This window comes from Weissella koreensis KACC 15510 (genome assembly GCF_000219805.1).
Classification (GTDB): domain Bacteria; phylum Bacillota; class Bacilli; order Lactobacillales; family Lactobacillaceae; genus Weissella; species Weissella koreensis.
Map to the genome: position 1 here is coordinate 807399 of NC_015759.1, position 57671 is coordinate 865069.

49 protein-coding genes, 1 tRNA gene, 1 rRNA gene and 1 pseudogene (2 of these 52 cut by a window edge) are annotated in these 57671 nt (G+C 35.5%); 40 read left to right on the forward strand and 12 right to left on the reverse strand.

The genetic code is table 11. The features are described 5' to 3' along the window. Positions 1-797: the 3' portion of a hemolysin family protein gene (locus tag WKK_RS03910; protein WP_013989535.1), read on the forward strand. Its footprint begins 580 nt before the window's first position; the window shows 797 of its 1377 coding nt (coding positions 581-1377); its start codon lies beyond the left edge, outside the window; it ends in the stop codon at positions 795-797. A gap of 129 nt (positions 798-926) precedes the next feature. Here the strand turns inward: WKK_RS03910 and WKK_RS03915 are convergent, their stop codons facing one another. Continuing rightward, positions 927-1157, reverse strand: coding sequence for a Veg family protein (locus WKK_RS03915; RefSeq protein ID WP_006846222.1), 231 nt, complete (start codon positions 1155-1157; stop codon positions 927-929). A 270-nt stretch (positions 1158-1427) separates the two neighbouring features. On the opposite strand from WKK_RS03915, the gene WKK_RS03920 reads away from it, so the two are divergent. From WKK_RS03920 to WKK_RS03980, 13 genes are all read left to right on the forward strand, one after another. After that, complete coding sequence (locus WKK_RS03920; RefSeq protein WP_006846223.1) at positions 1428-1907, forward strand: ComE operon protein 2; 480 nt, start codon at positions 1428-1430, stop codon at positions 1905-1907. Positions 1908-1921: 14 nt separating this feature from the next. Next, positions 1922-2878 carry a thymidylate synthase gene (locus WKK_RS03925; RefSeq protein ID WP_013989536.1) on the forward strand — a complete coding sequence of 319 codons (957 nt, stop codon included), beginning with the start codon at positions 1922-1924 and terminating at the stop codon, positions 2876-2878. Positions 2879-3021: 143 nt separating this feature from the next. Continuing rightward, the gene (locus WKK_RS03930; RefSeq protein WP_013989537.1) at positions 3022-4269 is read left to right on the forward strand and encodes an LCP family glycopolymer transferase; all 1248 of its coding nucleotides are present in this window, start codon (positions 3022-3024) and stop codon (positions 4267-4269) included. 201 nt (positions 4270-4470) lie between these two features. Then, positions 4471-5103, forward strand: a complete 633-nt coding sequence (locus WKK_RS03935; protein ID WP_006846226.1) for a DUF1700 domain-containing protein — start codon at positions 4471-4473, stop codon at positions 5101-5103. Then, positions 5096-6103 (forward strand): DUF4097 family beta strand repeat-containing protein, encoded by a 1008-nt coding sequence (locus WKK_RS03940; RefSeq protein ID WP_006846227.1) that lies wholly within the window; start codon positions 5096-5098, stop codon positions 6101-6103. Before WKK_RS03935 ends, WKK_RS03940 begins: the two co-directional genes overlap by 8 nt. A gap of 16 nt (positions 6104-6119) precedes the next feature. Next, complete coding sequence (locus tag WKK_RS03945) at positions 6120-6974, forward strand: undecaprenyl-diphosphate phosphatase (RefSeq protein ID WP_013989538.1); 855 nt, start codon at positions 6120-6122, stop codon at positions 6972-6974. 120 nt (positions 6975-7094) lie between these two features. Beyond that, positions 7095-7985 (forward strand): YihY/virulence factor BrkB family protein, encoded by an 891-nt coding sequence (locus tag WKK_RS03950; RefSeq protein WP_006846229.1) that lies wholly within the window; start codon positions 7095-7097, stop codon positions 7983-7985. 398 nt (positions 7986-8383) lie between these two features. Further along, a complete protein-coding gene (arcA, locus tag WKK_RS03955; protein WP_006846230.1) occupies positions 8384-9619 on the forward strand; it encodes an arginine deiminase in 1236 nt (411 codons plus the stop codon). 62 nt (positions 9620-9681) lie between these two features. Beyond that, entirely contained in the window at positions 9682-10758 is a 1077-nt protein-coding gene (gene argF, locus WKK_RS03960) for an ornithine carbamoyltransferase (RefSeq protein WP_013989540.1), read from the forward strand. Between the two features lie 93 nt (positions 10759-10851). Continuing rightward, on the forward strand, positions 10852-12300 hold the full coding sequence (locus tag WKK_RS03965; RefSeq protein WP_006846232.1) for an amino acid permease: 1449 nt from the start codon (positions 10852-10854) through the stop codon (positions 12298-12300). A gap of 33 nt (positions 12301-12333) precedes the next feature. Further along, a complete protein-coding gene (gene arcC / locus WKK_RS03970) occupies positions 12334-13269 on the forward strand; it encodes a carbamate kinase (RefSeq protein ID WP_013989541.1) in 936 nt (311 codons plus the stop codon). A gap of 267 nt (positions 13270-13536) precedes the next feature. After that, a complete protein-coding gene (locus tag WKK_RS03975; protein WP_006846234.1) occupies positions 13537-13737 on the forward strand; it encodes a hypothetical protein in 201 nt (66 codons plus the stop codon). A 16-nt stretch (positions 13738-13753) separates the two neighbouring features. Beyond that, a complete protein-coding gene (locus tag WKK_RS03980) occupies positions 13754-14041 on the forward strand; it encodes a DUF2922 domain-containing protein (RefSeq protein WP_006846235.1) in 288 nt (95 codons plus the stop codon). Positions 14042-14171: 130 nt separating this feature from the next. Here WKK_RS03980 and WKK_RS03985 read toward each other — a convergent pair whose 3' ends face one another. Beyond that, positions 14172-15302 (reverse strand): polysaccharide pyruvyl transferase family protein, encoded by a 1131-nt coding sequence (locus tag WKK_RS03985; protein ID WP_013989542.1) that lies wholly within the window; start codon positions 15300-15302, stop codon positions 14172-14174. Between the two features lie 150 nt (positions 15303-15452). Beyond that, positions 15453-16382 carry a glycosyltransferase family 2 protein gene (locus WKK_RS03990; protein ID WP_013989543.1) on the reverse strand — a complete coding sequence of 310 codons (930 nt, stop codon included), beginning with the start codon at positions 16380-16382 and terminating at the stop codon, positions 15453-15455. A gap of 168 nt (positions 16383-16550) precedes the next feature. Here WKK_RS03990 and WKK_RS03995 point away from each other — a divergent pair, with 168 nt between their 5' ends. Both WKK_RS03995 and WKK_RS04000 read left to right on the forward strand, forming a co-directional pair. Then, the gene (locus WKK_RS03995) at positions 16551-18653 is read left to right on the forward strand and encodes a hypothetical protein (RefSeq protein WP_013989544.1); all 2103 of its coding nucleotides are present in this window, start codon (positions 16551-16553) and stop codon (positions 18651-18653) included. Position 18654: 1 nt separating this feature from the next. Then, positions 18655-19605 carry a glycosyltransferase family 2 protein gene (locus WKK_RS04000; RefSeq protein WP_013989545.1) on the forward strand — a complete coding sequence of 317 codons (951 nt, stop codon included), beginning with the start codon at positions 18655-18657 and terminating at the stop codon, positions 19603-19605. Between the two features lie 419 nt (positions 19606-20024). On the opposite strand, the gene WKK_RS07005 is transcribed toward WKK_RS04000, so the two are convergent. The 5 genes from WKK_RS07005 to WKK_RS04025 form a co-directional block, all read right to left on the reverse strand. After that, the gene (locus WKK_RS07005; protein WP_013989546.1) at positions 20025-22091 is read right to left on the reverse strand and encodes a glycoside hydrolase family 73 protein; all 2067 of its coding nucleotides are present in this window, start codon (positions 22089-22091) and stop codon (positions 20025-20027) included. 319 nt (positions 22092-22410) lie between these two features. Further along, positions 22411-22483 (reverse strand) — tRNA-Lys (locus WKK_RS04010). A gap of 83 nt (positions 22484-22566) precedes the next feature. Further along, positions 22567-23805 carry an aminopeptidase gene (locus WKK_RS04015; protein WP_013989547.1) on the reverse strand — a complete coding sequence of 413 codons (1239 nt, stop codon included), beginning with the start codon at positions 23803-23805 and terminating at the stop codon, positions 22567-22569. A 56-nt stretch (positions 23806-23861) separates the two neighbouring features. After that, positions 23862-25712 (reverse strand): FAD/NAD(P)-binding protein, encoded by a 1851-nt coding sequence (locus WKK_RS04020; RefSeq protein ID WP_013989548.1) that lies wholly within the window; start codon positions 25710-25712, stop codon positions 23862-23864. Positions 25713-25714: 2 nt separating this feature from the next. Beyond that, on the reverse strand, positions 25715-26380 hold the full coding sequence (locus WKK_RS04025) for an NAD(P)H-hydrate epimerase (protein ID WP_013989549.1): 666 nt from the start codon (positions 26378-26380) through the stop codon (positions 25715-25717). Positions 26381-26520: 140 nt separating this feature from the next. On the opposite strand from WKK_RS04025, the gene WKK_RS04030 reads away from it, so the two are divergent. The 11 genes from WKK_RS04030 (at position 26521) to WKK_RS04080 (ending at position 35897) form a co-directional block, all read left to right on the forward strand. After that, entirely contained in the window at positions 26521-26862 is a 342-nt protein-coding gene (locus tag WKK_RS04030) for a hypothetical protein (RefSeq protein ID WP_013989550.1), read from the forward strand. Positions 26863-26973: 111 nt separating this feature from the next. Continuing rightward, the gene (locus WKK_RS04035; RefSeq protein WP_006844837.1) at positions 26974-27666 is read left to right on the forward strand and encodes an MIP/aquaporin family protein; all 693 of its coding nucleotides are present in this window, start codon (positions 26974-26976) and stop codon (positions 27664-27666) included. Positions 27667-28030: 364 nt separating this feature from the next. Then, positions 28031-28516, forward strand: a complete 486-nt coding sequence (locus WKK_RS04040; protein ID WP_006844838.1) for a phosphatidylglycerophosphatase A family protein — start codon at positions 28031-28033, stop codon at positions 28514-28516. Then, positions 28509-29504, forward strand: a complete 996-nt coding sequence (locus WKK_RS04045; protein WP_013989551.1) for an asparaginase — start codon at positions 28509-28511, stop codon at positions 29502-29504. The genes WKK_RS04040 and WKK_RS04045 overlap by 8 nt, the downstream gene beginning before the upstream one ends. 60 nt (positions 29505-29564) lie before the next feature. Next, positions 29565-29906, forward strand: a complete 342-nt coding sequence (locus tag WKK_RS04050) for a YdbC family protein (protein WP_013989552.1) — start codon at positions 29565-29567, stop codon at positions 29904-29906. Positions 29907-29987: 81 nt separating this feature from the next. Continuing rightward, the gene (locus WKK_RS04055) at positions 29988-30689 is read left to right on the forward strand and encodes a response regulator transcription factor (protein WP_006844841.1); all 702 of its coding nucleotides are present in this window, start codon (positions 29988-29990) and stop codon (positions 30687-30689) included. After that, a complete protein-coding gene (locus tag WKK_RS04060; RefSeq protein ID WP_013989553.1) occupies positions 30686-31885 on the forward strand; it encodes a sensor histidine kinase in 1200 nt (399 codons plus the stop codon). The genes WKK_RS04055 and WKK_RS04060 overlap by 4 nt, the downstream gene beginning before the upstream one ends. 150 nt (positions 31886-32035) lie before the next feature. Beyond that, on the forward strand, positions 32036-32374 hold the full coding sequence (locus WKK_RS04065; protein WP_006844843.1) for a hypothetical protein: 339 nt from the start codon (positions 32036-32038) through the stop codon (positions 32372-32374). A 183-nt stretch (positions 32375-32557) separates the two neighbouring features. Next, complete coding sequence (locus WKK_RS04070) at positions 32558-34705, forward strand: cation:proton antiporter (RefSeq protein ID WP_013989554.1); 2148 nt, start codon at positions 32558-32560, stop codon at positions 34703-34705. Between the two features lie 111 nt (positions 34706-34816). Beyond that, positions 34817-35134 (forward strand): thioredoxin, encoded by a 318-nt coding sequence (gene trxA / locus WKK_RS04075; protein WP_013989555.1) that lies wholly within the window; start codon positions 34817-34819, stop codon positions 35132-35134. A gap of 196 nt (positions 35135-35330) precedes the next feature. Then, positions 35331-35897 carry a DUF805 domain-containing protein gene (locus tag WKK_RS04080; protein WP_013989556.1) on the forward strand — a complete coding sequence of 189 codons (567 nt, stop codon included), beginning with the start codon at positions 35331-35333 and terminating at the stop codon, positions 35895-35897. Positions 35898-36099: 202 nt separating this feature from the next. Here WKK_RS04080 and cbpA read toward each other — a convergent pair whose 3' ends face one another. Continuing rightward, a complete protein-coding gene (gene cbpA, locus WKK_RS04085; RefSeq protein ID WP_013989557.1) occupies positions 36100-36747 on the reverse strand; it encodes a cyclic di-AMP binding protein CbpA in 648 nt (215 codons plus the stop codon). Positions 36748-37167: 420 nt separating this feature from the next. On the opposite strand from cbpA, the gene pth reads away from it, so the two are divergent. The 8 genes from pth (at position 37168) to ftsH (ending at position 47529) form a co-directional block, all read left to right on the forward strand. Then, positions 37168-37734 carry an aminoacyl-tRNA hydrolase gene (gene pth, locus WKK_RS04090; protein ID WP_013989558.1) on the forward strand — a complete coding sequence of 189 codons (567 nt, stop codon included), beginning with the start codon at positions 37168-37170 and terminating at the stop codon, positions 37732-37734. A gap of 70 nt (positions 37735-37804) precedes the next feature. Next, positions 37805-41326: a transcription-repair coupling factor gene (gene mfd, locus WKK_RS04095; protein ID WP_013989559.1), complete on the forward strand. Its 3522-nt coding sequence runs from the start codon at positions 37805-37807 to the stop codon at positions 41324-41326. Further along, a complete protein-coding gene (locus WKK_RS04100) occupies positions 41295-42899 on the forward strand; it encodes a putative polysaccharide biosynthesis protein (RefSeq protein ID WP_013989560.1) in 1605 nt (534 codons plus the stop codon). The genes mfd and WKK_RS04100 overlap by 32 nt, the downstream gene beginning before the upstream one ends. Before the next feature lie 18 nt (positions 42900-42917). After that, a complete protein-coding gene (locus WKK_RS04105) occupies positions 42918-43187 on the forward strand; it encodes an RNA-binding S4 domain-containing protein (protein WP_006844851.1) in 270 nt (89 codons plus the stop codon). 81 nt (positions 43188-43268) lie between these two features. After that, on the forward strand, positions 43269-43667 hold the full coding sequence (locus tag WKK_RS04110) for an FtsB family cell division protein (RefSeq protein ID WP_013989561.1): 399 nt from the start codon (positions 43269-43271) through the stop codon (positions 43665-43667). A gap of 68 nt (positions 43668-43735) precedes the next feature. Beyond that, a complete protein-coding gene (gene tilS, locus WKK_RS04115; RefSeq protein ID WP_013989562.1) occupies positions 43736-44746 on the forward strand; it encodes a tRNA lysidine(34) synthetase TilS in 1011 nt (336 codons plus the stop codon). A gap of 72 nt (positions 44747-44818) precedes the next feature. Then, on the forward strand, positions 44819-45409 hold the full coding sequence (hpt, locus tag WKK_RS04120) for a hypoxanthine phosphoribosyltransferase (RefSeq protein WP_041942404.1): 591 nt from the start codon (positions 44819-44821) through the stop codon (positions 45407-45409). 56 nt (positions 45410-45465) lie between these two features. Beyond that, the gene (gene ftsH / locus WKK_RS04125) at positions 45466-47529 is read left to right on the forward strand and encodes an ATP-dependent zinc metalloprotease FtsH (RefSeq protein ID WP_013989564.1); all 2064 of its coding nucleotides are present in this window, start codon (positions 45466-45468) and stop codon (positions 47527-47529) included. Between the two features lie 205 nt (positions 47530-47734). Here ftsH and WKK_RS04130 read toward each other — a convergent pair whose 3' ends face one another. From WKK_RS04130 to WKK_RS04140, 3 genes are all read right to left on the reverse strand, one after another. Beyond that, on the reverse strand, positions 47735-48694 hold the full coding sequence (locus WKK_RS04130) for a nucleoside hydrolase (protein ID WP_013989565.1): 960 nt from the start codon (positions 48692-48694) through the stop codon (positions 47735-47737). A 37-nt stretch (positions 48695-48731) separates the two neighbouring features. After that, positions 48732-49679: a ribonucleoside hydrolase RihC gene (gene rihC / locus WKK_RS04135; protein WP_013989566.1), complete on the reverse strand. Its 948-nt coding sequence runs from the start codon at positions 49677-49679 to the stop codon at positions 48732-48734. 118 nt (positions 49680-49797) lie between these two features. Further along, a complete protein-coding gene (locus WKK_RS04140) occupies positions 49798-51084 on the reverse strand; it encodes a NupC/NupG family nucleoside CNT transporter (RefSeq protein ID WP_006844858.1) in 1287 nt (428 codons plus the stop codon). A 204-nt stretch (positions 51085-51288) separates the two neighbouring features. Between WKK_RS04140 and rbsR the strand changes: the two are divergent. The 5 genes and pseudogenes from rbsR to WKK_RS04165 all read left to right on the forward strand — a co-directional run. Then, a pseudogene (gene rbsR, locus WKK_RS04145) lies at positions 51289-52305 on the forward strand (ribose utilization transcriptional repressor RbsR); the annotation flags it as partial. Between the two features lie 120 nt (positions 52306-52425). Beyond that, positions 52426-53100 (forward strand): ribose-5-phosphate isomerase RpiA, encoded by a 675-nt coding sequence (gene rpiA / locus WKK_RS04150; protein WP_006844860.1) that lies wholly within the window; start codon positions 52426-52428, stop codon positions 53098-53100. Between the two features lie 125 nt (positions 53101-53225). Next, the gene (locus WKK_RS04155) at positions 53226-54086 is read left to right on the forward strand and encodes an Hsp33 family molecular chaperone HslO (RefSeq protein WP_006844861.1); all 861 of its coding nucleotides are present in this window, start codon (positions 53226-53228) and stop codon (positions 54084-54086) included. Positions 54087-54105: 19 nt separating this feature from the next. Further along, a complete protein-coding gene (lysS, locus tag WKK_RS04160; RefSeq protein ID WP_006844862.1) occupies positions 54106-55590 on the forward strand; it encodes a lysine--tRNA ligase in 1485 nt (494 codons plus the stop codon). Between the two features lie 512 nt (positions 55591-56102). After that, positions 56103-57671: ribosomal RNA gene (locus WKK_RS04165) — 16S ribosomal RNA — on the forward strand (it continues 12 nt past the right edge of the window).

The window sequence follows — 57671 nt, forward strand, 5'->3', positions numbered from 1 at the left end:
ATGCGGCACAAGCTGGTGAACTAGATGCAGAAGATGTGGCCTTCATGAAACGGGCCTTTGAGATGAATGATAAGGTCGCAGCTGACATTATGATTGATCGTACTCAATTAGATGTAATTGATGTAACGGCCACTATTGGTGAAGCTGTTTCTCTGTATTTAGAAGATAAATTTTCACGTTTACCAGTAGTTGCTAATAATGACAAAGATAAAATTTTAGGTTATGTCTTTAGTTATGACTTGGTACGGCAAATGCGAATCAATCCAGAAGCATCAGTCCGGATTGTTTTACGTAATATTCCAAATGTGTCCGAGAATCAAGACATCCAAGATATCTTGGAAGAAATGATTACCCATCGAGCACCGATTGTGGTCGTTAAAGATGAATATGGTGGAACTTCTGGAATTGTAACTGATAAAGATATATATGAAGAGTTATTTGGAACGGTACGTGATGAAATTGATGATGTTTCTGATGACTTGATTGAAAAAATTGCATCTGATGATGAAGGCAGAATGCATTATAAAGTTAATGGTAAATTAACCTTATTTGATTTTGAAAGATATTTCAAAGTTGACATCAAAGCCTTTAGCGATTCAGAAATGGTTACCTTAACTGGATTTATTTTAGACAAGGATCCTGATGTATCTGTAGGCAACGAATATGTTGTTTCGCACTTTAAGATCATTCCTTTGGACTATAAAGATGCATATATCAATGAATTTGAAGTAGTTAATTTAAATGAAGATGACATTGTTAAAATATATGATGATCAAAATGTAACAACAGCTGGTTAAAAAATAAAAGCCCCCTAGTTTTTCTATAATAAAACTAGGGGGCTTTTTTATATATAAAAATAACCCTCTAATCTAAGTTGAGATTAGGGAGTTATTGAAAGTCCATGTATTATAAAGTATGTATAAGAATTAGAAATCTAATTCAATGTTTTTGGTTAAAATATCAGTATAACTAAATGAAGCACGATCAAATTGATCACCATCTTGTTTTAAATCTAAAACAAAGACAGAACGGAAAGTCTCACGAACAATGGCCTCATGTTCAATATTACGGTGACGACTTTCGTGTGTAGTTAAAGTAACTGATTCTCCAATATGGGCATCAAGTGTATCTTTAATATCTGCTAATGCGGATGGCATAATTCACACTTCCTTTCATGCAAGGATGACCTCGCTTTGAATAAATTGGTATATGAACCAATTTATGAATCTTATAGGATGTAACTAGACTAAGCACCATTAATCATTATACAACATTTTTATCTTTAATTCAATATTGAATTAAAGAGCTATTTTATTTAATAATAATCTATTAGACTAAAACGTTATTTAATAATAATTTTGTTCACCTGTTAAATAGACTGATAATTTGCTATGATAAGGGCACTTAAAATTAAGGTGGTTAACAAAATGAATAGTGAAAGAATTGAATGGCCGCAATATTTTATGATGCAGGCCGTTATGTTGTCTTCACGTAGTACCTGTACGCGATTACATGTAGGGGTAGTAGTAGTAAAAGATGGTCGATTAATTGCGAGTGGATACAACGGTTCAGTTGCTGGGACCCCTCATTGTAATGAAGTTGGTGATTATATGGTTGATGGACATTGTATTCGAGCAGTTCATGCTGAACAAAATGCCTTGCTCCAGATGGCTAAGATGGGAATTGCAGCTCAAGGAGCTGAAATTTACGTGACTGATTTTCCATGTGTACACTGCACAAAGTTTTTATTACAAGCGGGAATAAGCAAGATTAATTACTTACGTAGTTATCACAATGATGATTTTGCGATGGAATTGATGCAACAAAAGCAAGTTGAATTACAACAAGTAAAGTTGACAGAATCGGATTTAAGTAAATTTCATTTTGAACAATTTTTAAACAACTAAAGGAGCAATTGATCATGAGTAAAAGTGAACAAGCCTATTTGGATTTCGCTAAAGATGTTTTAGAAAATGGAGAATTTAAGAACGATCGAACTGGAACTGGAACGTATTCTGTATTTGGCCGCCAACAACGCTATGATTTGAGCGAAGGATTCCCACTTTTAACAACTAAACGAGTTGCTTTTAAATTAATAAAGAGTGAACTTCTATGGTTTTTAAAGGGTGAGACTAATATTCGGTACCTTCTTGAAAATAACAATCACATATGGGATGAGTGGGCTTTTAAAAATTGGGTTAATTCAAGCGATTATGATGGCCCAGATATGACTGATTTTGGTCATCGTATTTATCAAGATTCTGACTTTAAATTAGCGTATGAACAACAACATCAGATATTTTGTGATTCTATTTTAAATGACGATGAATTTGCAGCTAAATATGGTGATTTAGGTCAAGTTTATGGTGCACAGTGGCGTCATTGGGAAAAAGTCCAAGGTGGATTTATTGATCAAATCGATAATGTTGTAAATGAAATTAAAACTAATCCAACTTCACGCCGATTGATAGTGTCAGCTTGGAATCCAGAAGCTGTTCCAATGCAAGCATTACCACCATGTCATTCGTTATTTCAATTTTATGTGGTTAATGGAAAATTAAGTCTTCAATTGTATCAACGTTCGGGTGATATTTTCTTAGGAGTACCGTTTAATATTGCTTCATATGCGTTATTGTTACATATGGTAGCTGCTCAGACAGGATTAGAAGTCGGTGAATTCATTCATACTTTCGGGGACGCCCATATTTATGCTAACCACATTGAGCAAGTCCAGGAACAATTAAATCGTCCGATGCAAGCATTACCAAAACTCAAACTTAATCCCAATGTTAAATCTATTTTTGATTATGAACTTGAAGATATTCAAATTGAAGGGTACCATCCCGCTAAATCAATTAAGGCACCTGTTGCTGTTTAAGGTTGATTAAAGAAAAAAGTATAAAATTAGTAAAGATGCATTTTAAATTTCAGTAAATCCTATTAATAAATGATATTATGGATTAATAGTGAAAAATTAACATAAGAGTGGGTGACTCAGCCCCAAAAATGAGGAGAAATTTAATGGATAATGAGCCAAACTTAGATGAAAATCAATCTTTAAGCCGGGTTTCACGTAATAATATGTACGATAAGGATCAAAAGCCTAAAAAGACCCGCTTAAGATATTTTAGAATCTTTGGAGTTGTCTTAGGCTGTATGGGAATTATTTTAGGTGTAATGGCTGCCAGAACTTATAATCGAGTTCATGACGCTGTTGATAAGACATATTCCAGTGCCGGAATTGATAAGTCCCGTAACGTCTCAGCTGCTTTAGAAAAGAGTAAACCTTTTACGGTCTTACTAATGGGAACTGATACAGGTGAATTAGGCCGTTCGGATGCCGGAAGAACAGATTCATTAATGTTAATGACTGTTAATCCTAAGAAAAAGCAAACGACTTTGATGTCAATTCCACGAGACACGGTGATTGCTCCAGTTGGCTATGAGTCGGAGTTTCCTCAAAAGATGAATTCAGCATATGAATTTGGACAAGAAGCCGCAACTATTAAAACTGTTCAAAAATGGTTGAATGTTCCAATTGATTATTATGGAATGGTAAATATGCGTGGAATGGAAGACGTGGTTAATGAAGTTGGTGGTATTAAGGTTGTTTCACCTTTGACCTTTAAATTTAATCCTACAACGGCCCATGCTGACTCAGGTTATAATTATGGTCACGAGGATCCAGGAGATCTGTATACTTTTACTAAAAACTCAGCTACATATGGATTTAATAAAAATGCAACGGATAAAAAGTATATATATTCAAACAAGATGAATGGGGCAGCAGCGTTGGCATTCTCACGGATGCGTTATGATGACCCACAAGGTGATTATGGGCGAACTCAACGCCAACGTTTAGTTCTACAAGCTATTATGACGAAGGCTAAATCAAATCCAACTCGCTTGGTTAATCAAAGCTTTTTGAATACAATTTCTAAAAATGCGCGAACTGATCTAACATATGATGATATGATGCTGATTGTAAAGAATTATTTGCCAGCAGCTAATAAAATTGTGACAGATCATATTCAAGGTGGTGGTCAGGAAATTAATGGTGTTTCATATGAACATGTTACGCGTAGCGAGCAACAGCGAGCGACAAATGTTTTGCGAAAATCATTAAATCTTAAAAAGGCGAAGGCTGGACCTTTGTATGCAGGTAAGGTTTCTGATTATAAAATAGAATCGAATGGTTTACCAACGTTAGAGCAGGAAGAGTCAACTGAGAGTGATAGTTCAAGTACTATTACAGCAAGTACAGAATAAATTAAAAAACAAGGTTTCGTATCAAAATCGAACCTTGTTTTTTTAAATTAGAATGATGTTAGTTAGTTAGTTAAAAAAGCTATGATGATATAAATTTATCAAAAGATTAGCCTTTTGAAATTCGCTTGACAGTATATGACATATAATATAGTCTACAATAGAGATTATTAGAATGTTTTGGAATTTATACGGAGGAAAGCAATGAAAAGTAATATTTACTTTTCGCAACTTGAAGGTCATTTAGTCGGGTTACCGGAAGATAAAAAAAACGAAATTATTCAAGATTATCGAATCTATGCAGAAAAGAATGAGTTAAGTGGGGAACTCTTGATCAATGAGTTAGGAACTCCACGGCAATTAGCACAAAAAGCAATGGTTGAATATTCGATTGATGCTGATACTATTGCTGAAAATAATAGTTTAATTAATGGTGAATTTAGTTTTACACATCGAATCAAACAGATTCGCCGACAATTTCAGTTGTTGGGAATGGTCATTGGTTTACTAATGTCCAATGTTGCTTGGTATCCAGCGATGTTTTTAATTTTTATAGGCTTATTTTTGATGACAGTAATTATGGTTATTATTGACTTAGGATTAGTATTAATCTTATTAATGGGAATTTATCAAATTTTCATGGGGATTTCAGTGTTTGGTCACCACCATGCAATTGCTATTTTCCAAGGTGGTGTTGGAATATTTCTAATTGGAATTCAATTTGTTGGTTGGCCAATTGCTGGTGCTATGATGCATGGATTAATGAATTTATTGATGCGTTATACGAAGTCGGTAGGATTACGTTTTGCTAAAATCACAGGAGTAGATCATGAATAAAATTATTCGCTCATTCATCATTGGCTTCATTTTAATGGTGTTAGGGATTGTATTTATGGTCTTTGGTTCCATGAATGGTGGAGGAACTAGAGTGTTTTGGCATCACGGTCATTTTTGGGTACCTAATAATGTTAAAATTAACCAAAAAATTAAAGACATTAATGATATTACAATTCAAGGTGATACATTAGATATTGAGATTCAACCAGATCAAAATATTAAGAATGGAATTGTCGTTGAAGGAAATATTACGAACGATGCTGGATTTAAAATCCATAAGGACCAAAAGACATTAAAACTTACTTATCAAAATATGAACGATAATATGCCTAGTTTTTCAGATGTCTTACAAGATGAAGATCATTTAACAATTAAAGTTCCAACAGAAGTAAAGCTACAAAAGATTAAATTTAATGTGCAGAATGGTAATATTGAGTTAAATCAAATAGCAGCTAAAAATACGCGTTTGAATAACATTGAAGGACAAATTAAAATTTTGCATAGTAATATAAATCAATTAGATTTGAATAATGATAATGGAGCAACTCATATTGATGGATTAATAAGTAAACATACTAATATGAATACTGGTTCAGGTAACGTTAATTTACGTAATTTGAAAAGCGATAAAACTCAAGTTCACATTGATGAAGCTGAGCTGATTGTTCAAAAAAGTCAATTAGGTCAAGCGTTACTAAGTGTTAATAAAGGAATGACGACACTAAATCAAGTTTCGGCTCAAGATTTATTTGCACAATCAATTTATGGTGATTATAATTTAAAAGGGCTTAAATTAGCAGGAGCAGGTACGATTGCAACGCAAAGTGGTAATATCACTGCTCAACAACAATCTGATTTAGGATATCGTTTAGTGGTTCAAAATCAAGGTAAAATTGAGTTTAAGCATATATCAGCTAAAAAGTGGTATCAAACTAATTTTGATCAAGATGATCGATTAACATTGACAACATACCGTGGAGATATCATGGTAGACAAGTAACGAAAGAGGACATAGAATGTTTGATTTTATTAAATCAATAATTATTGGGATTGTTGAAGGATTGACTGAGTTTTTACCGGTTTCATCAACTGGACATATTATTATTGCTGAATCATTAATGAAAATACCTGGTGGTACGGTCTGGACTAAAGCTTTCATGAATGTCTTTGATTATGTGATTCAATTAGGGGCTATCATGGCCGTGATTCAATTGTACTTCCATAAATTGAATCCATTTTCACCGAAAAAAAATGGAATTGAAAAACAACAAACTTGGCAATTATGGTTTAAAGTGATTGTAGCTTGTTTGCCTGCTGCAGTGATTGGATTATTATTGAATGATTTTATGGACGCTCATTTTATGACGCCAACGGTGGTAGCTAGTGCCTTAATCTTTTATGGTATTTTATTTATTTTTATGGAAAAGCATAATGAACGTGAAGACGTACAGCCATGGTTAACCGATGTAAATAAAATGTCTTATAAATTAGCATTTACAATTGGGTTGATTCAAGTTCTGTCAATTGTTCCTGGAACATCTCGCTCAGGAGCGACTATCTTAGGAGCTGTATTCCTCGGCGTATCACGAGTAGCTGCAGCTGAATTTTCGTTCTTCCTCAGTATTCCGGTAATGGTAGGAGTTTCAATCCTAAAGTTGGGTAGTTTCTTCCATAAGGGTGGTACTTTCACTGGAATGCAAGGAATTGTCCTTGCTATTGGGTTCATTGTTTCATGGATTGTGGCTTGGTATGCAATCAAATTTATGATGAACTATATTAAGCAAAATGATTTCAAGGCCTTTGGTTGGTACCGAATTGTAATTGGAATTGTTGTTATTATTTTGGGTGCTTTTGGATTATTACATATGTAATTAATAAATATGAGCTTGTTACTTGGGAGATATATCTTGAGTAATAAGCTTTTTTATTTGAAATCACTACTATTTTCCGTATAATTTAAGATATGACGGAAAATAAGGCTGGATAAAGTTATGAAAATAAAGATAAAAAAGATGACTGATAATGTATATATTAAAACAATATACAAAACAATCACCCGGATTGATCTGGGTGTTTCTACGGCAGCCATTTCATATTATGGATTATTGTCCCTATTTCCAGCAATAATATTTTTGGCAGCCATTTTACCACTGCTAGGACTAACCACGGATGTAATTATGAATTTTTTGGATAGTGGAATGCCCAAATCAATTGCGGGAGTGATTTCACCCATGATTGAATCAATTCTAAAGCATCCAGGCGTGGGAACTCTATCTTTCTCAGTGGTAGTGGCTCTTTGGTCTTTGAGTAGAGTAATAGCAATGATACGCCAATCTCAAAATGAAATTTATGATGTTAAAGTTAATAGTAATTCCTTCTTGGGACGGGCCATATCCGTGGCTTGGTTGATTTTACTATTAGGAATTATGGCAGTGTTATTTTTAGTTTTTTCAATCGGTTCCAATATATTAGATGCATTACCAATTAATGCCCAATTAACGCATCAACTTAATTATTTAAAATCGGCTACAATACCAGTAGGGATGTTTTTTGGTCTTTGTTTATTTAATTTCTTGATACCGGCAAAAAAACCTCGTTTTATCTTCGTGGTGATTGGTACGGTGGTCCAATTATTGGGGATGTTATTGTTAGCAAAAGGATTTGGATTTTATGTTAAAATTGCAGGCCGCTCATATTCTTTTTATCAAGCAATTGGTTCGGTTGTAATCTTGATGATTTGGTTGAATTTGGTGGCTACGATTGCGTTAATCGGAACGATGGTGACGGCTATTTTAGAGCAACTTTGGCCGCATAAAAATGATCGTTTCAATAAAGTAAATCAAATTTTAGACTTGTCAGAACATAAAAATAAAGAAAAATAATATAAATTTCAGAAGAATCATCATTTATGATGGTTCTTTTTTTAATATGGCAAATTATAAAAATAATCCGAACACTTTAATAAAAAATCCAACAAATTTTTATGCAGGATCTAACTTTATAATGCATAAAATTGATATAAGTTGGTTCATCTTAAAATTGGTATATGTTAAATTAAACCCGTCGTGTTAATGAATGATTAATAATAAATTCACAATCTAGGGTATGTATATTTATTTAAAAATGTAATATATTAAGAATTATAAATTCAAATGAAAGCCTTTACATTGTTGATATAACAGACTATTATTAAGGCGTTGAGAAAAGTAATACACGCTTCTCAATAACTAAAAATTATTTCAATATTTCAATGATGTATTACTAGATGGGAGATTTAATAATGATTAAGAATCCAGCAATTCAAGTCAATTCAGAAATTGGTACTTTGAAGACAGTCTTGTTACATAGGCCTGGTGCAGAAATCGAAAATATTACACCGGATACTATGGAACGTTTGTTGTTTGATGACATTCCTTTTTTGAAAAATGCGCAAATAGAACATGACTATTTTGCCAAGACTTTGCAAGATAAAGGAATCGAGACAGTTTATATCGAACAATTGTTAGAAGATGTGCTAGCTGATGAAACAGTTAAAGATGAGTTTCTAACACGTTATCTTAATGAACACCATTACATGAATGATGCAATGAAAGATATCAAGGGATATCTAAATACATTGTCAACACATGATTTGGTTTCTACGATTTACGCTGGTGTACGTCGAGAATTAGTAGATTTTAAGCATCCTAACCTTCACGATGTGGCTGGCTCAGATGCCGAAAATCCATTCTTAATGGATCCGTTGCCAAATGCTTACTTCACACGTGACCCACAGGCCATGATGGGAAGTGGATTGACAATCAACTATATGACATTTGAGGCTAGGCGTCCAGAGTCATTGATTACAGAATTTGTTATGAAGTACCACCCACGCTTTGCTGGGAACGTTGATATCTGGCTTGATCGTAATACAGATGCACGTATCGAAGGTGGAGATGAATTGGTTCTTAATGATCATGTCTTGGCAGTTGGAGTTTCACAACGTACGTCAAGTCGAGCAGTCCAAGCTTTGGCTGAAGAGCTATTTTCTAACCAAGATAGTAACTTTGATACCATCGTTGCAGTTGAGATCCCTCATAACCATGCGATGATGCATTTGGATACAGTGTTCACAATGGTTAATTATGATCAATTTACTGTCTTCCCAGGTATCATGGATGACGATGGAAAGATGAACATTAACATCTTACATTCTGGTGATCAAGGACAAGTTGTTATGGAGCATCGTAATAATTTAAAGGACACTTTGAAGGAAGTCTTAAAGTTAGATGATTTGGATCTAATTGAGACTGGTGGTGGTGACCCAATCATTGCTCCACGTGAACAATGGAATGACGGTTCAAACAATTTGACAATTGCACCTGGTGAGGTGGTTACCTATGATCGTAATTACGTTTCTATCAAATTAATGCAAGAGCATGGAATTAAGGTTAATGAAATTAAGTCAAGTGAGTTAGCACGTGGACGTGGTGGTGGACGTTGCATGTCACAACCAATCTGGCGTGATAATCTATAAAATAAAAAATATTTTATTAAAATCGAAGTAATGAATGAAAAATTAAAAGGGGAAAAACAAGAATGACAAATTATGATGTATTACGTGGTATGAACGGACGTTCTTTCCTAAAGGAAATCGACTTTACTCCAGCAGAATTACAAGAATTAATCAACTTAAGTATTGATTTGCGTGATGAGTTGGAAACTCAAAAATCAGGTGGCGCTACTGTTACTAAATATTTACATGATAAAAATGTTATCTTGTTGTTCTCAAAAACTTCAACGCGAACACGTCTATCATTTGAATTCGGGGCTGATGAGTTAGGTGCTAACACTGTTTATATCGATCCAAATTCAAGTCAATTCGGTAAGAAAGAATCTGTTGCTGATTCAGCTAAAGTTTTTGCTGGAATGGCTGATGGAATTGAATACCGTGGATTTGCCCAATCAGATATGGAAGCTATGGCTGAAAATGCTATAGATACTAAGGGTCGTAAGAAGCCTGTTTGGAATGGTTTGACAGACGAATGGCATCCAACACAAATGATTGCCGACTTTATGACACTCCAAGAAGAATTTGGACATCTTGGAAATGATATTACTTTGACTTTCGTTGGTGATGGGCGTAATAACGTGGCTCATTCATTGCTTGTTGCTGGAACTATGTTGGGCGTTAATGTTCATATCGTAGCACCAAAGGAATTGCAACCAGCTAGCGATGTGATCGAAATTGCTGAAAAGTATGCAAAAGAGACAGGTGCAAAGCCAATGATCACTAGTGATGTTGATGAAGGTGTAAAGGGTTCAAACGCATTGTATGCCGACGTTTGGGTATCAATGGGTGAGGATAATTGGGAAGAGCGTCTGAACTTGCTCGGAGACTACCAAATCAATGCAGAAATGATGGCAAAGACAGGCCGTAAAGATACTATCTTGATGCACTGCCTACCTGCTTATCACGATATGAATACTAAGATGGCAAAGGAAGCTCATGAAAACTTCCCTGGACTTGTTGGAGAAGACGGAATCGAAGTTACTAATGAAGTCTTTGAAAGTGCACAAGGACGTCAATTCGAAGAGGCCGAAAACCGTAAGCATTCAATTAAAGCAATTATGGTCGCAACTTTGGGTGACGTTTCAATGTATCCGAAAGCTTAATAAAATAAGAATACGCAGGACTTGCGTTAGCATAAGGAAAGGCGTTTCTTAACCGAAAGGCTTTTCCTTTTTATTTTGAATTGGAGTAAGAAAATGGATGAAAAAGGTGGAGCAAAAAAGATAGGTCTAATTGCCCTGATTAGTGGGGTAGTTACCAGTTGTTTGGGTTCAGGAATATTTAACGTATCAACAACTTTGGCACAGGGAAGTACAATCGGTGTAACAATTGTTGCTTGGATTTTCGTTATGATTGGAATTGGAGCATTGTCTTGGGTCTTTACAAGTCTTTCTCGGACTAAACCTGAACTGAATGGTGTTACTGATTATGCTTATGCTGGTAGTGGTAAGTTAGCTGCGGCCAGTTCTGGAATATCATATTTCGTAAGTGGCTTTTCTGGTAATTTGGCATTCTTAATTATGTTGTCTCAAGCAATCAGCATTTTCTCACGTTATGTTCCATTTTTGGCAGCGTTCCAAGAGGGAAATAGTCCAGAGACGTTAATTTTCATTTCCTTGTTCTCATGGTTATTAACTTGGGGAGTTGTTAAGTTTGGAGCAGAAAAAGTTTCGAGTTTCAACACGATTGTAACGGTATTTAAAGTTGGTGCTTTGTTTGTTTTTATTATTTTTGGAATCATCTTCTTCAAGTCTGGGATTTTTACAGCACATTTTTGGCAAAATATGACCAACAATATGGGGCATTTAACATTTAGCGAGATGACTTTTAGCGGATTTATGAGTCAATTCGGAGCCGGATTGCTTTCAATGATTTTCTTGTTTGTTGGAATTGAATCAGCTTCAATGTTAGGGGATCGTGCTGAAAAGAAGTCAGATATAGGAAAAGCAACAATGATTGGAACGGTGGTTCTCTTCTTCTTGTACTTCGTTATTTCAGTATTACCATTTGGAATGTTAAGCCAGGCTAAATTAGCAACAATCAGCCAGCCTGGATTAGTTTATGTTACTGAAAACACAGTTGGACCTTTGGGATCAGCCTTTATGAGTATTGCTCTTATTATTACTTTGGTCGGGGCTTTGCTAAGTTGGTTCTTATTGCCAGTTGAACCATTGCAACGTCTATCAGAACAAAACATCTTCCCTAAGTGGATGGGAAAAACTAATTCAGTTGGTGCTCCTGTTGGTAGCTTGGTGTTCACACAGGTTTTGCTACAAGCTTTGATCTTGACTTTGATCTTTACTGATTCAGCTTATCAATTTGCACTTAGTTTATGTACAGTTGCGATTGTTATTAGTTACTTCTTTGTTGGAATGTACCAATTGAAGTTGGGATTGCAACAACATACTGCTAAGGTTTGGTTGCCAGGTTTGATTGTCGTGGTATTTGAAATCATTGCCGTCGCGGTTTCTGGACTTGAATACTTAGCCTTATCAACATTGGTATTAGTACTTGGATTTGGTTTCTATATTTATACTGTTGGATCAAACAAGATTAAAAAGTTTGAATGGTTGATGATGGCGATTGTAACAATTATTGCCATAGGAACGGTAATTGGATTAATGACAGGCGCAATTGCAATTTAAAAAATAAAATTAAAAATAAAGGTGGATAAAAAAATGACAAAACGAGTAATCTTTGCGCTTGGCGGAAACGCTATTTTAACTAAGGATGCATCAGCACAAGCCCAACAAGCAGCTTTAAAAGATACTGCTGAGAAATTAGCAGGATACGTTAAGGCCAATCCAGATGCACAACTTTTGATTACCCATGGAAATGGTCCTCAAGTTGGTAACCTATTATTGCAAGGTGCTTTGGGTGCAACTGAAAATAACCCAGCTATGCCACTTGATACTGTAGGCGCTATGACACAAGGAGAAATTGGTTTCTGGATGGCCAACGCTTTGGATGAACAATTGAAGGATAGCCAAGTTGTAACGATTGTGACACGTACGGTAGTTGACGGCAAAGATCAAGCCTTCCAAAATCCAACTAAGCCAATTGGAATGTTTTATCAAGAGGCAGAACTTGATGAACTCAAGGCAGCTCATCCTGATTGGGTCTTTAAAGAAGATGCGGGCCGTGGATTCCGACGGGTCGTTCCATCACCCAAGCCAATTAATATTGTAGAAGCAAAGTCAATCGAGACTTTGGCTAATTCCGGAGCTGTATTGATTGCTGGTGGCGGGGGAGGAATCCCCGTTGTTAAGACTACCAATGGATATGACGGAGTTGAGGCAGTGATTGATAAAGACTTTACGGCTGCTAAGTTGGCAGAAGTAGTTGATGCTGATGAATTAGTTATTTTGACAGCTGTTGATATGGCATATATCAAGTTTGGTACACCAGATGAGAAGCCATTACATGAAATCACTATTTCAGAAGCACGAAAGTATGTTGAAGATGGTGAATTTGCTGAAGGATCGATGAAGCCTAAGATTCTTGCATTAATTTCGTTCGTTGAACGGACTGGTAAAAGAGCTGTTATGACCAGTCTCGAAAATATTGCAGAGTATAGTAAAAATGGCCGTGCAACGGTGATTATTCCTGACTAATTCTAGATAATATTGAAATTTTAAATATACGCTTTAGTTTCAAAAATAATTATAAATTAAAAGGGGTCGTCTTATTTGGCGATCCTTTTTTTATGTCTGGGCTGAAATCCAAGGCGAAATTTCGGATGATATTTGGTAAAAAATTCCAGTATTTCGTAAAAAAGTGGTTCATTTTTATAATCTAAAACGTTATTAAGAGTATCCATGGAAATCTAAAAAGCATCACAATGGCTGGTACCAGTTGATTGTAAAGAAAAGAGGAAATTAATGGTAACACAAAATTTCAAAAAAATAAAAATGGTTGGATTAGATCAACACGGGGACAAAATCACCCGTTATTGGATAGTTCGTTCAAATGTTTCAGAGCACCAAATTCGAGAACTAGCTAAAGTTTTTCTAGAGATTGGTTTGGAAGAATCGTTATTTGAAATTAAGACTATTGATACTACGACGTTGAGTTTAGTTTAAAATAAAGGAGCAAAAAATGGTAAATAAGGAAAAATCAAAGAAACCGGGACTACAACTTGAATTAGTTTATTTACAGGAAGACGGACATGAATTTGTATTGAAAATTAATAATGTGGTTGATAGTTTAACTAAGGATCAAGTTAAGAATTTGATGGATCGTTTGATGCATTTTGAATGGATTACTGATTTAAAAGGAAAATCACGGTTTCCCAATGGTATTAAACCCAAGCTGGCACGATATACACATCGAAGTTATCAAATGCTTTGGCAACAAAATGAAAAAGTTGGTGGTTGGATGGGTTAAAAGTGTTTGATGGGAGTTAGGAGATTGTTTAATTTAATAATATATTGAACGCAAGTAAAAAGCAGTTATTGAGAACCATCAATAGCTGCTTTTTACTTTAGATGCATAAATTGGAAATATTCAAGTTTTATTATTTATTCATACGTGATAATTTGGTCGCGATTTTTAAAGCTATTTGAGGGCCAAATAGCTTGTTACGGCTAGGTGTTATATTAAAAGTCGGATCATTTTCAATCAATTGCCATCCAGTGCCTAGCTCTAAGAGAGATTGTTGTTTGGTTTGATAGTATTGATCTGATTCTATAAAAATGCTGCCTTTAACCTTTAAAATGCTGCCAATTAAGTGAGCATGAAACCTAGAAACTATCCATTCTTGATCTTTTTTATATGGTATTCCCTTTGTCCAAATGTCCCAAAAGCCAAAAAAGGTTAGTCTTTGTTTAATAGTCGGAATTGCGTTTAGATATGGTTCAAAGAACAACCAGTTATCGATTGGGACCATAAATTCTAAAATGCCGATGGTTTTATTTTTATTTTTTTCGGTCTCTAAATATTGAATTAACTGATTTAAGAATACTTTCAATTTTTCTTGGTCATTAATGGGCTTTAAAACCAATAAAATGTCAGGATTATCTTTTTGGTCATCAATTCGTAGGGCGTTTAATTTATGCGACATGAAAACATCATCTAACTCTAAAGTTGTACCTTTAATTTTAGCGCTCTCTTTGTCGCGGACACCGACGTAATTGAATTTTGATAAATAGTTGGTTTCTAATTCTATTTTGTAATTATTCGAAATTGGGGTTAAACCTAGCCCATGGGTGATTAATTTCAGCCTAGGGTTAAGAGATTTAAGGTAGGTTAGAATAGGGAAAAATAAATAAGTTCGATTAAATTCAGGGCGATCAGTTGTAAAATATCCGCCACCTAATAGATGTATTTCATCAGCCGATTTAATGTTTTCAATTCCCATGAAATCTCTGGGTGCATCACCTTCAAGTAAATGAATCAATGTATCAAGATCTTCTAAAGTTGCCCCGGCATCGTCGCCTGCGTAAATTAGATTCCAAATAGTATCAACAAAGTTAATATTAGGAAATTCATCTTTGAATAGTAGGCTGGAACGAGCTGGAAATGGAACATCTAAAGTGATTTGATCATGAGCATGATTTTTCTTAAAGAAAGCTAACCAATTTCGAACAATTTGCTCATCTCCAAAGTTGGGATAGCCGGCTGTGGAAATTAAATAGTAGTGTTTCATACGTTTGGTCCTTTAGGATTGATATAAATAAAAGCAATACAAGTATATATATTATCTGGTTAAAAGTAATGATTTATTAAAAATAATGGATATGCGAATTAATTAAAATACGCTTGATCGAAACTAAATAGATTGATAGATTTTTATTAATTATTTTATTTTACGGGCTAAATAAATAGGCCGTTTTTTAACTTCCAGATATATATTTGAAATATAACGACCGATGATGCCTAAACTTAGGAGTTGTACACCCGAAACCATAAGTAAAATAACAACCATTGAAGTCCACCCGTTAATTGCAGCACCAGGATCTATGAAATGTCTAACAAATAGTATAATGATAAAAATTAAAGCTATAAAGAACGAAATAAATCCCATAAAAAATGAAAGCATGAGTGGAGCTTGAGAAAAGCTCACAATACCTTCAATTGAGTATTTGATTAGGCTCCAAACAGACCAAGAAGTCTTCCCAGCCACACGGTTAATATTTTCATATTCAATATATTTTTGCTTAAATCCGACCCAAGAAAAGAGGCCTTTTGAAAAACGATTATATTCTTGCATTGATAAAATTGAATCAACCATTTGTCTAGTCATAATTCTGTAGTCACGTGCACCTTCAACGATATGGGTATTAGATATTTTATTTATGATAGTATAAAAATATGAAGAAAAAAAGTTTAGTATACGATGCTTTTTATCTCTAGAAATGCGTTTGGTACCAACTGAATCGAAATCACCAGATTCAATGGTCCTTAACATTTCGGGAATTAGTTCAGGTGGATCTTGTAAGTCAACATCCATTAAAATAACGAATTTACCAGTGGAATGTTGTAAGCCGGCATATATGGCAGATTCTTTTCCAAAGTTACGAGAAAATTCAATAAAGTGAACATTAGGAAAAGATTGATGTAATTCTTCAAGAATTTTTATTGTGGTATCAGTTGACCCGTCATCAATAAACCAGTACTCAAATTCATATTGTGGAATTTTGGCACTTATTTTTTCTAAAGTTTCAAAACAAATATTAATAGTTTCTTGTTCATTTAGAACAGGAATGACAATGGATAATTTTTCCATTTATGAGCCTTCTTTCTCAAATCAAGATAATAGAGTTAAGTTAGCCAATAATAGAGGTAGCTAACACAACATTGGGTGTTTATTAATGGTATAATTAATTTTCGAGATGATAGTCTTATTCTTTCATTTTAAAAAATTAAATTAAAATAAACACGTAAGGAATAAAAAATGTTAACTAATAATAAGGTCATTAATGTAATATTTTTGGGTAGTGGGATTTTAACATTATTAGTACTTATTGCGGCGTCCACAATAAGCCAACCTATAAATTTAGCTAATAATTTAACTCCCGATTTGATGAATTCTTTTTATAGAATTGGTGCAAGTATAGCACTTTTATCTATTATTACATTTTTGATCAATAAGATACAGTCAATGTCTAAGGCTAAATTTTGGTCAATGATAGGTATAATATTTGTAATACAAGTGATGTTTATAATAGTTTTTATAAGATCATTAACAACTGATACTGCTTATGTTTTTAATCAAGCTGAGCAATTAGCAAATGGTAATTATGATTGGTTAAAGTACTTTAAGATATACCCAAATAATGTAATGATATCAGCATTTTGGATGCTTTTTTATAAATTGTTTAATTTTTTACATATAACCAATCATTATCTTGGAGCTGTTTTAGTTCAGACAATTATATATGATTTTGGAATAGTATTTGCCTATAATCAATTGAAAATAATACCTAAGTTTCATAGTAAGTGGTTCCTATTAATTGGATTTGCATATTTTCCTCTATGGTTGTTCAATTTATTCATCTATAACGATATTATTGGATTATCAATATTATTAATATGTATTGGATTTTTTACTAAATTTTTATATGGAAAAGGGTCGAATTTAAGAAAGTATTGCTACTTCTTTATGTCTATCTTGGCACTGACGTTTGGAATTGTGCTTAGACAAAATTTGATGATTGTCCTAATAGCTTTGTTAATTACTATCATTTTTGTAATTAAAAAAACAGCTAAGCAGAAATTAATATTATTATTAATTACTTTTGGCCTTTTTGGAGCTATGAATATTGGAAGTAAATCAATTCAGAAACAACTTAATTTTGAAACAGATAATCAGACCATGATGCCAACAGTATCATGGATTAACATGGGTCTGAATGTTCATTCCGCAGGGCAAAGTGATGTTTATGACACATGGAATTGGTATTCTATTGATGAGCCTGAGCGCACTAAGGAATTAAAGGACTCGATTAAATATAGATTAGATACAACTCCTAAAATCGATTTAATAAAACTATTTTGGCATAAGGCGAGAATAACATTTACCGCTGGATTACCTTTAATGGATTTTAAAGATGTTAGAAGTGATGTGTTTTCTATTAATGCTCCTAGGTTTTTTTATGTATTGGCGCAAATTGCACAGCCAATTTATATAACCCTATTCATATTGGCATTATTAAGTATTATGCAAAATGTCAAAATAATAAAAGAACTTAGTCCAATTGTGGTGTTTAGTATATTATCAATTGTTGGGATATTCCTTTTCCACGTATTATTATGGGAATCGCGAGATCGATATGGAATTGTAATATTACCGTTTATATTTGTACTCGCTAGTATGACTGATTTTAGTGGATTTTCATTAATTTATAAAAAGAAAATGCTTGCTTGGATTATCGGAATAATTGGAACTTTATTATTAATAGTTGGTGGTGTTACTAATATTAACGCCATAAAAAATAAACAAGTAATTAATAGAGAGACAAGCAGATTAACCTATTCCGACTACACATATTCTCATCCAATAAAATTATACAAAAATACAGAATATAAGTTTAAATTTGAAGTTGATAATTATTCTAATGTATTGTTTGCTTCAATAAAAGATAGTGAATTAACACGGAATGAGTTAAAGAAAATAAACATAAATATATATAGTAAAAATAATCGTATTATTAAAACTAATGCTAATGTAGATAATAGATATAAAGTAAAATTGAAGCCTGGATCATATGTCATGAAAATTGATAATAAAAATAATCATGATATTCCCAATTCTAGATTATTTGTTTATTCAAATAAAAACATAAAGTGGCCAGATGACACAACAGTTCAAAAAAACAATAAAAATGACTATAGTATAGAGCCAACTTTATCGATTTTTGAACAGAACAAACAAACACTTATTTCATCATATTGGTATGTGTTCATCTTTGTTATTTATTTAGCGTTGCTATTTTTTGGAATAGGGATTGGATTGAATAAATTAACAAACAATAATGAACTATATTTGGAGGATTAAAATGAATTTAAAAAAATTAGCAATTATTTTGCCTGCGTATAATGAAGAGCCTGTAATCAAAAAAACTACTAAAATTTTACTGGAAATTCTTAATAAAATGAATGATAAAAAGTTAGTTAGTCCTGATAGTTTTATCATGTATGTAGATGATGGTAGTAAAGATCAAACGTGGAATTTAACTCAAGAATTACATGCAGAAGATAACCGAGTTAAAGGTATTAAATTTAGCCGTAATTTTGGGCATCAAAATGCATTAATTGCTGGTATGACGGAATTAACGGGAACAGATGTGGATTACGTGGTCACAATTGACGCGGATTTACAGGATAATCCTGAATCCATTATTGAGATGGTTGAATTAGCTATCTCTGGTAAAAATATTGTCTATGGTGTGAGAAACGACCGGACTTCTGATTCTTGGTTTAAGCGAGTTTCAGCTCAGAGTTTTTATAAGGTTATGAATTGGCTAGGTGTTCAAACTATTCCAAATCATGCAGATTTTCGATTAGTTGATCAAAAAATCCTAGAAGTTTTTAGTCAATATGAAGAAAGAGATATGTTTTTGAGGGGAATCTTCCCAACAATAGGATTTGAATCGGCTAATGTTTACTATGCTCGTGCAGAGCGTGAAGCGGGCGAGACTAAATATCCATTAAAGAAGATGTTATCTTTTGCTTTAGATGGTATTACTTCATTTTCAGTTCGACCTATTGAAATGGTTAGAAATCTAGGTATTTTTATGTTAACTGTTAGTGGTTTGTTCTTGATATACACATTGATAGCATATTTTACTGGCCATACAGAAGCAGGTTGGCCTATGTTGATGGTTTCAGTTTGGATAATAGGCGGGTTACAGTTATTAGCCATTGGAGTTATTGGTGAATATATTAGTAAAATATTCTTAGAGATTAAACATCGTCCACGTTACGTAATCGATAAGGAATTAAAGTAGGTTATTATGCTTAAAAAAATGATAACGATACAGATGAAACTAAATCAATGTCTGAAACACGTTAGACCAGTAGTATAATAAAAAATTAAATAAAAAATTTAGCAGATCATTGCTAATGAATAAAGCCCTATGAGTTAGATTTAATCCAACCCATGGGGCTTTTTATGTTTTAAAAAGAAACGCAATCGGTGTAAGGAACACAATAATGGTAAATTTATCCTAGATCTTAAAGTAGTAGGCACATGATGAATATAAATTTATCTATAAAAGATTATATTTGCTATTTTGCTATTATGATAATAAACGAATAAAAAACGGACGGAAAATATCCGGTATAATACCGAAAACTTTCCGTCCAATTTTCGTCTAAAACTTAATTCCTGTTTATGGAATTAAGTTAATAACTTTACTTATTTAAATTAATTATTTTTTGAACTAGCGTTAATATCTGTGGGATTTATATCGGACATAATTGAACTAGATGAACTAGATGAACTAGATGAACTAGATGAACTAGATGAACTAGATGAACTAGATGAACTAGATGAACTAGCATTATTTTCATTATTTAAAGAGTGTTGTGCAATAACATTAGCGGTTAGATCTTGTTCCGCCATATAGTAGTGTTGGATTCCATTCCCAAAGTCGACAAAGTATTCAAAATGAGAATTGCTATAATTCTTAGGTGTTACTTTTTTAACTGTTCCAACCATGCCACGGCGATTCACGATTGAAAAGCCATTTGTTTCATAACTAGCGGTGTTTAAAACTTGAACTCGTTGACCAACTTTAAATTTAGCTTGGTTTTGAACAATATTAGCGGTTAAATCTTGTTCCGCCATGTAGTAGTGTTGAATTCCATTCCCAAAGTCGACAAAGTATTCAAAGTGGGAATTACTATAATTCTTAGGTGTTACTTTTTTAACCGTTCCAACCATGCCACGACGATTTACGATTGAAAAGCCATTCGTTTCATAAATGGCAGTATTTAGAACTTGAACTCGTTGACCAACTTTAAATTTAGCTTGGTTTTGAACAATATTAGCGGTTAGATCTTGTTCCGCCATATAGTAGTGTTGAATTCCATTTCCAAAGTCCACAAAGTATTCAAAATGAGAATTACTATAATTCTTAGGTGTTACCTTTTTAACCGTTCCAACCATGCCACGACGATTCACGATTGAAAAGCCATTTGTTTCATAACTAGCAGTGTTTAGAACTTGAACTTGTTGACCAACTTTAAATTTAGCTTGGTTTTGAACAATATTAGCAGTTAAATCTTGTTCCGCCATATAGTAGTGTTGGATTCCATTCCCAAAGTCGACAAAGTATTCAAAATGAGAATTACTATAATTCTTAGGCGTCACCTTTTTAATCGTTCCAATCATGCTACGACGGTTCACGATTGAAAAACCATTTGTTTCATAACTAGCGGTGTTTAGAACTTGAACTCGTTGTCCAACTTTAAATTTAGCTTTATATTGGACAATATTAGCGGTTAAGTCTTGTTCAGCAACATGGTCATTATGGGTTCCATCGCTGTAACTAATATAATATTCATAGTGGGAGCTACTATAATTCTTAATTTTAACTGATTTAATGGTTCCAACTGCTCCACGTCGATTTTGAAGTTGATAACCGTTTGTTTCGTAACTGGCATTAGAGGTAACTTGGACTTTTTGTCCTGTTTTAAATTTAGCTGCGGGAGCTGACTTTAAATTTTGTTCCATAATTTTATCATCATGAGTTCCATCACCATAATCAACAGAATAGGTATAACCTGAATTTGAGGTGCTTGTAGATTTAACGGTTCCAACCCAGTTGAGATGCCTGCGTAAATTATAGTTATTAGCCTGATTTGCGGTATTGCTAATTTGAATTTGTTGCCCGACTTTGTATTTAGCAGGTGTAACATTATCAACAACTTTATCAAATTTATTATATTGAATAATGTTAATCAGTTTTGAACCATAGCCTGGATCAGTAGCGTATTTACCATTCAAAGCATTGGCTGCAGCCTGATATGACTTTGCGTTTTCTTTCCAAGATCCAGAATAGAAAGCATGGTTCCATGAAGTCCCATTTCGAATCAAACTTCCATTATCATTCATAGATTCGGTTGGTGATGGATATTTTCTAAATTGAGCATCTACATAATAAATGTTACCATTCCCATCATATTCAGCTGTCCGCATCGTGACAGATTGTCCATTATAGGTTCCTTTGATTCCAAAATAATTATTGGCTTGTGTAGCAAGGGTTGATTGCCCCCAGCCTGATTCCAAAGCCGCCTGAGCCATCATGACTGAACCCCAAGTGTTATAGCGAGTAGAAGCAGACTTAACGCCTGTTTTAACACGGCTAATAAAATCTTGAACGTTATCAGCTGAAGCAGTTTGTTGATGAGTAATAGTACCAAAAGTACCGATTGTAGTTAATGTGACACCAATTGATTGTAATATAATTTTTTTAGTTGAATCTTCCATCGGAGAACCTTTCTTAAAGAGAACTGAATAGTGTGTAAAAATAATAACTATTTTTGAGATGATACAATATAAGTTTATCAAATTATAGCGTGATTTATTTGTAACAATTAGATGACTAATTATTTTAGGTTGATTGTATTGATTTGAAGAATTAAAATAAGTATCAAATTTTTGTGATGATAATAAGCATCTAGATTGTTTTTTTAATTATAAATGATTTTATGATTCAGAATTGTGAAATTTATGTGAATAGATAAGCTTATAAGGATTAAAGCAAAGAAAAAGCCGTTCCTGAATTTCAGGAACGGCTTTTCATTAGTGGACAGCCAGGGGTTCGAACCCTGGACCTACGGATTAAGAGTCCGTTGCTCTACCAGCTGAGCTAGCTGTCCATATCTGTTCATTGAAGTAACTCAACAACAGATATAATCATACCAAAATATTTTATACAATGCAAGGATTAATTTCAAAAAAATTAAATCCAGTCACCATTTTCAAAAATAGGCGTGATTGTGCCATCATATTTAATACCAACAACGTTCATATCCGCCGATCCCATCATGAAATCAACGTGGATAATTGAAAGGTTTTCACCTTTATTTTGGCGTTGTTCATCAGACATTTGAGTTCCGTTATTAATATTAAATGGATAAGCTGCCCCTAAAGCGAGGTGATTTGATGCATTTTCATCAATCAAAGTATTATAAAAAATAATTCCTGATTGTGAGATGGGCGAGGGATTGGGTACTAGTGAAACCTCGCCCAGAGACTTGGCCCCATCGTCAGATTGGATTAGATGTTGTAAAACATCTGATCCTGAGCTAGCAGTTGCTTTAGTTACTTGGCCGTCCTCGAAAGTTAGTTCAATGTCATTGATTAAAACGCCTCCGTATGAAAGTGGCTTGGTAGCTTTAACAACTCCGTTAATATTACGATAATCAGGTGCCGTAAAGACTTCTTCAGTAGGGAGATTAGCTGTAAAGTAGTTACCTGATTTATCAAAAGAATCAGCCCCTTCCCAAACGTGATCTTGAGCTAATCCAACGGTTAGGTCAGTTTGATTTGAAGTAAAATGTATTTCTTTGAAATTTTCTTGGGTTAACCAAGCAGCTTTAGTTGATAATTTCTTAATATGTTGTTGCCAAGCGACAACCGGATCATTATCTAAAGTGATGCGATTGAATTCAAAAATTTTTCGCCATAATTGTTCTACCGCTTCAGAAATATCAATATCAGGAAAAACTTTATGGGCCCATTTGGGGCTAGAAGCAGCGACAACCACCCATGATAAATCATTATTCATAGTTGCATCCATTACAGGCTTTTTAGCATATGCTAAGGCTTTAGAATAGTTAGCAACATCATTTTGATTCAAATCACCTAGAGCATCTGGATCCTCCGAAATAATACTGATACGTGCAGTATGTTTATCAGCAATTTCCTTTGCGCGAATCGTGGTTGAGGTTGGCACAATTGATAATTTATCGGGATTACTATGCTTAATTAATTCATGGGTTAGATATTGATCATTCCATTCAATTTGAACTTGGGCGGCATTTTTTTGGTAAGCCGCGTCTAGAACAAAATGAGCTAATTTTTGTTGATCAATATCAGCATAGATAATAACATCTTGACCAGGCTGAACATTAACACCAATTGAAATGATTAAGTCAGCGTATTTTTTAAGATAACGATCTAAAGTTAGCGTGTCCATAGTTTCTCCAATTCAAAAATATATATTAATTTAAACAAAATAACGAAAGTTAATTTTTATAATTTGGCAAAAATTGTATTAGCAATATTTTCTGCATCTTGCAAAATTTTGTCATGAACGTTTGGCCGTGGTGAAAAAGTAGTAAACCATGACCAACCTTCAGTGGGAACGCCCCACATTCTTAATCCAGGTATTTCTTGGTTTTGTTGATTAACTAAGGTCATATTGGTTCGATTAATTACCGCACCGCCGACTTCAAACGGTGTACCATCAGCTTCCTGATAAGTTTTAGTGCTGATTAATTGGTCTTTAACTAAGTTTTGAACTAATGGATTAGTACTAGTGTTCATATTAATTCCGTGTAGACGAGCTTCTACCAGTTGAGTGGCAGGATACTGGTTACCAAAGACATCATTGGCAATAAATTGATTGTGTTGCGTTGTAACTTTAATTTGAGGACCCGTAATTGTTAAAATTCCAGCTTGCATTAAGGCGTGCATTTGCTCAACTCGTAAAACAGGCGGTCCAACTGAAATAATATTATTAAATGGATTAAATTCACGCAAGAATTTAGGGTATTCCTGATCATTTAGATAATTTGTGAGGACATAGTGCCGTATAACACTGCGAATATCACGTAAAATATCAAAAGCCCCAGCATAAGGTGCATCAACATTACCTTGTTTAGCATCATTAATATCCCACTTTAAATATGAAATGAAGGCGTCTTGATAATTTTCGGCAGTCGCATCAGTAAAGGGATGTAAAATTAAATCCCAATCCATGATTAACTCTTCTGGTAAGCCCCATTCATGTGCCGTAGTATCAATATCATTAGAATTTGCTAAAGCATCCAAAAATTCTTTGGCATTAAAAGGCCAAGTTACAGCTAAATCACTAATAATATTTAAATAGTGTTTATAACTAATTTCTTTTTTAATCAATTTCATAAAAAAGTCAAAAGTAACTTCACCATTATGCTTTTCCGCAAAATGATCTAAAGTTGCGGGAGTAAAGAAGCGAGGTTGATAACCGTTTCCACTGATTTTTTGATTGGTACCACGGGCGTGCAAAGGAATACCATGACGAGATCCAGCAATTATTTTAGGTTCTTGTCCGGATGGTTGATAAATCAGTTCCGCAGCTTGGTTGCGAATGAATTTACCACCTCGGCCAATTGTTAATTTGGCAATGTAATCAAAGAAACTGAGTCCTAAACCACGTAAAATAACAGGTTCATTAGATTTAATTTGTTGTAGATTAGCTTCTGAAGGATGACCTGCTGGTACATATGTTAATTGATTATCTTTGGCATAATCAGCTAAATTAATTTCATCAAGACTCTGTGATTGATCTACATGGCCTAAAGCCATGACTACTTCATCCGTGGTGAAACTTTGACCATCTTGGATTGTGATATTAAATTGATTTGAAGCTAACTGATGAACTTCGATCACTGATTGTTGAATGAATTGAATTTGAATGTGTTGTGGCAAATCAGTTAATAGTTGATCATAGAACCATTTAGTGTAGACACCAAAGAGGGCTCGTGAACTAAAACGATTAGGATTAATTTTAGCAATTTCGTCAAAAAAAGATTCGGCATTCATGAAATTGTTTTTTTGAATATATGCGATTCCATATTGCTTGGCCCATTGATAGAAATTGGGACCTAAAATTATGGGAGCGTAAGTTTGAATGGTGTCGTCAGTAAATAGTGTTAACTGAGAAGTGACAGTATTCATTAGAAAATTAGGGTCTTGTTCAACACGCCAAACGCGTCCACCAATACCAAAGGGATCAATGATTTTGATGTTAGTTGGTTGTGAAGATTGATTGGCATGGGCAATTAGACGAGGCAATAAAGCTAGGTTTCGAGGTCCTGCCCCGATTAAAGTAATATTCATTATTAATTCTCCTTAATTTCAGGATTAAATTGATGTAATTCAGCAGGTGAATAAATTCCAATATCTTTTACAAATATTGAGCCAGAACGTTTCACCCCTTCTCCTTGTAATAGTCCCGTTTTAGGGTAAGCAAAAGTCACCGTTGCAGTGGCTCGGATAGAAGATCCCATGATATCACCAGTAGTTGCGTTAATTCCTGATGGAACGTCAATGGCAACAACGGGAACATTAGCAGCGTTCACTCGTTTAATCATTTCACCTAGTTTGATTGGAACTGGCTTTGATAGGCCAATTCCAAATAGAGCATCAACGATAACGGTGTATTGACGAAAGTCTTTGACCTTATTAACAGGGGTTAATCCATATTTTTTAGCAATTTCTAATTGAATGGCATTATTATGTGCAGCTCGATTTTCGTCACCTACAAAAAGCAAATCGACATGGACCCCTTTTTGCATTAATAAACGAGCTAAGGCAACACCATCGCCACCGTTATTACCTAGTCCAGCGATAACTAAAACTTGTGATAAGTCAAATTGACCAGCTCCTAAGACTTCGATTCCAGCCAAAGCGGCGCGTTCCATTAAAACAAGGGACGGAACGCCAATTTCATTAATAGTATATTGATCATATTGTTGCATTTCATGCGCTGTAACTGCGTCTGTCATTTGTAATCTCCTTTTCAATTTAAGATAATAAGTACCATTATACATTAGAATTTTGTTAAAATTATTAATGACCTTAGTTTTATTAATGTATTGTAATAGAATAAATGTTATATTTGTCGACATTGAAAGAAGGGAAGAATATGGATAATATCAATAAGATTCCAGAAACGATGGAAGAAGTGCAAACTCAAGTTGTGATGATGCAACAAGCAGGTTTTGAAGTTGCTGAAGAAGATGTAATTAAAGAATCAATTAAAAACGGTTTCCAATCATTATTGGATGAACGGATGTCAGGACATTACTATACAGTTCATTGGAACCCAGCCTTCACGGGATTAGATGTGATTGGATTTGGCGAAGAACAAATTGGTTTAGTAGAGCCAGCGGAAAATCAGTTGAGTTGGGTGGAACAATTCCGTACCAATGCTGATGCTATGTGGTTTAATTTAGATGAAGCTGCTGGAAAATTAATCGGTCGGTAAAAATACATCAATTTCACTTATAATTTGATGATCCAAGTTAAATTTAAGGTGTATGGTATAATATATTTTTAAGAGCTATTATATTTTTAATATTAAAAGGGGGATTTTTAAATGCGTAAATATATTGCAGAGTTTATTGGAACCATGATTCTGGTTACTTTTGGTACTGGTAGTGTTGTCTTTGGAGGAACTTCATTTGGAGCAATGCCAATTGCCTTGGCCTTTGGTTTTGCCGTAATCGTTGGAGCCTACGCCTTTGGTAATATTTCAGGAGCACACTTCAATCCAGCTATTTCTTTGGGAATGGCAATCAACAAGCGGATTACTTGGCGCGACTTCCTTGGTTACATTGTGGCCCAAATCTTAGGTGCCTTTGTTGGTTCAGGTATTGTAGTTTCATTGATGTCATCATTGAGTGCTACGAAGAGCCAAATGGTTATGACTGGTTTGGGAGCTACTAATTTCCAATCACCAATTACTGTTTTGGGAGCTACTTGGATTGAATTCATTTTGACATTTATCTTTGTCTTGGCAATTATGGCAATCACTGCTCCCAAGAATGAATTGGGACAACAATTTGCCCCAATCGCAATTGGGTTGACTTTGACTGGATTAATCGTCTTAGGTGTTGGTTTGACTGGAGCTGGTTTGAACCCCGCTCGTTCATTGGCACCAGCTGTTATCTTGGCCTTCATGGGAAGTACTGGAGCCTTGACTAACATGGCTGCATACATTATCGGCCCATTGGCTGGTGGAGCACTTGCTGCTGTTGCTGCAAAGTACTTACTAAAGACAGAAGACTAATCATATTAAAATATATATGCTAAAAATTTCTAAGAGAATTAGGGTGTAAGCTTAAAATGTAGAACCTTTAAATTTTAGAATGAATTTATAGAAGTTGAGACAAAAATGTTTCAACTTCTTTTTTATTGAATTTATTAAAAAACATTCGTAGTTGGAAGCCTTAAATGTTGTGGAAACTATGTTCTATAGCCATAGTTAAATTGTAACGCTGGTTAATGCATTTATTTTGATCTAGTTAGCGGTTTAAAATGAACCCTTTAACATTAGTTATTGAATAGCGTTAAATGGTAAAATGAAGTTAATAAATATTTTCAACATGTAAGTTGAAGGTATCGAATAAATGTGAGAACGAGGAGTTAGTAGTATGGACTTAGTTGAGACTGATAATTATCAAGTAGTAGTGGATTTGTTTGAAAAACATGGTGTAAATTTAAAAGATATTGCGGTCTTAGTACAGGCTGGACAAGCCGACTATATACCAGAGCTAACGATCGATGTATCGCTAGATAGTGTAAAACATGTTTTACGTAAAACTGAAGTTCAAGATGCTGTAATGACGGGGATTGCCCTTGATGATTTAGCCGAGGCGGGAGCTTTACCAGAACCTTTAGCATCTCGTATTAAAACTGATCATAAGACCTATGGAACTGATGAAAATATGGTCATGGCTATTTTGGGTGTTTATGGAACGATTTCATGGACTAATTTTGGCTTTTTAGATCGAACTAAACCAGGAGTAATTGGTCAATTAAATGACATTCAAAAAAATGGCGGACGCGTTAATACTTTTATTGACGATTTGGTAGCGGCGGTAGCTGCAGCAGCGGAGGCACGGATAGCACATGAATAAAAAATATTTAGTAATTACGACCGGTGGAACGATTGCATCAGCCGCCACAGAAAAAGGATTGGCTCCTAATATGTCAGCCGATGAATTAATTGCTTTTTTTAAACCAGAACCTGAGGTTGAATTATCAGTTTTAGATTTAATGGCCAAAGATTCAACTAATATGCAGCCTGAAGACTGGATATTGATTGCGCAATCAATCCAGGAACATGCAGAAAATTATGATGGATTCATCATAACGCATGGTACTGATACAATGGCATATACTGCTTCAGCTTTATCATATCTTTTATATGGGTTTGACAAGCCAGTAGTATTAACGGGTTCACAAATTCCATTGGGAATGCAATATACTGATGCAGAATCAAATTTACAAGATGCATTATTATTTATTCATGATACCGAATTAAAGGGTGTCTTTATTGTCTTTAATAGCTTAGCAATGGTGGGGACTAGGGCGGTTAAGACTAAAACTCAAAGTTACGATGCTTTTGAATCAATTAATTATCCCTACGTTGCCCGGATGATGCACGGTAAGGTTAATCAATTATTCCAGCCAGAGCCTGAAACATTGCCACTTCAAACCAATAGTTTGTCCTTAGATACAAATATATTTATGTTAAAAGCCTTTCCTGGCATGACCGTAGATATTTTTGATTATCTGAAGACCCACGCGCATGGTGTGATTATTGAAAGCTTCGGAAATGGCGGATTACCATTTGAACGACGTAACTTATTGCCTGGAATTCAAAGTTTGACGGATGCAGGAATTCCAGTTGTGATTACAACCCAAATTTTGGAAGAGGGACAAGATATATCGTTATATGAAGTGGGTCAACGCGTAGTAGAGGCTGGTGGAATTACAGCTGGTGATATGAATACTGAAGCAATTGTTGCTAAATTAATGTGGGTTTTGGCTTACACGGATGATGTTGAAAAGATCACTAAATTATTGCAAACTTCAGTGGCGCATGACATGGGGTTTGTTTAGAACAGAAATAAACAATAAAGATCGGATAAAAACTTTTCTTGAGGAGAAGGAGGAAAATAAATGGCTGAACGTGGAAAGCTGAAATTTGAGATTATTGAGAAGTTTGGGATATTATCTACCAGTAAATCTGGATGGAACTTAGAATTAAATTTAGTTCAATGGGGAGATAATCAGCCCAAGTTTGATCTTCGCTCTTGGAGCCCTGACCATAATAAAATGGGTAAAGGTGTAGGATTAACACATGATGAATTAAAGCAATTACAGCAGGTTTTACAAAATGTTTTAGGATCTGAAAATAATAATTTGGTGACTAATTTTACACCACATTCTGAAGTAAGTAATTTTGAGGCAGATGATGATTTTGAAAATGATCGCCCGCAAGTAACTCGATTGAGTGATTAATAATGGATTTTATTAGTAAGATAATGAATGTTTTAAGGTTTGATTTGTAAGATAGAAGAAAAACAATTTAGGAGCACAACAATGGGAACTCAATCAGTAAAAATATTAATTATCGAAGACGACAAGGCTTTAAGTGATACGATCAAAATCACAGTGGATAGTTTGGGTGAAACAACTCAAATTTATGATGGTCAAGAAGGGCTCTTTGAAATTTTATCTGGAATATACGATTTAGTCATTTTGGATGTTATGTTACCGGAAATGGATGGCTTTACCGTCTTGAAGCGAGCCCGAGTTGAGTTACCTAAATTGCCAATTTTAATGTTAACAGCCAAAGATGATTTAGAAGATAAAATGCATGGTTTCAATCTTGGTGCAGATGAATATATTACTAAACCCTTCTATAAAGAAGAACTTTTAGTTCGTGCCAAAACTTTATTAAGACATGTTGGTTTAATCGGGGATGAAGGATCTTTGAAAGTTGGAAATGTTGAAATTAGTATTGATAAGCATCAAGTAATGGTGAATGAAGAACAAGTTAATGTTCAGGGGCGTGAATTTGGGCTATTAGTTTATTTAATTCAGCATCAAGATCAAATTGTTACAAAAGATCAAATTTTTGATCGTTTGTGGGGCTTTGATTCTGAGACATCTTTGACGGTGGTCGAGGTGTATATGTCGAATCTACGTAAAAACCTTCGGATTGCTGGCGCAAATTTGCAAATTAAAACCTTACGAAATGTAGGGTACACTTTGAATGTCATTGATGAGGACACTTTATGATCGATAAAGTTACAAACAACGGTTTTTTTAATCGAATGCATCGATTAAGGAAGGCCATGTCAACACAAATGAAGGTAACCATCTTGATCGCAGTCGGCTTTACGGTGGTTTTCGGGGCTGTTGGTTCCTTCATTGGCAGGCAATTTAGAGAAGTGGTTTACAGTAACCCAATTATGCGGGTGAAGCAACCATTTGATTCTAATCAGGCGAATCTATTAAATAGTGGAGAAAATGTAATTAGTAATAGCTACTTACATGGACAAAAAGTATTTTTACCTAAAGAAAATCGAGTATATATTAAATATTTCAACCAAAGTTGGTATATGTTTTATAAACGCGGGACCATGGTTTCATACCAAAATATTGGGGTTGAACATGATATGGTGGAACGCTTTTCAAGTCGTTTATTATTGATTATGGGAACGTCTGAAGTTTTATTATTGCTTATGGCCTTTATTTTAGCTCGTACGAATATGATTCCAATCACGCGCGCATTAAAACAGCAGCGCAGATTTGTGGCGGATGCGGCACATGAATTTAAAACGCCAATGACGGTAATTCAAAATAAATTGGAGACGATGCTTGAACATCCTAATGATTCAGTAATGGATCAAGTAGAAAATGTGGCTAATTCATTGACTGAGGTCAGACATTTAAACAAGTTAACAGCGGATATGTTGAAATTAGCACAGGCTGATGCAGAAGTGACGATGTTTGATTTTAAACCTACTGATTTAGTGGAAATTATTAAGGAAGTCAGTGAAATTTTAGAGATTCAATTTAAGGAAAAAAATCAAAATTTGAATTTTGAAATGCCCGAGGAATTAATTATTGATGGGGATGGTCAAAGGTTAAGGCAATTAATTCTTAATTTAGTTGATAATGCACATAAGTATACAGACGAGAATACAACGATTACTATTCAATTGAAAAAATTACGTAGTACGGCGCGAATTAAAATTATTGATAATGGGGAAGGAATTTCAGCTGAAGATAAAAAACATTTGTTTGATCGTTTTTATCGGGTCGATAAATCACGATCACGAGCAAGTGGCGGTCATGGGTTGGGACTATCTATTGTGCAATGGATTGTAGAAGGGCACGGAGGTAAAATTAATGTTGAAGATACTATTCCGCATGGAACAACCTTTGATATTGCTTTACCATTAAGACATAAAAAACAACCGGATAAGTAAAAATAATAGACAAATATTTGGGTGGTAGTTATACTAATAACACTTAAATGAAGTAATTTAAGTAAAATTAATTGTAAAAAGGTGATTTATATAAATAGTTCTAAGTTGAGAATTGTTGCAATATATAATCAGAAAAGGAAGGTAACATTAATGAGTCGATTTATGCAAGGGATGTTATGGCTGTTGTTGGCATGTGTATTACTTAGTGTGGGTATGCCAGTCTTTCACATCGCATTCGGCGTAATTGGTGTCATATTTAGAATCATAGGTTGGCTAATTTTAATTGGATTAGCAATAGTATTCTTAATTTATTGGTTTTTACGTCGAAAAATCAGGCAAACAATGGAAAATGGTAATCAAGCGAACTATAGCTATTATCAATTCCGTCAAAAAAGTGAAAGAAATAAGCAAAAAAATTCACAAGACATTTATAATAATGATTTTGGACATCCAGGGGTTAAAGATGTTACCCCCGATAATCAAAAATAATCATTTAGAGGCTGAGACAAAATGATCTCGGCCTCTTTGTTATGGAGTTAAAAAAACATTAATTACCGTATTCTAAATTTAATTTGTATAAGTTAAATTGAAAAAATACGCTAGTTTATAGTTTTAAAGGGATTTATCACACTCTTTTATTTTGTTGGAAATAATAAATTGGAGGTATTAGGAGTGTATTATATCGTAGCGTTACTAGTTATTGGGGTGGTAGGAACAAATATTGTTAAACAATTTATTCCTAAAATTCCTGAAGCGTTTATTTTAATTTTAGTTGGTATTTTATTATCATATACCAAAATATTTAACGGATTCGAATTAGAGCCGGAATTTTTTATGGTCGCTATTATTGCGCCTTTGATGTTCGTGGATGGACAAAGACAATCAATTAAAAAAATTCGAGAACGATTTAGTTTGATTTTCGTTTTATCAGTAGTATTGGCAGCTGCAACGGTATTGATCATCGGTCTTATGACTAATTTTATCGAGACGAAGTGGACATTGCCGATGGCGATCGCCTTAGCAGCCATTGTAACGCCAACTGATGCAGTCGCTGTTAAATCAATGACTAGTGGAAGTGAAATGCCTAGTGGGGTTGGTGAGGCCCTAGAGTTAGAATCATTATTTAACGATGCAACAGGACTGGTGATTTTAGATTTAGCCCTATCAGTCCTAGGTAATCAAAATTTGTCAATTATTGGTGGAATTAACCATTTCCTCTTTGTAGCAATTGGTGGAATTTTAATCGGATTGATTGGTGGTTGGCTAATTGTCATGCTACGAGTTAATTTGAATTTTTGGGTTGATCAACCAGAAATTTCAATCATTCCAATCAGTCTTTTGACGCCGTTCGTCATTTATTTAATTGCCGAACATTTTGGTACATCTGGAATCTTGGCGGTAGTAGCTACGGGAATTATTCACAATTGGGAAGCCAATCGATTGCGATTGTCATCAACTCGAGTTCAAGTCAGTCAAAGTATTATCTGGTCAACAATTTCAGAAATACTAAACAGCGTTGTCTTTTTGTTCTTGGGGATTGCATTACCAGATGTCGCACGCAAGTTTTTCAAAATGGATAATTCGACCATTTTACTATTATTAGGCTTAAGCGGTATTATTTATGTAATGATGTTCCTAATTCGTTATATTTGGGCCCAATGGGAGCATGAAGGCTCAGCGCAGATTTTATTTGGGGCAAACAATACAAAACAACATACTTTTTATTCAAAGGTCTTTGCAGTAAGTGGAATTCATGGAACTATGACCTTGGCCATGGCCTTTTCTTTACCTAAAAGAATTGGTGGCGTCGCTTTTCCATACCGTGAAGAATTAATCATTGTTGCTTCAATTGTAATTCTATTTAGTATGTTGGTTAGTGCGATTGTTTTGCCGATATTGTTACCGGTCAAAAAAGAAGATTATACAGCAGAGGAATTAAATCACTTCCGGGGTAAAATGGTCGATTTTGCGATTTTACAAATACGAGGGCAAATTGAAGATCGTTCAGTTCGTGAAGCATTAACTTCACAACTTCTATCGCAAAAAGGTTGGGGTACCGCTAAGCGTGAAGTGGTTACACAATTGTATCAAACTGAAATGATTGATATGAAAGATTTCGTGAGTGATTATATTCATAGTTCTGATGTACGAAGTCGTTATAGTAAACAAACCATCACAATTTATGAAAAGATGGTGGATCGAATTCGAACGAATGGGGATAAGCATTTACACAATAGATTAGGCAAAGTTCAAAGAAAACGGATGCGTCGAAATATTAAACATTTACTCCATGAAATTAAATGGCATGCTCAACAGGATGTGAATGATCAAAGATCTCACTATGATTTTAGTCCAAAACAAAAACGACAAATTAAGCAGAATCGTGCTAAATATGAACAATTCAAAAATTTATCACGTCAAGAAATGCTTGATAATTGGAAAAATATGCAAAATGAGTTACTTGATTTGAACGAAGAAGTTGCCAAACAAACAGATCAAAAAATTAATGGAATTATGGAAGAGCGGCTTCGAACTGGACATGGAGATAATCAATCTATTGATATGGTTCGGAAGAGCATGGAAACATTTTTTAACCGAATTCGTCGTGATTATAAACAAGCGGTAGAAGTGGATAATAATTTATTCTTGCGTGCCTTCCAATATGAATTTACCTTTGTTCAACAAGGCGTTGAAGCTAATAAAATTCCGCAGGCTTTGGCAGCCGAATTATATACTGAAATTAATGATGCGCAAACATTGCAAATTCAACGGGCAGGAGAAATGGAACAGCGATCTGAATTGGTCGGAATTAGCATTTAGCTAACCTTTAGTAAGAAAAGCTTGACGTTATAGCTTAATTCCGTCAAAATAGAGGAAACAAATAAATGAACGACTTTTTGATGGAATAACCCATAATGGAGGAGTTTTATTATGACAGTAGAAGTAGTTAACGATCGAGATTTTGCACAAAAAACCGGCCAAGGTGTTTCTTTGGTTGATATGTGGGCAACTTGGTGTGGACCATGTAAGATGCAAAGCCCAGTAATTGAAGCTGTTTCTGAGCAACATCCAGAAGTTTATTTTGCAAAGATGGATGTTGATGAAAATCCTGCCACTTCAGAAGAACTTGGAATTCAAGCAATCCCAACTTTGTTGATTAAAAAAGATGGTGAGATTGTTGAACGTTTAGTTGGATATCACCCTATTAAGCAAGTTAATGCTGTCTTGGCAAAATATATTGAGAATTAAGTTTTTATCAAATGATACGCTTTGAATTAATTTTCAAGGCGTTTTTATTTCCTTATCAAATTTAAGTGGTTGGAGGAAAATATGAAGTTCAACAAAGTCTTATTAAGTGGTGGAAAGCTTGTAACTTGTAGTCTCAAATAATGTTTGTTTAATTATCGTGTTAAGATAATATATATCATATTTAGGGGGTAATTGAATGGTTTCTTTTTGGCAAGCATTTAAAAATTATTGGCGTCGTGGGTTTGATTTCAAGGGACGATCAACTCGGGCTGAATTTTGGTGGATGGCTCTATGGGCCATGATTGGTCTGGTGATATTATTGGGCGGATTAGCTGGTTCGATGTATATATTAGTACATCATGCTGAGACTAATCAATTTGAACGATTAATCTATAATAATATTATAAGATTCTTTGTTTTAACGTTGGTGATTGGAATTATTTTGATCATTCCAAGTACTGCTTTAACAGTGCGTCGTTTACGAGACACCGGATTAGATACTTGGTTTATCTGGGTTCTAGTTATTTTTAATTTTATTCTTGGACGTCTTGGACATGATGATATGTTATGGAATAATTGGTGGGAAATTTTAATTAGTATTTTTACCCTGCTAGTGTCATTTATGATGTTCATAGGTTTAGTAATGGGATCAAATTCTTTGAATTTTCATAGTAAAAATTTGAAGCAATCAGCAGTTAAGGTTGAAATTTTATATCCAACACAAATGAAGGCAAAAGTTCTCCAACCCAAACAACGGGATTAGATATATAGAATTAAGTGTCAGGAGACTTTAAGCGGGGCTATGTCCGACTGTTTAAGGCTTTTATTTTTTAAATACTAATAAAAAAGGTCGGAATTTTATTCCGACCTTTTAAAATTTTTGTTACTTTAATGTTAACTATATTTTATATTATGATAAATCCAATATTTAAGTAGCTTAATTAATATTATTTTAAATTTTATTCTTAACTTAAATATGATTGTTTATTTAGGTCTTCAATTGATTCTAAGCGGAAACCTTTTCGTGATAATAGCTTGATAATTTTAGAAAGCACATCTTCATCAACTTGATTTGGTAGCGTAAAAATAATTCGATGAGTTAGGGCATTTTGATCTGGATCTATAGAAACAGCACTGGAAATGGTTGAATAGCGCGAAACATATTTGGCAGCTCGTTCTAAACTACCGCGTTCTCCATCGGTTAGTAAAGTTAGCGTATATCGCCCTTGATCAGTTTGCCAAGATGAAGCCAACATATTCATCATAGATGAATGAGTTAAAATTCCAATAAAATTATGATTTTCATCAATAATGGAGATGAATGGTAGGTCTTGGAGTGCAAAAAAAGTTTCAAAAAAAGTTGCATCAATTTGGATAAATTTAGTCATGTTACGCATCACAGAAGTTACCGGTTGGGTAAGGTCTCTTTGTTGCGCCTGGGCCTGGTAAATATGCATTTTATAAATGACACCACGAAATAATGTTCCGGTAGTATCTAAAATTGGAATAGCTCGAAATGAGGTAGTCTCAAAAATTCGGAGAGCATCTTCCAAGGATGCATCTTCGGAAACTGTAACTAATTCATCTTTAGATTTAATAAGTGATTCCAGCATATTATCCTCTTTCTCTAATCTTAATCTAATAATTTTAACATGGAATAGCATAAAGTAAAAGAAAGCATCATAAAAATAAATAATATTTTAAAATTTGTCAATGATTAATTTTAATGAGGCACAATTTAAGCTGATTTATATTTGAATCAAACAATGACGAATAACCTTAGAGCTAAGTTAGAAGGCACATCGCATAGGATAGAATGGTACAATATTAAGCATATAATCTTTTTAAGCTTATCCATTTAAAAAAACGACTAAATTTGAATGTACTTGATGATTTGTTTGGGATTTTTCAATGGAAGTTAAAATAAAATTAAGTAAAATAATTATTTATATCAGAAAATTTTAAATGGAAAAAAGTTTAATGAAAATAGAAGTTAAACAATAAAAATCAATGGATAGTGAGAATATAATAAAATGAAAATAATTGTTGGTTTAGGAAATATTGGAAAAGAATATGATCAAACGCGGCACAATGTCGGGTTTATGACCATTGATGCATTTGCTCAAGAATTAGGAATTAATTTTAAACAGGATGGACCACATCATGCTTTTGTGGCCGAGGGTTGGATTGGGACAGACAAGGTCCTTTTAGTTAAGCCAACAACGTATATGAATTTATCAGGTGAAGCGGTAGCTCCTTTAATGAAGTATTATAATTTAGTTATTGAAGATCTTTTAATTATTCAAGATGATATGGATATGGAATTAGGCCGTTTGAGGTTGCGCACTAAAGGATCTGCCGGAGGACATAATGGAATTAAATCAATTATTAGCCAACTGGGGACTCAAAATTTTAATCGATTAAAGTTTGGCATTGCCCATCCAAAGCATGAAAAGCAAGCAGTGATTAATTTTGTGCTGGGTAAATTTAATAAAGATGATGCCATTACAGTAGATCAAAGTATCGAAGTGGCTAAAAAAATGATGCAGGATTTTGTTCAAGGAAAACCCATGGATCAATTAATGAATCAGTATAATTAAAGTGACATGCTTTGAGAAAACAATGATTCTTATTAGATAGACGAATAAAAATGAATAAAGAGATTTTAAGATGAGACTATCAGAATTTTTAACAGATAATCAAAAATATAATGATTTACTACAAGGTCTTGAACAAGGTGGACATCATGTATTAACCGGATTAACCGGAAGTGCCCGTTCGGTTTATTTAAGTGGCTTGAATCAATCATTAAAGCAGCCCATGTTATTGGTAACCGATAGCCAATTTCATGCACAACAACTAACGGAAGATCTAGTAGGTCTACTCGACGAAGAGCAAGTTATTTATTTTCCAGCAGAAGAAACGCTGAGTGCACAGATTGCACTTTCTTCATTGGACACAATGTTAGCGCGCGTTACAGCTTTAGAAAAAATACGACATGGTAAACAGCCAATTATTGTGACAGGTTATGCAGGCTTGAATCAGGTTTTACCTAGTGTTAATCAATTTGAAAATGCGGCCATTACCATCGATTTTGAACAAATTTATCAACTAGATCAATTGCAATCTATGATTAATACCATGGGATATCGACGAGTTGACGCCGTTAATTCTCCTGGTGAGTATTCATTGAGAGGATCGATCATTGATATTTACCCATTAAATTACGAAAACCCAATTCGGATGGATTTTTTTGATACCGATCTAGATTCTTTACGTACTTTTGATGTAGAGACGCAAAAAAGTTTGGAACAATTAACGACGGTGCAATTATTGCCAGTGACGGATTTAATCGCTGACGAACATGATTTGAAACAGGCGCAAACTAAATTGAATTTAGCCTTGACCACTGCCAGAGATAAATTAGATGGCGCAGCTAAACGACATCTAACAGAGTCCATGCAGCCATTGTTAACAGCCTTAGAACAAGGAACAATTGTACCTGAAATGCGACAATATTTGGCTTACCTGTATCCAGATCAAACGACTTTACTGGATTATTTACCAAAACAAGGGATTGTTATCTATGATGATTATCCTCGAATGATGGAAAATTCTAGGCAAGCACAAATTGATGCAATGGATTGGTGGACAGATCGGCTTGAACAAAATAAAGTTCTACCTAATTTTGAGCAAGGACCTGATCTGGAAAAACTAGTGCAAAAAGATCAACATGCTAATTTGATATTATCCCCTATGGGACGTGGCGTGGGCAGTATTAAACAAGATTCATTAACAAATATGGTGATTCGTCCTACCCAGCAATTTTATAATCAAATGCCAATGGTGCAAGCTGAAGTTAGTCGATGGCAGAAACAAAATTATACGATAATATTTTTAACAAACACCTTAGAGCGACAAGATAAATTAGAACAAACTTTAAATGATTTTAAGGTACCAGTTAATACTGTTGATATTGATAAACTGATCCCTAATCGCACACAATTAACGACTTTACCCTTACACGAAGGGTTTGAAATACCGTTATTAAAGTTAGTTGTCTTAACGGAAAAAGAGTTATTTAAAACTATTACTAGAAAAGCTCCACGTCGACAAACTTTAAGTAATGCTGAACGCATCAAAAGTTACAATGAATTAAAAGTGGGCGATTATGTTGTTCATGTGAACCATGGAATTGGAATTTATGAAGGAATTACCACCTTAGAAACTAAAGGTATTAAACAAGATTACATTACAATTCAATATCGTGGATCAGGTAAAGTGTTTATTCCGGTTTCGCAACTAGATTTAGTGCAAAAATATGTTAGTGCTGGTGAAAAAGCGCCGAAACTAAATAAATTGGGTGGGACTGAATGGGTTAAAGCTAAACGTAAGGTTGCTGCACGTGTTGAAGATATGGCTGATGAACTCTTGCAACTATATGCTGAACGTGAGGCGAAACGTGGCTTTGCTTTTTCCAAAGATGATTCTGAAGTGGAACGGTTTGAAGCTGCTTTTCCGTATCCTGAAACGAATGATCAATTACAAGCAACCAACGAAATTAAAAAAGATATGGAAAAGATTCAACCCATGGATCGCTTATTAGTTGGAGATGTTGGTTTTGGAAAAACTGAGGTAGCTTTTCGAGCTGCCTTTAAGGCGATTCATGATCATAAGCAAGTTGCGATGTTAGTACCAACAACGATTTTAGCGGAACAACATTTTGAATCAATGCAAATTCGTTTTGATGATTTTGACGTTAAAATGGCGATCTTGTCACGTTTTCAGTCGGCTAAAGAAGTGAAAGATATTATTCAAAAACTTAAAAATCATGAAATCGATATGGTCGTTGGAACACATAAATTATTAGGTAAGAATGTTGAATTTGCGGATCTTGGATTATTGATTATTGATGAAGAACAACGTTTTGGTGTGAAGCATAAAGAGCGATTAAAACAACTTAAAACAGATGTGGATGTGTTGACTTTAACTGCAACCCCAATCCCTAGAACTTTGAATATGGCTATGGTGGGAGCTAGGGATTTATCAGTTCTAGAAACGCCTCCAGCAAATCGTTTTCCAATTCAAACATATGTTATGGAGCAAAATGGTCGCGAAATTGCTATGGCAATTGAGCGAGAAATGGCCCGTGGTGGACAAACCTTTTATCTACATAATCGTGTTGATGACATTGAAAAGACTCGATTATATATTGAAAGTTTAGTACCAGATGCTAGGGTAGCAATTATTCATGGACGTCTGACTGAGGTTCAACTGGAAGGGATTTTGTTTGATTTTATTCATGGTGATTATGATGTGCTAGTTACAACGACCATTATTGAAACTGGAGTTGATATTCCTAATGCTAATACTTTAGTGGTTGAATCAGCTGATCGAATGGGCTTGGCCCAACTCTATCAAATTCGTGGAAGAGTTGGTCGCTCAAATAATTTAGCTTATGCATATTTTATGTATCCAGCTAATCGAACGTTAACGGAAGTCAGTGAACATCGATTAGAAGCGATTCGTGATTTTACTGAACTAGGATCAGGCTTTAAAATCGCAATGCGAGACCTTTCAATTCGTGGAGCTGGTGATCTATTGGGGTCACAACAGCATGGATTTATTAATACGGTCGGTTATGATCTATATACGCAAATGCTTCAAGAAGCGGTTGCCGTTAAGCAAGGTAAACCCAAAGTTGAAGTGAAAGCTGATGCAGAAATTGATCTTGGAATTGAAGCTTTCTTACCTGAAAGTTATGTTCCAGGTGGAGCACCTAAGATCGAACTTTATCAAAGAATTAGTCGGGCACAGTTAGCTAATGATTTGACTGAAATTGAGGAAGACTTATTAGATCGGTATGGAGAATTACCTTTAGCAGCACAACGTTTGCTAACAATCGCTGAATTAAAACGTTTGGCTGATCAAGTTGGTATAACTAAAATTTCTCGCGATAAAATACGTTCAGAAATTATCAATGTGATTTTCAATCCGAAAACTAATTGGAATCAAGTTGATTGGTTAGTAGCTTTGAAACAAGGACATTTAAGAGGACAAGCTATATCAATTCAACCGGCACAAATTGATATTATTATTCAACCGAATATGACGGTGGATGATTGGTTAAGTGGATTGAAAATCTTTTTGGAGGCCTTTAATGCAACCTACGAAAAAGAAGGATCAAAATAATAATTTACTGGCAGGAGCAGGCCTCTTGACGTTGACTGGGTTGATTGCAAAAATTTTAAGTGCTCTATATCGAATTCCATTACAAAATTTAGTTGGTAACAGAGGCTTTTATGTTTATCAGCAAGTTTATCCGATTTATGGAATCGGTGTGGTTTTGGCCTTGAGCGGATGGCCCTTGGTGATTTCTAAACTAGTCAGTGAGCAACCTGACGAAGCCCATGCTCGTTTTATGGCCCAGCGGTTGCACCATTTATTAACATTAATCAGTTTAATTATTTTTGGTGGTTTAATTTTTGGTGCGCCTTTGATTGCCAAAGCAATGGGAGGGGATGTTGGTTTGACCCCGGTCATCAGGGCGGTCGCTTGGATGTTTTTATTAATGCCTTTGTTAGCGACGACACGGGGATATTCCCAGGGACAATTTGATATGGTCCCTACAGCTATTTCGCAAATTGTTGAACAAATTGTTCGAGTGAGCGTAATTGTATTCGTTGCTATTTGGGCTAACCAGCAGCAATGGTCGGTTTATAAAATGGGAACTTGGGCCATGGCTGGTGCACCAATCGCAACGATTTTTGCGGCTCTATTTATGTTTAAAAAATATCGAGAAATTTATATAATCAATCAAGTAGATCAAGCAAATTTTATGCAGGTTTCTCAATTTAAGTGGCGTATTTTAGCTCGTAGAATGTGGCAAGAAGGAGGCTTGTTAGTCTTAGTAGCTGCACTATTAGTTTTATTTCAATTAGTAGATGCCTTTACGGTTAAATCAAATTTAGTCCTTGGTGGAATGCATGAAGCTCAAGCGGAGAATTTAAAAGGTGTCTACGATCGAGGTCAACCATTAGTTCAATTGGGAATGGTCTTAGCCACAAGTATTGGTACCACATTGGTTCCAAATTTACGGCATTATTTTGTCACAGCTCAGACTGAAAAATTTGAAAAAGATTTTGCTAGTTCAATGAGACTTTCTATTCTTTTAATCATTGCAACGACGGGTGGAATGTTGGCGGTGTTGCCTCAATTAAATCAAAGCTTATTTGGTAGTCGAGAAGGTACGCTAGCACTAGGAATCTATCTATTGTCTATGTTACCTGCTACATTGCTTTTAGTCTTGGTTACAATTTTACAAAGTATGAATCGGACTCGGAATTTAATGACCTCTATTCTTATTGGAATCTTCATTAAATGGTTTATGAATGATCTGCTAATGTATTATATGGGATTAAATGGAGCAAGTTGGGCCACATTCATAGGTTTGCTAACGATTTTAGGCTATACAATTTGGTGTGTTCCAAAGAATTTATGGGCTAGTTTAAACTTGCGAAAACTCTTATTTAAAAGTTTAGGATTAAGTGGGATTATGATGTTTGTAGTTTGCTTGACTGAAAATATGTTAGAAGCATGGTTAGGTAATCAAAGAATGACAGTTATTTTGATTTTAATGCTGGGTGTACTATTTGGTATAATAGTATTTGTCGGTGGAGTTTTGAAATGGAAAATTTTAAAAATCGATGAAATAAATTTATTGCCCAAAGGTGCAAAAATTATTAAAAAAATTTATAGAAAATAAAAATGAGGTAAATTTAAAATGCGACTTGATAAATTTTTAAAAGTTTCACGTTTGATTAAACGGCGGTCGGTGGCGAAAGAAATCGCAGATCAAGGACGAATAACGATTAATGGTAAGGTAGCGAAATCTTCATCTGATGTTAAAAATGGTGATGAGCTGTCGATTAAATTCGGAAATCGTTTAATGGTTCTTGAAATTGAACGTATTATTGAAACGACCAAAAAAGAAGATGCTGAACATATGTATAAAATATTGCGTGAGGATGCTTTACAAGATCAAGGTGAATAGTTATAAAATTATTAAGATTTATTAATAATTATCGACTGCCCCGGTTGAACATGTAATGATAACGTTACCAATAGTTTAATTTTGACCGGAGGAACTCGATATGGTCCAACGTATTCAAAAAAAAATAACATTCAACCATTGGATCCGGCTGGAGCACGTTTTATTCAATATAATTCGGAGAAACAACGGATTCATACGCGACAAGTACATCGGCGACGCGCTAAATTGATTTACGGAGTTGCAGGTATTTTTTGTAGTGTGATTATGGTAACTGGGGTTGGGAATTACTTACAATTAAGGACAGCTGAAGCACGCAGTTTAAAAGTAGAACAACAAGTTGAAAAAGCTAAAAGTGAAAATAAACGTCTAGTTAAATTAAAAAACAATTTACAGAATGAAGATTATGTTGAACAATATGTGCGTCAACATTATATGTACACCAAAAAAGGTGAAGTTATCTTCAATTTACCGGATAAATAAATATTATAAAGGTCTGGATTATTTTCCAGCCTTTTTTATTAGAAAAGGTCAACTAAAGGAGAGTCTGGATGGTTCAGTCAAAAACAATGAAAATGCAACTGATTAAAAAATTACAAGCGGCTGAATTGTTTAATAGCAGTGAACATGTAGTGGTTGCTTTATCAGGCGGGTTTGATTCATTACATCTAGCAACTTGGCTAACAGATGGATCTCTACCGCTTACGATGCAACCAAAAGTCAGTGTAATTTATATTAATCATCAATTAAGAGCCGATGCTGCTGAGGAAGAAGCATTTGTTCGAGAGTGGCTTGATCAAAATAAGGAACGGTTTGTGCATACAGCCATACAACGGATTGATTGGGCAGAAATTCCACAACACGGAATTGAAGAACAAGCTCGTGAGCGTCGTTATGTGCTTTTAAAGCAACAAGCATTGAAGTGGGACACTAATATTATTGTGACGGCTCATCATCAAGATGATCAAGTCGAGACGATGTTATTTAAACTTTTGCGTGGCTCTCAGTTACAACAATTAATGGGGATGCCTATGCGTCAAATACGTGATGGATTAGATTTAAGACGACCATTCTTAGGCCTTTCAAAAGCAGAGCTACCTAAGTTGGTTGAGAAACCAATTTTAAAGGTAATCGAAGATAGTTCTAATTATGACCAAACCTATGCTCGTAATCGACTACGTCAGAGTATCATTCCAGAATTGAAACAAATTAACCATAAATTTGCGCCACATTTGTTAAAAACGATGGATCAATTAGGGACGCTCTTAAAGTTGGTTGAACCAATTCTAGATGCGCAGGTTCGTGAGATTGAAATGGGAACCTTTGATTGGCAAGTAATTGAAACAGATATACAAATATTAGTTTTACAAAAGTGGGTTAATCAGCAGCAAGAATATGAAATTAAAGATCAACAGTTATATCAAATTATTAAATTGATGCAAAATCCGAATGTAAACCGAGGATCTGTCCAAATTTCTCATGATTTACAAGCAGTTCGTGATAAACGTCAATTAACCTTACAAAAAGTCATAAATCAATCAGTTTTAATTGATAATTCATGATAAAATAAGAGGGTATATTTAAAAAAGATAGAATGCCTGACATGAGGGGACAATTCAATGAGCGTATTTAAGATGGATAATGATATCGAGCGAGTCCTATATAGTCAAGAAGCGATTGCTGAGGCGGCTAAACGGGTCGGACAGCAATTAGCACATGATTATGAAAATAAGACCCCGATTATTTTGGTTGTATTAAAGGGAGCTGCACTTTGGGCAGTAGATGTAATGCGGTACATGGAATATACTGAAGTTGAGTTTATTAATGTGTCAAGCTATAATGGTGGAATTACTAGTTCCGGCGAAGTATCTTTGGTAACTGATATCCAAAGCGATGTTAAAAATCGCGATGTTATTATTATGGAAGATATCGTTGATACTGGGCGCTCATTAAAGTTTATGAAAGAGTTACTAGTACAACGTGGTGCTAATAGTGTTAAGACAGCCAGCCTTCTTGATAAAAAGGAAGGTCGAGTTGTAGAAGAAGATGTAGAATATATTGGCTTTGACGTACCAAAAGCCTTTGTTGTTGGGTATGGTCTTGATTATAGTGTTAATGGAAAAGAACTTTATCGCAATTTACCATATGTTGGTATTTTGAAGAAGGAAGTTTATGCTTCTGAGCATGCTAATCTAGTAGATCATGAGATAACCCCCACGCATTAGGATATTGGCTGGAATGGCTAATTAAAAAATAATGTGGATTAAAGGAGAAACGAAGCATGAAAAATCGCCCGAGTGGTAATTTTGTTCGACAGAGTTTATTTTATGTGATTATGCTTCTAGCAGTATTAGGATTAGTTTATTGGGTTATTGGACCAAAAGATACTAATACCGTTAAGAAGATTGAAACTTCAACATTTATTAAACAGTTGAACGATAAGAAAATTAAATCAATTGAAATTAAGCCAGGAGCTGGTGTTTACGATATTAAAGGTGATTATCGCAAACCACAGACAGAAAAAGTATCTGCTGCGGCAGAAGGAACTTTAATGGCCAAAGTTATGGGCAATGCTAAGCCTAAGGTCACTTCATTTGAAGTTAACGCTTTGCCAAATGATTCAACTTTGAAGGCAATTAACCAAGCTGCAGATAAAACTAATACTGAAATTAGTACAAAGCCAGAAGATTCAAATGTTTGGGGATCATTGTTAGTAACGATTCTACCAATGATCTTTATGATTGGATTCCTATGGCTTATGATGAGCGGTATGGGTCAAGGTGGTCGTGGCGGATCTGGTGGAATGATGAACATCGGAAAGTCTAAGGCTAAACCAGCCGATCCTGAGGAAAATAAAGTTCGCTTTGGGGATGTTGCTGGAGCTGAAGAAGAAAAGCAAGAATTGGTTGAAGTTGTTGAATTCTTGCGTAGCCCAAGTAAGTTCACCAAGTTGGGAGCTAAAATTCCAAAGGGTGTCTTGTTAGAGGGACCTCCCGGAACTGGTAAGACCTTGCTAGCACGTGCCGTAGCTGGTGAAGCTGGCGTGCCGTTCTTCTCAATTTCTGGTTCAGACTTCGTGGAAATGTTCGTCGGAGTTGGAGCTAGTCGTGTTCGTGATTTGTTTGAAAATGCTAAAAAGTCAGCCCCATCAATCATCTTTATTGATGAAATTGATGCGGTTGGTCGTAAGCGTGGCTCAGGTATGGGCGGTGGAAACGATGAACGTGAACAGACTTTGAACCAAATGTTGATTGAAATGGATGGATTCTCGGGTAATGAAGGGGTGATTGTGATTGCAGCAACCAACCGTTCTGATGTTTTGGATCCTGCCTTGCTTCGTCCAGGTCGTTTTGACCGAAAGATCTTGGTTGGACAACCGGATGTTAAAGGACGTGAGGCAATTCTAAAGGTACATTCAAAGGATAAGCCATTAGGTCCAGATGTGGACTTGAAAGAAATTGCCAAGCAAACTCCTGGATTTGTGGGAGCGGACTTAGCTAATCTTTTGAACGAAGCAGCTTTGTTGGCAGCTCGTCAAAATAAAAATGTTATTGAAGCTAATGATGTGGATGAAGCTGAGGATCGTGTTATTGCTGGTCCAGCTAAAAAGGATCGAGTTGTTTCAGCAAAGGAACGCGAAACAGTTGCTTATCACGAAGCTGGTCACGCTATTGTTGGTTTGGTTTTGAATGAAGCCCGTGTGGTTCATAAGGTAACAATTGTGCCACGAGGACGCGCTGGTGGTTACGCAATTATGTTGCCACGTGAAGATCAAATGTTGATGTCAAAGGATAACGCTGAAGACCAAATTGCTGGTTTGATGGGTGGTCGTGCGGCTGAAATGGTGATGTTCAAGCAACAATCTTCAGGAGCATCAAACGACTTTGAACAGGCAACTGGAATTGCTCGCGCTATGGTAACTGAGTATGGAATGTCTGATAAACTTGGAATGGTTCAATTAGCAAAGAATGGTCAATCATTCAATAATCCTTATGGTGAAGGTGCACCTTATTCTGAGTCAACGGCTCAATTAATTGATGAAGAAGTTCGTCGATTGACAACCGAAGGGTATGCGCGTGCGCATGATATTATTGTTCAATATCAAGATAAGCATGAGGCCATTGCGAAGGCACTTCTTGAATTTGAAACATTGGATGAGAAGCAAATTCTTAGTCTTTATGAAACTGGTAAGATGCCAACTTCAGTAAAGGTTGAAAAAAATGATGATCAACCAATGTCATATGAAGAAGCTAAGCAAGTTGCTAGTCAAAAAGTGTCTGAAGCAGTTGAAGAGCACAAAGAAGAATCTAAGGGAGATGCAGAAACATTGTATCCTCGCGATTAAAATTTAATTGTTAATAAATTAAGCATACCTGGATCATGGATCCGGTGTGCTTTTTTATTTATTGAAATCTAAAACAATAAATTAAATAGTAATGATTGATGTAGACTTAATGTTGATTATGATAAATAAAAAGAGCCTGGGATAGATTTATCCCAGGCTTTTAATTGGTTATGTTGATTAAATTTAAATTAGTATATTTTATAAATTAATGTTTTAAAATATCTAACATGAAATCTTGAAAATCTCGAACAAAGCGTTCGTTATCGACGTTAACAGCTACTTTGGTTGTAGTTGAATCTAATAATTTTTGATTATCACCGATAGTTCGGCCATAGTCACCTGAATTTCGATCATAAGTAACACGCATGTTGAGATCAATGGTTGTAACGTAATTAGGATCAATTGCTACGGCTACAGCTAATGGATCATGTAAGGCAGCCCCACGGTGATCAATATCAAGTCGGTCGTAAGCATCAATATAGTAATCCATCATATCAGCGTATTGCGCTCCAGCATTAGTACCAAGTGCACGCCATTCTTTTGTATGTTTCTTAGTTAGCAATGTTCGTAATGTAACGTCTAACCCAATCATCGTTAAGTTCTTTTGATGCGTAAATACAAAATCAGCTGCTTCGGGATCCTGATGAATATTGGCTTCCGTAAATGGTGTCACATTTCCTGGTACTGTCAGGGCTCCACCCATTAAGGTGGTTTGCCCAATTAGTTCAGCTACAGCAGGATCTTTTTGAATGGCAGCGGCCAAATTTGTTAGTGGTCCAGTCGGTAAGTAGATTAAATTATCACCATATTGATGAGCAGCATCAATTAAGAATTGCACTCCTGATTGATCCTCAATTTTTCTAGTGGCAGGATCTAATTTAATATTTCCAATTCCATTATCACCATGAATTGCCATTGAAATTGGCATTGTTTCAAAAGTTTGAGTGGTCGATGAGTGAGAATCTCCCAAATATACGGGAACTTCATCTGCTTTTAAGAGATGGAGTAAATCTAGTGAATTTTGACCAGCAGTTTCAATTAAAGTGTTTCCATAAGAAGAAATAACTCCAATTAAGTCAATTCGTGGATCTTCGACTGCTAAGGCCATAGCTAATGCATCATCAATTCCAGTGTCTAAATCTAAAATCATTTTTTTAGTTGCCATGGTCAATTCCTTTCGATGTAAAACAAAATATGCTTATTTATTTGATTGGATGATCTTTCATTTGGTTCATATGTGGGATTTCAGCTAAGAACCAGTCTTCAAATGCTTTTGTGTTGATATCAACAGCGACGTGGGCATTTAATTTTCCGTTTGACCAACGATCTTGCGTGTCAGCAATTGTTCCACCGATAGCTGGTCCTTCAGTGATGACATAAACCATGTGGTCTTCTAAAGTGAAGAATTCTGGATGAAGCAAGAATAGGATTGTATTAACATCATGCATTGGCTTACCAGCTGCCTCAATATCGTTATAAGCAGTCATAACACCGGAGATCATTTTTCCAACTTCACCAATTTCAGCCACATTTTCGATCGATTGGTTTGATAGGAGGGCTTTTAATGTGACATCGAGACCGATCATCGTGATAGCGATTCCACTTTCGTAAACTATCTTGGCAGCATCGGGATCCGTGAAGATGTTGAATTCAGCTACTGATGACACGTTACCCCCAGATAATGAACCACCCATAAGGATAAATCGCTTAATTTTAGATTTAATATCCGGATATTTGATAAGCAATAAAGCAACATTGGTATATGAACCGGTTGCAACAATGGTGATTGGTTCTGCTGCATCTGATAAAACTTGGTGCATAGCTTCAACAGCTGGATCATCAATGGGTTGATGCTTTAATTCTGGAAAATCATAACCAGGCATACCAGATTCTCCATGGATATATGAAGCGTCTTTAAATTCACGTTTCAATGGGGCTTTGGCTCCCATAGCTACAGGAATATCTGTACGATTAAAAAATTCTTCTAACTTTAATAAATTAGCGGTCGTTTTTTCAACAGCAACATTTCCCGCTACTCCAGTTAATAATTTTAAATCAAATTCAGGGCGAGTTAAGGCAATTGAGAGGGCAATCGCGTCATCAATTCCAGGGTCCATATCTAAAATTAAAGCTTCTTTTTCCATTATCATGAGTAAAATTCCCTTCTAGAACAAAATCAAATAAATAAAATTTAAAATAAAAACGGGGTTGAGGCATTGTATTGCTCTCAGCCCCGTTTAATTCATGTTTAACGTGAGTTTAATTTATTTACCAGGCGAATAATCCAGCCATTCCTGCTGAAAGTAATGAAACCAAAATTCCTGATACTAACATCAAAGGCACATTTTTTGAGATCAAATCAACTTTTTCTTTTGAAACCAAACCTTTGAAGGCTCCGATGATCATTCCAACTGTTGAGAAGTTAGCAAATGATGTTACAAAGACAGTCAACACGGCTACGGCGTGTTTATTAGCAAATAAACCAGTTCCAGCCATTACACTCTTTGAAACTTCACCCATAACAACGAATTCATTGGTTACCAATTTAGTTCCCATATATTGTGCAATTTGGAAAGCATCGTGTGGATTGAATCCCAACAGCCATGCAAATGGGAACATGATAACACCGAAGATGTTTTCCAGTGAAAGCCAGTCAAGACCAGTTAATGAGAATAAATTATCAATTAAGTTAGCCAAGGCAACGAATGCTACAACAGATGCAAAGATAATTAAGATCAACTTACCAGCACCTAAGATTGAGTCACCTAAGAATGAGAAGAAAGGTTCTTTCTTTGGACGTTCCATTTTCATAGTTCCATCAGCTTGAGCTACTTCAACTGGTTCGTTGACTTCAACAACAACGTCTTCTTCCGGTGAAATGTTAATCGGATTCAAAATAGCAGAAATGACGATGGCTCCTAGAATATTCAAAGGAACAGCGGTCAAAACATATTGACCAGGCATCATTTGGGTATAAGCTCCGATTATTGAAGCAGTGACACAACTCATCGACATTAAGGCTAATGTTAAGTTTCGCGTTCCACTCATTTGATTTAATTGAGCTTTAGAAACGGCCAAAACTTCGGTGTTTCCTAAGAACATCATTTCAACTGAGAAGAAAGCTTCAAATTTTGGTTGGCCTGTGATGAATGATAAGGCACGACCAATCCACTTAACTACCCAAGGCAGGAAGCCGATGTAAGTTAGAATATCAAACAAAGGCACTACCAATAAGATTGGCATCAACGCAGAAGTCACGAAATTCATTGACCCATCTAAAGTCCCTCCGGCACCAGGGATGGTAGATGAAACCCATTCAGGAAGGGCAAAGGCAATTCCTTTATAGGCGGTGGCTACCAACCAGTTGAAGCCTTCAGCCGCGGCGACAACAGCTTGACGACCAATGCTAAAGTTCACAAAGAACCAGGCTAAGAATAATTGCAATACGGTTACGATTCCAACGGATTTCCATTGAATGTTCTTTTTGTCACGTGAGAATAGATAAGCTACGCCCAGAGTAACGAAAATACCGACAATATTGATGAGTAAGTACATGTCCAGATCCTTTCCAAAAAAAGAGAAATAAGAGAACGTTGAAACGTTTAACTGAAGACAAGAATACATGATCATTTTTAAAAATGCAAGCGCTTCCAAAGAATTTTTAAAAATAAAAAAACTTGAACCTTCAGTCAACATTAAAACTTATTATGTATTATACTATAAACGTAGCTTAAAAAAACGGTTACATTAAATAAAAGGCTAAAGGATAAAACCATGAAAAAAGCTTCGATTAAGGATGTTGCCAAGCTTGCGGGCGTTTCAATTGCAACGGTTTCGCAAATAATAAATAATAAAACAGAGCGTTTTTCTGATGAAACAATTCATAAAGTTATTAACGCACGAAATGAATTGGGTTATATCCCAAATATCGCGGCAAAACGTTTAAAAGGGGGGACTAGCCCGTTAATTGGCGTTTTAATTCCGTCATTTAGGATGCCGTTTTTTGCTGATTTAATTCAAAGTATGCAAGTTGATGGTCCAGAAAATGTGGATTTAGTATTTATGGGTGCAAATGAGGAAAACTTAGAAGCATCGATTTATTCATTAATTGAACGCGGAGCCGATGCTTTAATTTTTGGCCGGCCAATTCCCGAGCATCAAAAAATGATTGAATTTTTAACTAAACGGAATATTCCATTCCTTTCATTAGATCAGAGTGCTGATTTGGATGCTAAAGATCAAGTTATGGTAAGAGAGTGGCAAGGCGGTAAAATGGCGGCACGCCATTTAATGGAATTGGGGCATAAGAAAATAACTTTATTGATGGCTGAACAAATGACAGACAATATGCATCAACGTGAAGCTGGGTTCATTTCAGCACTTTATGATGAAGGAATTGAGCCGATTGATAATGTTAAAACGCAACTTTCAAAACATGGTGGTTTAGTTGCAGCAGAAAAAATTATGGCAACTGGAGCAACTGCGGTTTTTACTTTGAATGATGAAATAGCAGTGGGCTTAATAAGAGGGCTGTATGAACATGGTGTTAATGTTCCTAAAGATGTTTCAGTTGTTGGTTATGATGATACTGATTATGCTGAATTTTTTGTGCCGGCTTTAACTACGGTTCGTCAACCAGTTCAACAAATCGGTATAGATGCTTTAAATATGATTATTAAAAGATTAAGAGACCCTGATTTACCACAACAAAATGATACATTGGAACTTAAATTGATCGTGCGTGAATCGACAGGAGTACCGCGGTCTGATAATTGACAAACTAGTTAATTTTCACTAAAATTGAGGTTGTTTGATGGTAAAACGTTTAACTGGATTTATTTTTTGATTCAAATAATGAACTAAAGATAAAATAAAGAAAATAGAGGATTCAAAACCATGAATGCACAAGATTTAAATAAGAAAAAAGCTGCTGAGTTTGCGGCTCAATATATTGAAGAAGGAATGACTGTAGGATTAGGAACTGGATCAACAGTGGCTTTCTTCTTAGACGCTTTGGCCGAAAAGAAGATTAATTTTACAGGAGTTACGACTTCTAACCGAACAGCTGCTCGCGGAGCAGAACTAGGAATGAAAATTGTCGATGTCGACGAGGTTGACCATATTGACGTTACTGTTGATGGGGCTGATGAAGTAGATACTTATTTAAATGGAATTAAAGGTGGCGGAGCTGCTTTATTAATGGAAAAGATTGTTGCCAAGAATTCAACTAAAAATATTTGGATTGTTGACCAAAGTAAGGTTAAGCCGGTTTTGGGAACTTTCCCATTGCCAGTTGAAGTTGTACCTTATGGAAGCGGACAACTAGCACGTAAATTTGAAAAAGATGGTTTGAATCCTACACTACGTTTAGATCAAGAAGGTAAAACTTTGGTGACTGATGGTGGACACTATATTCTAGACCTACACTTGGATGGGATGGATAGTCCAGAACGCTTATCAGATTACTTATCAAAGGAAGTTGGAGTTGTCGATCACGGATTATTCCTTAATACTGCTGATATTGTAATTGTTGGTGGAGATGAAATTGAAGTTAAAGAACGCAAACATTAATTTTTAAAAAGAGCCTTAGTTTAGTTAAACTAAGGCTCTTTTACATTTATAAAGGATTATTCGGAATAATTAGGATAGGCATGGTAAAATTAATAAGACATTTTAAAATAGATGGGAGAAAATGAATGGCTGATACAATTGTACGAGCAATCACGAAAGATAATAATTTCCGTACTATTGCTATTGATGGAACGGAGATGCTTCAACAGGCAGCTTCATTTCACCAAGCGACCCCTATGGGAATTAATTTATTGGGTCGAGCTTTATTAAGCACATTATTAGTTTCAAATGCAATCTTAAAAGGTGATGAACGTTTAGCGGTTACTATTGAAGGAAATGGACCAGCTGGTAAAATTGTTACTGAATCTAGTGCCACTGGATTAGTGCGCGGGTATGTAACAAATCCACAAGTTCAAACTGCTGATATTGTTAGTGCAGTTGGAACAGAAGGCTTTTTGCGTGTCACTAAGGAAATGGATGGAGAATCTCAACCTTTTACTGGTTCAGTTGCTTTAGCTAGTGGCCGAATTGATGATGATTTTACTTATTACATGTTGACTTCTGAGCAAATTCCTTCATTAGTGATGGTTGATGTTGCCGTTGACGAAAATAAACAGGTCCATGCTGCAGGTGGCTTTATTGTTTCAGCATTACCCGATGCAAAACAAGAAGCTTTGGATCGTTTTTATCAGGCTGTTGAAAATATGCCAGAGATTAACCAAACACTACAAAAAGGACAAGGAACCTTTGGTATCTTGGAACGAATTTTTGGTAATGATAATTTAAAGCAATTATCAACTGAAGAAGTTAGTTTGTATCCTGACTTAACTAAACGAGAGTATGCAAGAATGTTAGCAACTTTAAATAACGATCAACTCCAAGAAATGGTCGAAGACGATCAAGGAGCTGAAATTGTAGATCGGTTTACAGGAAATAAAATTCAGTTTAACACTGAAGAATTGCAAAATATTATGGATCAAAAATAAAAGAAATGAGGAAGAATTAATGGCAGCACAAGAACTATCTTTAAATGATCAAATGGTTGTACGTCGTGAAAAGATGGCAGAATTAAAGGAACAAGGAATTGATCCTTTTGGTCAAAGATTTGAAGCTTCCCATCATGCAAGTGAATTACATCAAGCTTATGATGACGTTGATATTGATGAATTAGAAGAGAAACAAATTTCAGTGAAGATTGCTGGCCGGATGATGACAAAGCGTCGTTCAGGGAAAATAACTTTCGCTAACATCAAAGATCGGACAGGATCTGTTCAAATTTTCGTACAAAAGCCAATTGTAGGAGAAGATGCGTATGAGTTATTGAAAAAATCTGATCTTGGTGATATTTTAGGCTTTTCTGGAACAATGATGAAAACTAAAGCTGGCGAGTTATCAGTTAATGTACAAACGATTACACATCTTACGAAAGCTTTGCGTCCGTTACCAGATAAGTTTCATGGCCTAAATGACATTGAAACACGTTATCGGAAGCGTTATTTGGATTTGATTGCAAATGAAGATTCATTCAGCCGTTTTCAAAAGCGTTCAGAGATCATTTCAGCTATCCGACGTTACATGGATGGTGATGGATTTATTGAAGTTGAAACACCTATTCTACAAAATTCAGCCGGAGGAGCTTCAGCTCGTCCATTTATCACCCATCACAATGCTTTAGATATTGATATGTATCTACGGATTGCATTGGAATTACATCTTAAGCGGTTAATTGTCGGTGGAATGGAAAAGGTTTATGAAATTGGGCGTGTCTTCAGAAATGAGGGGATGGATCCTAAGCATAATCCTGAATTTACTACTATGGAAACTTATGCTGCATACTGGGATTTTGAAGATGTCATGGTTGAAGCAGAAAATATCATTAAGGCCGCTACTAAGGTAGTATCAGATGATTTAAAGATTACCTATCAAGGTACTCAATTAGATTTGGCAAAGCCTTTTGCGCGTAAACATATGGTAGATTTAATTAAGGAGCAAACAGGAATTGACTTCTGGCAACCAATGAGCTTGGATGAAGCTAAGAAGTTGGCGGTTGATAATGATATTAAGGTTGAGAGTTTTTGGGGCGTAGGCCATATTATTAATGAATTCTTTGAGAAATTTGTTGAAAAGACATTAATTCAACCTACTTTTGTATATGGACATCCAGTAGAAGTTTCACCATTGGCTAAAAAGAATGCTGATGATGAACGCTTTACTGATCGATTCGAAATTTTTATCATGGGGGCTGAATATGGAAATGCCTTTACTGAGTTAAATGATCCAATTGATCAACGCGAACGTTTTGAAGCCCAAGCAGCTGAAGCAGCCAAAGGAAATGATGAAGCAGAAGGTATTGATGAAGACTTCATTGAGGCGCTTGAATATGGAATGGCTCCAACGGGAGGTCTTGGTATTGGGATTGATCGTTTGGTAATGCTATTAACCGATACTGATACGATTCGAGATGTTTTATTGTTCCCAACAATGCGTTAATACGATAAAATAATGAGACTAACCTTTATAAGGTTAGCCTTTTTTATTATGTTTATTTCTTACTATGTGGATAAAAATATTGTTGATACTAAAATAAATATTTCATGTTTTTACGCTTAAAATACTTGATTTAACAGGATTTAAGAAGCCAGTTTGGGGCTGATCATTAAAAAAATAAAATTAGTTATTGACGCTTAATGTGAAATGGAGTATATTATTTAAGTCGGCTAAGGGCAAACGAGTATTTCGTTGTTAAGTTGATGAAATTAAATATAATAAGTTGTTGACATTTAATCAGCCACTTGATATACTAATTAAGTTGTCTCGTGAGAGGCAATGAGTAGAACATTGAAAACTAAATAACGTTTCGATGAAACAAATGTGCAGGTGTGTCTCATATTTATAATATGGAAGATACAAACATTTGCGAAGTCAATTTCGCTAGTAAATTCGTTTAACAACTGTTAAACAACAACAAAAAAAGATTGAGTTATACTCAAGCTTTTCAATTTTAAATTGAGAGTTTGATCCTGGCTCAGGATGAACGCTGGCGGCGTGCCTAATACATGCAAGTCGAACGCATTGTGGTTGAAATGATATGAAGAACTTGTTCAGATTTGATTTTCAACATTGCAATGAGTGGCGAACGGGTGAGTAACACGTGGGAAACCTACCTCTTAGCAGGGGATAACATTTGGAAACAAATGCTAATACCGTATAATAATTAAAACCGCATGGTTTTAGTTTAAAAGATGGTCTTGCTATCACTAAGAGATGGTCCCGCGGTGTATTAGTTAGTTGGTGAGGTAATGGCTCACCAAGACAATGATACATAGCCGAGTTGAGAGACTGACCGGCCACAATGGGACTGAGACACGGCCCATACTCCTACGGGAGGCAGCAGTAGGGAATCTTCCACAATGGACGAAAGTCTGATGGAGCAACGCCGCGTGTGTGATGAAGGGTTTCGGCTCGTAAAACACTGTTGTAAGAGAAGAATGACATTGAGAGTAACTGTTCAATGTGTGACGGTATCTTACCAGAAAGGAACGGCTAAATACGTGCCAGCAGCCGCGGTAATACGTATGTTCCAAGCGTTATCCGGATTTATTGGGCGTAAAGCGAGCGCAGACGGTTATTTAAGTCTGAAGTGAAAGCCCTCGGCTCAACCGAGGAATTGCTTTGGAAACTGGATAACTTGAGTGCAGTAGAGGAAAGTGGAACTCCATGTGTAGCGGTGAAATGCGTAGATATATGGAAGAACACCAGTGGCGAAGGCGGCTTTCTGGACTGTAACTGACGTTGAGGCTCGAAAGTGTGGGTAGCAAACAGGATTAGATACCCTGGTAGTCCACACTGTAAACGATGAGTGCTAGTTGTTCGAGGGTTTCCGCCCTTGAGTGACGAAGCTAACGCATTAAGCACTCCGCCTGGGGAGTACGACCGCAAGGTTGAAACTCAAAGGAATTGACGGGGACCCGCACAAGCGGTGGAGCATGTGGTTTAATTCGAAGCAACGCGAAGAACCTTACCAGGTCTTGACATCCTTTGACAACTCCAGAGATGGAACTTTCCCTTCGGGGACAAAGTGACAGGTGGTGCATGGTTGTCGTCAGCTCGTGTCGTGAGATGTTGGGTTAAGTCCCGCAACGAGCGCAACCCTTATTGTTAGTTGCCAGCATTTAGTTGGGCACTCTAGCAAGACTGCCGGTGACAAACCGGAGGAAGGCGGGGATGACGTCAAATCATCATGCCCCTTATGACCTGGGCTACACACGTGCTACAATGGCAAGTACAACGAGTCGCCAACCCGCGAGGGTGCGCAAATCTCTTAAAGCTTGTCTCAGTTCGGACTGTAGGCTGCAACTCGCCTACACGAAGTCGGAATCGCTAGTAATCGCGGATCAGCACGCCGCGGTGAATACGTTCCCGGGTCTTGTACACACCGCCCGTCACACCATGAGAGTTTGTAACACCCAAAGTCGGTGAGGTAACCTTTTATTAGGAGCCAGCCGCCTAAGGTGGGACAGATGATTAGGGTGAAGTCGTAACAAGGTAGCCGTAGGAGAACCTGCGGCTGG

Bases quoted from the DNA above. Each gene is read 5' to 3' on its own strand.
- WKK_RS03915 (WP_006846222.1), bottom strand. From the start codon at position 1,157: ATGCCATCCGCATTAGCAGATATTAAAGATACACTTGATGCCCATATT.
- WKK_RS03920 (WP_006846223.1), top strand. From the start codon at position 1,428: ATGAATAGTGAAAGAATTGAATGGCCGCAATATTTTATGATGCAGGCC.
- WKK_RS03925 (WP_013989536.1), top strand. From the start codon at position 1,922: ATGAGTAAAAGTGAACAAGCCTATTTGGATTTCGCTAAAGATGTTTTA.
- WKK_RS03930 (WP_013989537.1), top strand. From the start codon at position 3,022: ATGGATAATGAGCCAAACTTAGATGAAAATCAATCTTTAAGCCGGGTT.
- WKK_RS03935 (WP_006846226.1), top strand. From the start codon at position 4,471: ATGAAAAGTAATATTTACTTTTCGCAACTTGAAGGTCATTTAGTCGGG.
- WKK_RS03940 (WP_006846227.1), top strand. From the start codon at position 5,096: ATGAATAAAATTATTCGCTCATTCATCATTGGCTTCATTTTAATGGTG.
- WKK_RS03945 (WP_013989538.1), top strand. From the start codon at position 6,120: ATGTTTGATTTTATTAAATCAATAATTATTGGGATTGTTGAAGGATTG.
- WKK_RS03950 (WP_006846229.1), top strand. From the start codon at position 7,095: ATGAAAATAAAGATAAAAAAGATGACTGATAATGTATATATTAAAACA.
- arcA (WP_006846230.1), top strand. From the start codon at position 8,384: ATGATTAAGAATCCAGCAATTCAAGTCAATTCAGAAATTGGTACTTTG.
- argF (WP_013989540.1), top strand. From the start codon at position 9,682: ATGACAAATTATGATGTATTACGTGGTATGAACGGACGTTCTTTCCTA.
- WKK_RS03965 (WP_006846232.1), top strand. From the start codon at position 10,852: ATGGATGAAAAAGGTGGAGCAAAAAAGATAGGTCTAATTGCCCTGATT.
- arcC (WP_013989541.1), top strand. From the start codon at position 12,334: ATGACAAAACGAGTAATCTTTGCGCTTGGCGGAAACGCTATTTTAACT.
- WKK_RS03975 (WP_006846234.1), top strand. From the start codon at position 13,537: ATGGTAACACAAAATTTCAAAAAAATAAAAATGGTTGGATTAGATCAA.
- WKK_RS03980 (WP_006846235.1), top strand. From the start codon at position 13,754: ATGGTAAATAAGGAAAAATCAAAGAAACCGGGACTACAACTTGAATTA.
- WKK_RS03985 (WP_013989542.1), bottom strand. From the start codon at position 15,302: ATGAAACACTACTATTTAATTTCCACAGCCGGCTATCCCAACTTTGGA.
- WKK_RS03990 (WP_013989543.1), bottom strand. From the start codon at position 16,382: ATGGAAAAATTATCCATTGTCATTCCTGTTCTAAATGAACAAGAAACT.
- WKK_RS03995 (WP_013989544.1), top strand. From the start codon at position 16,551: ATGTTAACTAATAATAAGGTCATTAATGTAATATTTTTGGGTAGTGGG.
- WKK_RS04000 (WP_013989545.1), top strand. From the start codon at position 18,655: ATGAATTTAAAAAAATTAGCAATTATTTTGCCTGCGTATAATGAAGAG.
- WKK_RS07005 (WP_013989546.1), bottom strand. From the start codon at position 22,091: ATGGAAGATTCAACTAAAAAAATTATATTACAATCAATTGGTGTCACA.
- WKK_RS04015 (WP_013989547.1), bottom strand. From the start codon at position 23,805: ATGGACACGCTAACTTTAGATCGTTATCTTAAAAAATACGCTGACTTA.
- WKK_RS04020 (WP_013989548.1), bottom strand. From the start codon at position 25,712: ATGAATATTACTTTAATCGGGGCAGGACCTCGAAACCTAGCTTTATTG.
- WKK_RS04025 (WP_013989549.1), bottom strand. From the start codon at position 26,380: ATGACAGACGCAGTTACAGCGCATGAAATGCAACAATATGATCAATAT.
- WKK_RS04030 (WP_013989550.1), top strand. From the start codon at position 26,521: ATGGATAATATCAATAAGATTCCAGAAACGATGGAAGAAGTGCAAACT.
- WKK_RS04035 (WP_006844837.1), top strand. From the start codon at position 26,974: ATGCGTAAATATATTGCAGAGTTTATTGGAACCATGATTCTGGTTACT.
- WKK_RS04040 (WP_006844838.1), top strand. From the start codon at position 28,031: ATGGACTTAGTTGAGACTGATAATTATCAAGTAGTAGTGGATTTGTTT.
- WKK_RS04045 (WP_013989551.1), top strand. From the start codon at position 28,509: ATGAATAAAAAATATTTAGTAATTACGACCGGTGGAACGATTGCATCA.
- WKK_RS04050 (WP_013989552.1), top strand. From the start codon at position 29,565: ATGGCTGAACGTGGAAAGCTGAAATTTGAGATTATTGAGAAGTTTGGG.
- WKK_RS04055 (WP_006844841.1), top strand. From the start codon at position 29,988: ATGGGAACTCAATCAGTAAAAATATTAATTATCGAAGACGACAAGGCT.
- WKK_RS04060 (WP_013989553.1), top strand. From the start codon at position 30,686: ATGATCGATAAAGTTACAAACAACGGTTTTTTTAATCGAATGCATCGA.
- WKK_RS04065 (WP_006844843.1), top strand. From the start codon at position 32,036: ATGAGTCGATTTATGCAAGGGATGTTATGGCTGTTGTTGGCATGTGTA.
- trxA (WP_013989555.1), top strand. From the start codon at position 34,817: ATGACAGTAGAAGTAGTTAACGATCGAGATTTTGCACAAAAAACCGGC.
- WKK_RS04080 (WP_013989556.1), top strand. From the start codon at position 35,331: ATGGTTTCTTTTTGGCAAGCATTTAAAAATTATTGGCGTCGTGGGTTT.
- cbpA (WP_013989557.1), bottom strand. From the start codon at position 36,747: ATGCTGGAATCACTTATTAAATCTAAAGATGAATTAGTTACAGTTTCC.
- pth (WP_013989558.1), top strand. From the start codon at position 37,168: ATGAAAATAATTGTTGGTTTAGGAAATATTGGAAAAGAATATGATCAA.
- mfd (WP_013989559.1), top strand. From the start codon at position 37,805: ATGAGACTATCAGAATTTTTAACAGATAATCAAAAATATAATGATTTA.
- WKK_RS04100 (WP_013989560.1), top strand. From the start codon at position 41,295: ATGCAACCTACGAAAAAGAAGGATCAAAATAATAATTTACTGGCAGGA.
- WKK_RS04105 (WP_006844851.1), top strand. From the start codon at position 42,918: ATGCGACTTGATAAATTTTTAAAAGTTTCACGTTTGATTAAACGGCGG.
- tilS (WP_013989562.1), top strand. From the start codon at position 43,736: ATGGTTCAGTCAAAAACAATGAAAATGCAACTGATTAAAAAATTACAA.
- hpt (WP_041942404.1), top strand. From the start codon at position 44,819: ATGGATAATGATATCGAGCGAGTCCTATATAGTCAAGAAGCGATTGCT.
- ftsH (WP_013989564.1), top strand. From the start codon at position 45,466: ATGAAAAATCGCCCGAGTGGTAATTTTGTTCGACAGAGTTTATTTTAT.
- WKK_RS04130 (WP_013989565.1), bottom strand. From the start codon at position 48,694: ATGGCAACTAAAAAAATGATTTTAGATTTAGACACTGGAATTGATGAT.
- rihC (WP_013989566.1), bottom strand. From the start codon at position 49,679: ATGATAATGGAAAAAGAAGCTTTAATTTTAGATATGGACCCTGGAATT.
- WKK_RS04140 (WP_006844858.1), bottom strand. From the start codon at position 51,084: ATGTACTTACTCATCAATATTGTCGGTATTTTCGTTACTCTGGGCGTA.
- rpiA (WP_006844860.1), top strand. From the start codon at position 52,426: ATGAATGCACAAGATTTAAATAAGAAAAAAGCTGCTGAGTTTGCGGCT.
- WKK_RS04155 (WP_006844861.1), top strand. From the start codon at position 53,226: ATGGCTGATACAATTGTACGAGCAATCACGAAAGATAATAATTTCCGT.
- lysS (WP_006844862.1), top strand. From the start codon at position 54,106: ATGGCAGCACAAGAACTATCTTTAAATGATCAAATGGTTGTACGTCGT.